Raw genomic sequence first — 57,671 nt, forward strand, 5'->3', positions numbered from 1 at the left:
GCCGCGACATGATCGCCAACATGATCGAGATTCATGCCAAGGCCACTCCATTCGACGCCGGCGTCTTTGTCGCCAGCTGCGATAAGGGTCTGCCTGCGAACCTCATGGCCATGGGCCGCATCAACATCCCCTCCATCGTCGTTACCGGCGGTGTCATGGATGCCGGTCCCGACCTGCTGACCCTGGAGCAGCTCGGCGCCATCTCGGCCCGCTATGAGCGCGGCGAGATTTCCCGCGAGGAGCTCGAGTTTGCCAAGCACAACGCATGCCCCAGCTGCGGCGCCTGCTCCTTTATGGGTACCGCCTCGACCATGCAGGTTACCGCCGAGGCCCTGGGCCTTATGCTCCCCGGCACGGCTCTGCTGCCCGCAACCAGCTCCGATCTGCGTGAGTTTGCGCGCGAGGCTGGCCGTCAGTCCGTGTGGCTCTCCGAGCACAACCTGTGCCCCCGCGACATCGTGACCAAGGAGTCCTTCGAGAATCTCATCATGGTCCACGGCGCCATCTCCGGTTCCACCAACTCGCTGCTGCACATTCCCGCGATCGCCCGCGAGTTTGGCATCGAGATGTCCGCCGACGACTTCGACCGTCTGCACCGTGGTGCTCACTACCTGCTCAACGTTCGTCCCGCAGGTGAGTGGCCGGCGCAGTTCTTCTACTATGCGGGTGGCGTGCCGCGCATCATGGAGGAGATCAAGTCGATGCTCCACCTCGACGTCATGACCGTCACCGGCAAGACTCTCGGCGAAAACCTCGAGGACCTTAAGAACAACGGCTACTACGAGAAGTGCGGCCGCTACTTGGAGAAATGGAACCTCAAGCGCGAGGACATCATTCGCCCGTTTGACCAGGCTTTTGGTACCGACGGCTCCATCGCCATCCTCCACAGCAACCTTGCCCCCGAGGGCGCCGTCGTCAAGCACACGGTTGTTCCGCGCGAGATGTTCCAGGCCACGCTTAAGGCCCGTCCGTTCGATTGCGAGGAGGACGCCATCCACGCCGTCCTGACGCACGAGGTCAAGCCCGGCGATGCCGTTATCATTCGCTATGAGGGTCCCAAGGGTTCCGGTATGCCCGAGATGTTCTACACCACCGAGGCTATCGCCAGCGATCCCGAGCTGGGTGCGAGCATTGCCCTTATCACCGATGGCCGCTTCTCCGGCGCCTCCAAGGGCCCGGCTATCGGTCACGTTTCGCCCGAGGCTGCCGTGGGCGGCCCGATTGCCCTGATCGAGGAGGGCGACCTTATCCAGATCAACATCCCCGAGCGCTCGCTGTCTATTGTGGGCATCGCCGGCAAGGAGATGGAGCCGGCCGAGATCGATGCCGTCCTGGCCGAGCGCCGAGCCGCTTGGAAGCCCAAGGCTAATCGCTATACCTCCGGCACGCTCAAGTTCTTTACCGAGCATGCAGTTTCCGCCATTCAGGGTGGCTACATGGAGTAGCGCACGTACGCATCGAATATCTCCTCTCATAGATGCGCGGCACAAAGAGCCCCGAGCCACGTCACCGGGGCGCGTTGTTCAGCGCCGCCGGGGCGCTCCACTCAAACGACAAGAGACGTCTTACGCAAGCGCCCGCGTCCGTGGATAAAACCACGGGCGTGGGCGCTTCACTTTATTCCCAGCCCTTCCACACGTCAGGCTCGTAGCCAACGGTTGCCTGGCGGCCGTTGCGAACGATGGGCTCACGAAGAATCTGCTGGTTATCGAGCACCTTTTCGAACTTCTGGTCGGCAGCAAGATACTGTACGAGCGCAACCGTGTCGGCATCTTTCGCCTTTGGATCGATCACAGCGTCGATCCCGCCGACGGCGCGCGCCACGCTTTCGAGCTCGCCTTTGCTCATCCCCTTTTCCTTCAAGTCGATGAACTGGAACTTCACACGACGTTCCTTGAAATAGCGCTGCGCCTTCTTAGTATCGAAGCTTTTCTTCGTGCCGAATATCTGGATGTTCATACGTACCGCCTTCGCTCAATTCTCGTCCGTCCATGATACGACAAGGGAGCCGAGCAAAAACAGAGCAGGCGGAGATGGAGGAGGACGGCGACCGACCGTCGGCAAGAGTCGGCCGGATCGGACTGGCGCCCAGCGCGCGCCGGCGACACGCTCGCAGCTGCACACATAGCCGATGTACAAGCTCGCCGCGGCGTTCCCTCGCCCCGCGGTGTGGCGATAGAGAAGCACGCCACCCGTCAACGATGGCGCCTCGGTGAAGAAAATCAACGTCTGGGTTACATCCCTTGAAAGGGGCGAAGACGGCTGCTAGAATACCTCCCCGCTATGAAGGATTTGACCAAAGCATACATCGCAATTCGGCGGCCCCTGGTATACGGGGCCTCTCCTGTTGTTCCCCAAGTGCGCTCTGAGCAGCCGCTTTCTTCCTGTCGTATCTGATGCACGCATAGCACGTGCATGTTATTTCGCCCGTGGGCCGGCGCGCCTTCGGCGAAGAATCGAATAGATACGAAGGAAGCTTATGTCTGATAATTGTACGGTCGCGCCCGCCAATGGGCGCATTACCGGTACCCAGATCCGCATCGTCGCGGTCGTCGTCCTGGGTGCCTTCTTGGCGCTACTGAACCAAACGGTGATGTCGCCTGCGCTGCCGGTCATCATGTCCGATTTCGCCATCGATGCCTCGACTGCCCAGTGGATCATGTCCATATACCCGCTGGTGAGCGGCATCATGGTCCCCGTTTCGGCGTTCCTTATCGACAAGTTCAGCACCCGCGCGCTATTCTTCGGGGCGACGCTGGTGTTCGCGCTGGGCACGCTGCTGTGCGCCGCAGCCCCTGATTTCCTGTTCCTCATCATCGGTCGCGTGTTGCAAGCGGCGGGCTCAGGCGTGCTCATGCCGCTTGTCTCGGTGGTTCCCATGCTGGTGTTCCCCGTCGAGAAACGAGGAACGGCTATGGGCATGGCGGGCATCGTCATGTCGGCGGGTCCCGCGGTCGGCCCCGTCGTAGGCGGTGCGGTGATCGACACGTACGGCTGGCGCACCATGATCGGCGCCATCGTCCCCCTCGCAATTCTCGTGCTGGTGCTGGGCGTGTTCATGCTGAAAAACGTGGGCGAGCTGAAGAACCCCAAGCTCGACCTGCCCTCGGTCGTCCTCTCCACCATCGCCTTCGGCGGACTTCTCTACGGGTTCTCGAGCGCCTCGTCGATGGGTTGGGGCAACCCCGTGGTGCTCGGCTCGATCGTCGCGGGTGTCGTGTGCTTGGTGCTGTTCGTCGTACGCCAGGGCAAAATCGAGGACCCGCTGCTTCAACTGGGCACGCTCAAGACGCGCGATTTCCGCGTGGCCGCCATCATCGTCACGCTCATCAACGCCGCATGCCTGGTCACCAACACGCTGTTGCCGTTGCTGCTGCAAACCTCGCTTGGCGCTTCGGCCTTCGAAACCGGCATGGCCATGCTTCCCGCCGCGGCGGTGGGCATCATCATCAGCCCTATCTCCGGCGTGGTGTTCGACAAGTTCGGTCCGCGTGCCATCTCGATCGTCGGCCTGGCCCTCATGACCGGCGCCCTGTTCCTGCTCTCGCTTTCGACGGTAAACACGCCCATCTTGGTGGTTGCGCTGTTCTGCATGCTGCAGTCCGCCGGCCAGTCGCTCGCGAACATGCCGGTGAACACATGGGGTGTCAATGCCTTGAAAAATGACATGATCGCCCACGGCAACGCCATCGCGAACACCGGCCGCCAGGTCGCCGGCGGTTTGTGCACGGCGCTCATCATCACGGTCATGACAAGCGTCACCGCGTCGGCCGGCGTCGATGCGAGCATCCAAGTAGCCACCGCCGTGGGCGCGGGCGTCGCTTACAAGGTGTGCGCGGCAATCGGCCTCGTTTCCCTTATCTGCGCCATATTCAGCGTGCGCACCAAGAAAACCGCACCGAAAACGAAGGAGGCATAAGCGATGTCCGAGATTCTGTCCGAGCGCATCCCGCTCGAGCTCGAGGGGACGCCCGTTTCGAGCATCATGATTGAAGAGCCGTTCACCTGCACGCAGGATTGCACGATTTCCGACGTGGTGCGCATGCTCGCCGAAAACGAGGTGAGCAGCATGCCCGTAATCGATGAGCGCAACCAGGTGGTCGGGTTCATCTCCGACGGCGATGTCATGGGAGCCATCGCGCAGCATCGCGCTCACACCATCTTCACGGGCGGCGACGCGTCCATGCTGTACTTCGACGATCAGAGCCTTGAGCAGCGCATCGAAGACCTGAAGGATCGCTGCGTCATGGATTTCGCGACGCGCCAGGTAGTGTGTGCCCGTCCCGAGCAGAGCATCGCCCGCGTCGCCGCGCTGCTGGCGAAGAAGAAGTTCAAGAAGCTTCCTGTGGTTGATGACGAGGGCAAACTCGTGGGGGTCATCCGCCGCTCCGCCATCACCAAATACATCTTCGGCATCCTTTTCCAATAGGGGCAGGTCGCACTTGAGGCGAACATCTCGAGGCATCGAGCCAGCAACTGGACCAGACAACCTTGACACGCACGCGCTTTCCCTCGATGCTTCGGTAAGGGGAGCTGCGAAAATCGCAGCACGGGTGATCGGCGCCGCGCCCCCGAAGGCAAAAGCGAACACGGGAGCGATACGATGGGAAAAGTCCTGGACGAAGATTTGGTTTATGAGATTCTCTCCGTCGTGGCAGAGATTCCGGCGGGATGCGTCGCCTCGTACGGTCAGATAGCGCGCCTCATCGGCAGGGAGAAAAACTCTCGCCTGGTCGGAGCGGTGCTGAGCGAGGCGGATCGCTACGGCGATTATCCCTGCCACCGCGTCGTCAACCACGCGGGACGCCTCGCGCCAAACTTCCCCGACCAGCGAGCACTACTGACGGAGGAAGGAGTCGCCTTCCGAGACAACGGCTGCGTCGACATGAAAAAGCACCAGTGGAACGAGTAGCCAGGCAGCGTAGCGTCGAAAGGAGCGACGCCACGGGGAACGACCTGCGCCCCGCCGCCGGACAACCTATGGCAAAGTGACACGTCCCACAAAGAGCGGCGCACCAGTACGAGACACGACCGCGACGTAAAAAGACCCTATGATACTCGTAAGCATCTATCTGATTGCCCGCCTCGAGGTACCCAAAGAACGAGAGATGCCGAAACCCCTAGACAAAGAAAAAGGTCGGGAGCTTTTATGCTTCCGACCTGAAGTTTCATGGTCGCGGGGGGCGGATTTGAACCACCGACCTTCGGGTTATGAGGTCGCTACGACGTTGTTTCATTCAGACATTTCGACCCAAATTGAAGTCAATATAACTCCAGGTCATTTGATGTTTTCATAGATTTACGAAAGAAAAGTACGCGGAATAATTCGACCCAAATTCGACCCACAACGAGCTTGAAAGCGGTCAGGCGGAGCATTACCCTTGGGGTGTGACCCCACGCAGGGCCCACCACCAAGGGTAATGCCCACTCGCCCCAGCCCTTTGCGCCATTCCGCGCAACCGAGCGCGATTCTCAGGCACTTCAGGCAAGGAACACGATGAACGACCGACCTCTCGTCATAGGCAAAGGAACGAAGCAACGCCGCGACAAATACACGTGGCGCTACCGTCACAGCCTCGGCAAGGATCCGGTCACGGGCAAATACCGCTATTCGCCGTGGCAGACCATACATACCACCAAAAGCCGAGAGGTCGACGCCGCACTCGAAGCCTACAAGGCAGAACTCAACAGCGGCACCTACGTCCAAAAATCGAGGGACACCGTCGGCTCGTACGCAAAAAAGTTCCACGACAACCGCGAAGGAACCATCACGCCGCTCGCCTACTCGACATCCTACTCAATTGAGAACGGACGCGCACATCACATGCGTGATGCTCATGCTCGACACCGACATGAGAAGGGCAGAAGCCCTCGGGATGACGTGGTCCGATGCCTCCGTCGAGAACAGAAGCATCCTCATTGAGCAGCAGTTCGCGGCCGATCGAAGCGTTCGCTCGCCCAAAAGCAAGAAAAGCGTGCGGAGGATCTCGATAAGCGAGACGCTGACGTCGTATCTCGAATTCTGGAAAAAGGAGCAGGCCCGCGAAATGGAAGCCTTCGGCCTGGAACAAGTCAAAGGCACTCCGCTCGTCCACTCATTCGAACGAACGAAAGACAGGCATCCCCAAGTCAACTTCATGGACCTGAATGGGTTTTCGCGCTGGTTCAGAAACTTCAGCGTCGAGAACGGGTTCGGCAAGTTCGAAGGCGTTCGAACATACCATTATGTGAAGGAAACTGTCGACGGGGAAACGATTTCGAAGCGTTATGAGCATAAAGAGTGGCTCGAATTGAGGGATTACCTCAGGAAGCATCCCAAGGTTCGCGAGGCGAGGCATATCAGCACATATGAGAGCGAGCACCTTCCTTACGGATATTCGGGCCTATCGAGCCACACCGCTACTGCCGCTACTGCCCGCTACTGCCCGCTACTGCCCGCCAGCTTCCGAACCAGCGGGCGGTAGCAGCACCCCGAACATCTCGCCGACAGCGCAGAGAGTCGTCGACCTGGCGGCCAAGGCCGACATCGAGGACGTGATGCTGTGCGACCTGCCCGGCGTCCTGTCCTTCCTAGGGCTGCCACCTGAGACGGAGATGCCGCCGGGCAACAAGGGGAAGACGAAGCTCAAGAAGCTCTACAGGAAGGTGGCGCCGAACAAGGCATACCACTCCGGCGAGCGCGCCAAGGATTTGATCTCGCACCTCGACATGGCAGAGATCAGGGCATCGGCGCCCGTCCCGCTCGGAGAGATAGACAGAGCGGTCGTAAGCGGCTGATGTAACTTCTGACACCCTAGAACTTACATCGAGCCCCGATTCGAGCTCGGGGCTCTTTTCGTCTAGATTGGGGACGCATGGCCGGACGAAAACAATTTGCGTCTGGTAATAAGCGTACGAAAGCGCAATTTACGTCTTAATTCCGTACGCAAATCAAGACGAAAATCGTTTACGTCTGCTTTAAATCCGTACGAAAACGGTTTTCGTCTTGCAGGGCAGTTACCGCTTCTACAGTTCAACTTCCAGTTCGGCTTTGTGTTCGTAGAGGTAATTGCGCATGTAGGGGATGGCAAATGAGACCTTGCCGTACGAGGGGGCCTCGATAATCGATTCTCTTAACAGGCGGCTGCGGACGGAGCTCACCTGTTGAGGCGTTTTGTTTAGGCCATCGGCAACCATGCTAGTCGAGCTCGTCTGCCCCAAAGACGCCATGCTCAGCAGATAAGCGATGCACGTGGGCGGAATGCGCCGCAGCGCGGGCTCAATCACCATGGCGCAGAAGCGTTCGCGTGCCGTTGCAATGCCACGCTCGGCTTCTTCTTCTCCAATAATCGCTGTATGTGCACGTCTTGCCAACTGCCATGCGTAGTATCCAACGAGTTGGATCATGAAAGGATAGCCTTGCGTTGCCTCGGCAAGTTGGCCGGCAATACCTGGCTGCAACTCCATGCCAGACGCTTCAATGGTTTCCTCGAGGGAGTACGACACTTCGGTTACTGCCACAGCCTTCAGATCAAAGGGGAGGGCACGGCGCAAAAACGTAAGTGTCTTTCCGTTGATGATGCTTTCAATCATCGAAGGCAGCCCAGCAAAAACAAAGGCGATATCAAGGTCTTCGCCGATAACCTGCTGAATCGCAATGGAGAGCGTTCGGACCTCATCGAGCTCTGCGTCTTGAACCTCGTCGAGAGTGATGAGCAGGCCATTTCCATTCTTGGATATTGTCTGTCTCATGGCGTCGCGTAGCGATGGGCCGATTCGCTCAATATCTATGCTGCCGATGGATATGCCAGCTACGGTGGGCTCAAATCTGGCGTGTTTGGCCTGGAATTTGGGCTGCAGCTGTTCGAGAATGCGCTGGCAAAGTCCCTCGGTTGCGACCTCTTTTATGACCGTCCAGCCACGGCTTTGCGCCAAACGTGAGCACTTGTCAAGGAGGACCGTCTTGCCCGTTCCACGGACGCCGGCTATGCGCATTAGGCGCCCAGGGGCACCAGGCCCGTTGGTGAGGCCTTCACTGAATTCTTCAAGTACATCTTCGCGGCCGATAATCGTGGGAGGTGTTTTACCTGCTGTGGGCTTAAAAGGGTTTGTTTGCATGTGAGCCACCTTTGCTCAAGATATAGCAAAGTATAGCAAAGTATAGCAAAGTATAGTGAGATATAGCAACGTATAGCGCTGTTCGCGGGTTCTTACGGTGGTGCTATTTCCCGAATGCCGCGCGCACAAAGCGCTGGGCGAACAGCTTGTTGGCGACGTTGATGACATGGCCCAGGAACAGTGCCGAGATGGCGGTCGTGACGCCAAAGCCGCCCAGGTTGTACATAAAGATCAGCGACAACGCGAGCGAGGCGGCGACATGTGAGCAGTCAAACACGACTTTTACGTCACCAAAGCGGCGTTTAAGCTTTTCGGCAATGACTTGCACCAAGCCGTCGGGCGCGTTGGGGACAACGCCCATGTTGACGACGAGACTTACGCCAAATGCGGTGACAGCGAGGGAGAGCAGCATGGTCGCAATCTGTGTGGGGAGTGCCGTGGGATGCAGTGGGTTGACCGCCATGAAGAGGTCGGTCAAGCCGCCAATCAGCGTTGAGAAGAACAACTCGAGCAGGATGCGCGGCTGGAACTCGCTTCGCAAGATGGCTAATTGCGCCACGATGTAGGCGACGTAGGTTGCGGTGATCCAAAAGCCGAGCGTCTTGCCAGTGAGCATGGATAGGGTTGTGGCAAAGCACGTGAGCGCGGCGACGCCCAGGCCGGATGCCGTCTGGAGACTCATACCGAGTGCCAGTACTGCAACGCCCACCAGATACATCAGCATTCTGATGACGGTATGGCACCAGTCGATGTTCTCGCCATGCATGATGATGAGCGGTCGCATGTTGCTACCCGTCCTTTCGGTTGTGTGAAAAAGCTGACCCGGGCCGGCAAAAGAGGGTTATCGGAGGCACTGCTGCAAAAGCAGAAAAGCCGGCCCCACGGTCAGTCGTCTAGGAAGTGTCTCGCTGTGCCGGAATGGGACTAAAGGTCCAACGAGACGGGAAGAAAGCAAATGGCATTGCGTGGGCGATAAGATGCCAAGATGGTAGGGTGCGTCTTAGCATCATATTGCCCACGCTCAACGAAATCGGTTTCGTTTGAGCCTAAGTATACGACGGGATTTTATTTGCGAAGAGAAAAACAATAAAAAGGTGAACGTTCACCTAATTGCAACAACTCGTTGGCTGTAGTTGCGGTGGAATAGTTCCTGTTTTTGCTGCTGAAGGCCTTGAGCAGGAACTATTCCACCGCAACTTATGGGGGGGCGGGGGATGCGATAGTATTGCATGGTGGTATTCGATTAACCGAGGCTTCATCCGAGGGCTTTATGGAACAGCAGCATTATCAGAGCCTGCAAGACCAGGCGTACAACGCATTGCGGTCCAAGATCATCTATGCCGAGCTCAAGCCCGGCACGCGCCTTTCGGCGATTGGTCTGGAAAAGGAGACGGGAATCGGACGCACGCCCATTCGCGAGTCCTTTGTGCGCCTGCGTGAGCAGGAGCTGGTGGAAACGCGTCCCAAAAGCGGCACCTATGTCTCAAAAATCAGCATGGAGCGCGCCGAGAACGCCTGTTTCTTGCGTGAGAAACTCGAGAGAAGCGTGCTCATTAAATGCTGCTCTGCCGCCACACCCGAGCAGAAGTGTCGGCTCGAGCAGATTCTTGCCGAGTCCGAGTCGCTCGACCATAGCGAAACGCGTCGCTTTTTCGATCTGGACAACCTGTTCCATGAGACATGTTTTGAGATTGCCGGCCGCCACATGTTGTGGGATTGGATGAAGAGCATCAACACGCATTTTGAGCGATACAACTGGTTGCGTATGGTGTCGCAGGATCTGGATTGGGAGCCGATTCGTCGGCAGCACCGCCGGATTCTCGAGGCCATTAAGAGGGGCGATACCGACGCGGCGAGCTATCTGGCAGAGACGCACCTGCACCTGATGCCCGAGGAGCAAGGTCCGGTTATCGCCTTGCATCCCGACTATTTTGAGCTGTCCAAAGACTCGGCCATCTAACTCGTCCCCTTCATTAGTTGCGGTGAAATAGGGATTGTTTTGCGGCTCTGATGGTGTAGGCAGTCCGTATTCCACCGCAAGTGACGGGGCACATCGGGGCACGAAAAAGCTGCGGCGCTGCTTGGAGGAAAAGACCGGAAGCAAGAGTCCATTCCTCCAGACGGCGCCGCAGCTGTTTTGGTGGCTCGGCTTTTGTCGAAGTGGCTCAGTTGAGCGCGGTTGCCAACCGAGTAGGCAAAGCGGCTCGGGGGCGTGTCGCTTCCGTCACGTTCTATCAGCATACAAGACGTTTTCGGTTCTTGTCCGTGACGGAAACGGCGCGCTTCCGAGCCGCTTTAAAAGAAAGGGGGCGAGGTCTAGGGCACGCCCCCTTTCACGATAGAGAGCTAAACCTAGCCGCGGACCTTCTTGACGACGTCCATGGCCTCGCGGGCGATCTGCTCGACCTTGGAGAAGTCGCCGTCGGCAAACAGGGCCGGCTTGACCATCCAGGTGCCACCGCAGGCGATGATGGCGGAGGAGCTCAGGTACTCCTCGACGTTGGCGGTGCTCACGCCGCCGGTAGGCATAAAGCGGTGACCGACAAACGGAGCGGCGAGGGCCTTGATGGTGTTCAGGCCGCCATACTGGGACGCGGGGAAGAACTTGGTGACCTTGAGGCCCAGGTTCTCGGCTGCGGTGACCTCGGAGGGGGTCACGGTGCCGGGAAGGACGGGCAGGTCGATGTCGATGCAGTGCTTCACGACGTCCTCGTTGTAACCCGGGGAGACGATGAACTTGGCACCGGCTGCGCGGGCCTGCTCAACCTGCTCGACGGTCAGGACAGTGCCGGCGCCAACGCACATCTCGGGCTCGGCCTCGGCCATAGCGGCGATGCACTCGGCGGCGCAGGCGGTGCGGAAGGTGACCTCGGCGGACTTCATGCCAGCTGCCATAAGGGCGTGGGCGAGCGGAGCGGCGTCCTCGACCTTGTCGAGCACAACGACCGGCACGATGCCCAGGGACTCAAGCGTGGTGTAGAACTGATCGAACATGATGTTCCTTTCGATGTGTGGCGCGCATGGGCGCGTGATTGCCAAATGTGCTGGTCAGGAGCCGATTTTGGATTGGTTATCGGAGGCACTGCTTGGGGTTCAAGCAATTCCAAAACCGGCTGCTCGACCAGTCATGTAGGAAATGCCAGGCAAAACCGGAATGGGACTGGTGGTTTTGCCCGGCCGGAGGAATCGGGGAGCGGGCCGCAGGGGTATGGGATTGGAAAGCTGCGGCCCGCGGAATGGAGACGGACTAGCGTGCGACGCGAGTGCCACCGTTGGCGGCTGATGCCACGGCTGCGATCTCGTCTGCGGTCACCAAGTTGGAATCGCCCTTGATGGTGAGCTTGAGGATCGAGGCCGCGATGGCGTAGTTGACGGCAGCCTGCGGGTCAAAGTCGTTGATGAGGGCATGGACGAGGCCGGCGTTGAAAGCGTCGCCAGCGGCAACGCCCTCGAGCACGTGTACATCGTGAGCAGGGGAGAACCAGTGCTCGCCGCTCTCGGCGTCAAAGAGCATGCCCATCCAGATGGAGCGCTCGACGCAGGAGATGTTGCGGACGACCGAGGCGACCTTCTTGCAGCCGTACTCGGCGCAGATCTGGCGGGCCATCTCGACGTAGGTGTCGCGCTCCTCGATGCCGTGGGAAAGGGAGCCAGAGACGCAGGTCATGCCAAGGCCGGCAGGCGCATCCTCGTCGTTGGCGATGCAGATGTCGACGAGCGGCAGGAGTTCCTTCATGGTGGCCTGCGACTTCTCGGGCGACCACATCTTGCCGCGATAGTTCACGTCACACACGGTGGTGATGCCCTTGGCGCGGCAGGCGGCGAGCGCATCCTTGCAGGCGGCGGCCATCTCATCGGAGACGGCGGGGGTCACGCCGGAGAAATAGAAGACATCGATGCCCTTGAGGATCTCGTCCCAGTCAAAGACGTCGCGCTTGGCCATGTTGATGGCAGAGTACTTGCGGTCGTAGACGCAACCGTTGCCGCGCTGCGAGGCACCGACCTCAAACACATAGGAGCCAAGGCGGTCGCCCCGACGCACGACGCGCGTGGTGTCGACGTCGTAGGCCTTCAGCGAACGCAGGGCGCACTCGCCCAGACGGTTGGCCGGGACAACGGAGACGTAAGCGGCCTTGTCGCCCTGGTAGGCCAGGGAAAGCGCGGTGTTGGCCTCGGCGCCGCCGTAGCGGACGTCAAACTCGGTTGCCTGCTCAATACGCAGGTGGTCTTTGGGCGAGAGTCTCATCATGATCTCGCCGAAGGTAAGAACCGTTTTACCCATGGTCGCGCAGCTCCTTTTACTCGTGCGTACACCTTTGATATGGCGTTGGCACGCAGGTGCCAAGACGGTAGGGTGCGTCTTTGCACCTGCGTGCCAACGCTTGCCGAAATCGGTTTACGAAATCGGTTTCGTTTCGAGTTGTAGTATACTCACCTACAGCGTTTTGCAACCGAGATTTTTAAAAAATGCCTAAAATGGCTCAGATCGCCGACAATTGGGAAACGGGGTGCGCTATGGCGCAGATGAGAATCAAGGACATTGCCGCCGAGGCGGGCGTGAGCCCGGCCACGGTCTCGCGCTATCTCAACAACCGCCCCGGGCAAATGACCGAGGAAACCCGCGCTCGCATCGCAGCGGTTATCGAACGCACCGGCTATCGCCCACGTGCCGCCGCGCGCAATCTGCGCAGCTCGCGTACGAACCTCATCGGTGTGATTCTGGCTGACATCGCCAACCCGTTCTCGAGCGCCATGCTCGAGGGCCTTTCCGCCAGCGCCGCGGCGCGCGGCTGCTCGCTCATGACGGCCATTAGCGGCAACGACCCCGCTAAGGAAGCGGAGTCGCTCACCAGACTTATCGATGCCGGCGTGGACGGCCTGGTCGTCAACACCTGCGGAGGCAATGACGAGGCGATCGTCGCGGCAGCGGGACGTCTGCCCGTTGTGCTGCTCGACCGCGATGTTGCCGACGGCGGTGTCGATCTGGTGACATCTAACAACCGTGAGCTCGTCGCCGGCTTGGTAGACGAGCTCGCCGCTGCGGGCAGCGAGCGTCTGTGCCTGCTCACCGAGGCAAGCGACGATAGCCCCGTGCGTCGAGAGCGCGCCGAGGCCTTTGCCGACGAGCTTTCGCGCCGCGGCCTTGCGGGCGAGGTCGTCACCCTGGCCGACGGTGGCGCCACGGGCGTCGGTCGCTTGGACGAGACCATCCGCGGCTATGCAGGCAAAAAGCTCGGCCTCATTGCCGTCAACGGCTTGGTTTTCCTGCGTCTGACCGAGGCGCTGGCGCAGCTTGGTCCCTCGCTGCCGGCGGGTCTCAAGATCGCAACGTTTGACGACTATCCCTGGAATCACGTGCTCTTTGGCGGCGTGACCACGGCAGCGCAAGACACCCTTACCATTGCCGAGCGCGTAGTCGAGCGCCTGTCCGAGCGCATCGATGTTGTTACCACCACCGTGGGCGAGGCCGCAAAGCTCGCCCCCAAGCGCATCGAGATCCCCGGCCACATCGAACATCGCGCATCGACCTCGCGCTAGTCTGTGTGATAATATATAGACAATGTCATACAGGAGGTATCCATGGCTGCGTCTGTGCTGAGTGTGCGAGTGGACTCGTCAATTAAAGACTCATTTGCCGAACTGTGCGAAGAGCTTGGCATGACTTCGTCTGTTGCGGTCAATATGTTTATGAGGCAGATGCTGCGCGAACGCTCTCTGCCGTTTGTTCCTTCACTCGGTAAAAGCTCTGCGAGCGAAAGCGCCGCGGCGGGCATTTTGGATACTGCCCAGATTGAGTCCGCCGTCCGCGAGGCGGCCAGCTCGATTCCCGCCATCAAAACCGTGATTCTTTTTGGTTCGTATGCCCGTGGCGAGGCGCATGCCGATAGTGATATTGACTTGCGCCTCGAAGTCGATCGCGAGCGGGGCTTTGGTCTTTTCGCGCTGTCGGCATTTGGTGAGGCGGTGCGCAAAGAAACCGGGAGGCAGGTTGATCTCGTCTCTAGTGATCATCTTGATGACGATCTTGCCGCGGTAATCGAGCGCGAAGGAGTGATCCTTTATGATCGCGCGTAAGTCAGACAGCCTTCGCGCCCAAGAGGTTTTGGATGCCATTTCTGAAACGAACGAGCGCATCAAGGTTTTTGATATCACCGAGGACCAGTTTCTGCATGCGAATGACGTGCGGACGAGGGCGTTGGCGGACTCCCTTTTGATGTGTGCGCTTAGGGTAACGGAAGAAGCGGGCAAATTGTCGGAACGCTCGCAGCGGCTTCATCCCGAAATCGAATGGCGTGGAATTATCGGCATGAGAAATTATCTTGCGCATGATTACGGCAATGTCGACCGCTCGGTTGTTTGGGATGCAGTGACGATGGAGTTCCCTACGCTGGAACGAGCCTGTAGACAAATTGTCTCCGAATCTGAACGCTAGCCGCTCGTTCGCAACCGCCTGCTCGCGCACGTTTTTTGAGCGCTTGATACGCTTTAACCCTGCGGAAACATTTTTCTGCGATAGTATCTGCGGTATAGACCAGTCGAAACCCGCCCGAAAGAAAGGGGAGCGACATGAACCAGCAGAACATCGATTACGTACTCCGCTCCGTAGAGCAGCGTGACATCCGCTTTGTGCGTCTGTGGTTTGTCGACATTCTCGGCCGCCTCAAAAACTTTGCCATTAGCCCCGAGGACCTCGAGGTCGCATTTGAGGAGGGCATTGGCTTTGACGGCTCCGCCATCGAGGGTTTTGCCACGCCCGAGGAAGCCGATATGCTGGCGTTTCCCGATGCTTCGACCTTCCAGATCCTGCCGTGGCGTCCGAGCCATAACGGCGTTGCCCGCGTGTTCTGCGATGTGTGCACCCCCGACCGCAAGCCCTTCGCCGGCGATCCGCGCGATGCGTTGCGTCGCATGTTCCGCAAGGCCGAGAAAGCCGGCTATCTGCTCAACGTGGGCGCCGAGCTGGAGTATTACTACTTCCCCGACGAGCACACGCCCGAGCCTCTCGACAACGTGGGCTACTTCGATCTTTCGGTGAGCGATGCCGCTCGCGATCTGCGCCGCAACACGGTCCTTACGCTCGAGAAGATGTCCGTGCCCGTGGAGTACACCTTCCATGCCGCCGGTCGCTCGCAGCACGGCATGAGCCTGCGCCACGCCGAGGCCCTGAGCATGTCCGACGCCATCACCACGGCCAAGCTCATCATTAAGCAGCAGGCCTACGAGAGCGGTTGCCATGCCTCCTTTATGCCCAAGCCGTTGGCGGGCGAGGACGGCAGCGCCATGTTTTTGCATCAGTCGCTGTTCGACCACGACGGCAACAACGTCTTTTGGGGCGAGGACGACGAGAAGTACCACCTCTCCGATATTGCCAAGCATTACATGGCCGGCATCCTGGCGCATGCCCGCGAGATTAGCGCCATCACCAACCCCACCGTCAACTCGTACAAGCGCATCACCACGAGCGGTGACTCCGTGCCGCAGTACGCCACGTGGGGCTTGCGCAACCGCGCAAGCATGGTTCGCATCCCGGTCTACAAGCCCGGCAAGCAGCTGTCCACGCGCATCGAGCTTCGTAGCCCCGATCCCATGGCCAACCCGTATCTGGTCAACGCCGTCACGCTGGCGGCTGGTCTCGACGGCATTGAGCGCAAGCTGGAGCTCCCGCCCGAGGCCACGGCCGAGACGCTTAAGCTCAACGACCGCCAGATGCTCGAGGCCGGTTACACGCCGCTGCCGCGCTCGCTTAAAGAGGCACTCGACGTCTTTGAGGACTCGCAGTTTATGAAGGATGCCCTCGGCGATCACATCCACGGCTTCTTCCTCAAAAAGAAGCGTGACGAGTGGCATAAGTTCGAATCCACGATCACCGAATGGGAGATCAAGCACTACCTGGCGAACTCCTAATCGCGCTGGCTTGTCCCAGTACGATTGAGCTCATTTCTTTGGAGGCCGATATGTCCGAAAAGAGTGCCCTGTTCATGGCGCGCACGACGCGCTTCCACGAGTTTGCCCGCAGCTTGACGACCACCCTGGGTGTCGAGGTGAGCCTGGCCACCCCCGATTCGCCGACTGCGGCGCACGACTTTGACCTGCTGATCCTCGATTCCGATGGCATCCGCAGCGACCGCATCGATCAGATTGCCAAGTGGCTTGACGATCGTGGCGGCGTCCCCATGCTGGTGATCGTCGACGACGAGGCGCTCGGCACCCTGCGCCTGCCCAATCACGCGCATGCCGACTTTGTATGCCCCACGGCGACGCCCAACGAGCTCAAGGCTCGCGCGCAGCGCCTGATGGGCGAGGAGGAGACCGTCACCGCCGACGATGTGCTCAACATCGATAACCTCGAGATCAACCTGGCTACCTACCAGGTGACGCTCGATAACGAGCCCATCGACCTGACGTTGATGGAGTACTCGCTGCTGAGCTTTTTGGCCACGCACCCCAACCGCGCCTACAGCCGCGAGGTGCTGCTGCACCGCGTGTGGGGCTTTGAGTACTGCGGCGGTACGCGTACCGTCGACGTGCATATCCGACGCATCCGCTCCAAGGTGGGCCCGCAGATCGCGGCGCACATCACCACCGTCCGCGGCGTGGGCTATCTGTTTAAGGACTAGATTTCCACCACAAAGGGGACAGGTGCCTTTGTGGTGGCTTTGCCACAGGTGGGGGTCCCTTTCGGGTCTGCAACAGAACTTAAGCCTTCCTAAAAGATTGCGTTCTCATACACGTTCGCCCGCATATTGGGGTACAACTCAACGTGAACAATGATGGCCCGCCACATGTTTGGCGGGCCTTTGGTTATTTGACGAAAGGATCGCAGCCATGAGCGAGAACGATTCCCAGCGTCCTCAGGATGCGGGCAATGCCGGCGAGACCCAGCAGCAGCCGCGCGTGCAGGTAGAGTCGACGCCTGCCGACAGCAACATTCCCTACGTGCAGGCCTACGACACGCAGACCGGCAAGCCGCTGGGCGGCCAGCAGGTTGTAAACAAGCACACGGTGGTCAAGACCAAGACCAAAAAGCTGCCGATCTTTATTACGGCGCTTGCCGGTTGTGCCTGCGGAGCCTTGCTGGTCATCGCACTCATTATGAGTGGCACGCTCGATATTGGTGGCGGTAAGAATGCCGTGACGGCGGGTGCTTCGGGTTCATCGACGCAAAAGATCACCATCGACTCCGAGGACACCACGCTGGCCGAGGCCGTCTCTGCTAAGGCCCTGCCCTCCGTCGTTTCCATCGCCGCCACTTCGAGCGGTAGCCAGAATGGCTCGCTTTCGCAGTCTGCCGACGAGTCGGATAGCTCGGGCAGCGTCGGTTCGGGCGTGGTGCTCGATACCGAGGGCCACATCCTCACCAACAACCACGTGGTCGATGGTTACGACCAGTACGTGGTGACCATGGACGACGGCACCACCTATGAGGCCGAGTTCGTGGGCAACGATGCCTCGAGCGACCTCGCCGTCATCAAGCTCAAGGATGCCGATGCCTCCAAGCTCACCCCGATCGAGATCGGCGACTCCTCCAAGCTCAACGTGGGCGAGTGGGTCATGGCGATCGGCTCGCCGTTCGGCAACGAGCAGTCTGTCTCCACGGGTATCGTCTCGGCGCTCTATCGCTCCACGGCCATGAGCTCTGCCAACGGTAACACCATCTATGCCAACATGATCCAGACCGATGCCGCCATCAACCCGGGCAACTCCGGCGGCGCGCTCGTTAACGATAACGGCGAGCTTGTGGGTATCAACTCGCTCATCGAGAGCTACTCGGGCTCCAGCTCGGGCGTGGGCTTTGCCATTCCGGTCAACTATGCCAAGAACATTGCCGACCAGATCATCGACGGCAAGACGCCGGTGCATCCGTACATGGGCGCTACGCTTTCGAGCGTCAACGCGCTCAACGCCCGCACCAACAAGCTGAGCACCGATAGCGGCGCGTATGTGGCGAGCGTCGTTGAGGATGGTCCTGCTGCCAAGGCCGGCATTCAGGAGGGCGATGTCATCACCAAGCTGGGCGACGATGAGATCACGAGCGCCGATGGCCTGATCATCGCACTGCGCAGCCACGAGGTGGGCGAGAAGGTCGAGATCACGCTCATGCGCGGCAAGGAAGAGAAGAAGGTCACGGTTGAACTGGGCTCCGACGAGGAACTGCAGAACCAGCAGCAGGACGACAGCGCGACCGACACCGGCAACGGCGGTATTACCGACGAACAGCTGCGCCAGTACCTGGAGGAGCTGCTAGGCCAGCAGGACCAGGGCCAGGGCTACGGTCAGGGTTACTAACGAGCCACTCCACACATATCGAAGCCAGAGGGGGGGGGCTGTCCCGCCAACGCGGGGCAGCCCCCCTCTTTTCGCGATGATCCCTTGGGGGCGGAGGAAAACGGATCACTTGTGGCTGGCAAGAGGCTTGGTTCGGAATGGCCTGGACAGTTAGTTCAGATACGTATAAATCTGGGGCAGCTTGGGATGCGTTTTGAGCAATTTTTGATTGGGATGGGGCTCGAATGGGTGTTTGGAAGGGAGAGCGGGACGTTTACATGGTCTCGAGGAGCCCAAATTAGTTGAAACAGGGGTGTTCGTGCCTGATTCAGCTCTAGGATTTATACGTATCTGAACTAACTGTCCACCCCGGTCTGGCGGCTGCCGATTCGGTGCGGTTCGAAAGGGCTATTCGACCCCATTGCGACCGGTGGTACTCTAGTATCCGTTTGAAATCGAGCGAAGGAGTGCTGCTATGGAGCAATCGAGCCTGTTTGGTGACGGTGTGGACATCGATACCGAAACGCCCGCGACCGCGGAAGCCACCGCACCGACCGATGCCCGTGCCCAGGCGGCAGCGCGCGCGGCCGAACTGCGCCACGAGCTCGACTACCACGCCTATCGCTACTACATGCTCGATGCGCCCGAGATCACGGACGCCGCCTTCGACAAAATGCTTGTTGAACTGCAGGAAATCGAGGCCACCTACCCCGACCTGGTGACGCCCGACAGCTATACCCAGCGCGTGGGCGGCTACGTGAGCGAGCAGTTTACGCCGGTCACGCATATGGCGCGCATGTATTCCATGGACGATGCCATGGACCTGGACGAACTCGACGCGTGGCTCCAGCGCACTGAGGATGCCCTCGGTGCCGGTAGCGTCACCTATACCTGCGAGCTTAAGATCGACGGTCTGGGCGTGGCCCTTACTTACCAAAACGGCACCTTCGTACGCGCAGCCACACGTGGCGATGGCACCACGGGCGAGGACGTGTCGCTCAACGTCCGTACTATCAAGGATGTGCCCATGCACCTGTCCGAGCCGGCGCTCGCCCACATGGGCGCCGACCGCGAGCGCACCATTGAGGTACGCGGCGAGGTCTATATGCCCAAGGGCAGCTTTGTGCGTCTGAATGAAGAGGCCGATGCCGAGGGCCGCGACCCCTTCGCCAACCCGCGCAACGCCGCCGCCGGCAGCCTGCGCCAAAAGGACCCCAAGGTCACGGCGCGCCGCGACCTGGCCACCTTTATCTATGCCATCGCCGATACCGACCCGTTGCACGTCCACAGCCAGCGTGAGTTTCTCGATTGGCTGCGTAGCGCCGGCTTTAGCGTCAACCCCAACGTGGCACGCTGCGCCACGCCGGCCGAGGTCCACGAGTTCTGCGCCCAGGCCCTCGAGCACCGCGGCGACTTGGACTACGATATCGACGGCGTGGTCGTAAAGGTCGACAGCTTCCAGCAGCAGCTCGACCTGGGCTTTACCGCCCGCGCGCCGCGCTGGGCCATTGCCTTTAAGTTTCCGCCCGAGGAAAAGCAGACCGTCCTGCGCGAAATTCGCATCCAGGTGGGCCGCACCGGTGTGCTCACACCGGTCGCCGAGTTCGACCCGGTGACGGTCGCCGGCTCCACCATCGCGCGCGCCACGCTGCACAACATCGACGAGATCCGCCGCAAAAACGTGCGCGAGGGCGACACTATCATCGTGCACAAGGCGGGCGACGTAATCCCCGAGGTTGTGGGCCCGGTGCTCGACAAGCGCCCGGTCGATTCGGTCGACTGGCACATGCCCGAGGTCTGCCCCGTGTGCGGCAGCCCCGTTGTCCACGAGGATGGCGAGGTCGCTTACCGTTGCGTCTCCATCGATTGCCCCGCACAGCTCAAGGAGCGCTTGCTCCACTGGGTGAGCCGCGGCTGCATGGACGTCGACGGCCTGGGCGACGAGATCGTCGACAAGATGATCGCCGCCGGCCTGATCCACGATGTCGCAGACTTCTACCAGCTCACGGTCGACGACATCGCAGGCCTGGACACGGGGCGCACCTATGCCAGCTCCAACAGCAAAAAGGGCGTCAAGAAGGGCGACCCCATTCCGGTGGGCCTCAAGACGGCCGAGAAAATCATCGCCGAGCTCAACAAGTCCAAGAGCCAGCCGCTCGGTCGCGTGCTGTTTGCCCTAGGTATCCGCCATGTGGGCAAGAGCGTGGGCGAGGTCATCGCCGAGCGATTCCTGTCGATTGACAAGCTTATCTTGGCGAGCGAAGAGGACATCGCCGAATGCGAGGGCATCGGTCCCAAGATTGCGGCGAGCGTTAAGCAGTTCCTGGCCGTGCCCGAGAACCTTGCCGTGCTGGAGCGCCTGCGCCAGGCGGGCCTGTCGCTCGAGGTCGATTTGGGCGCCGCGCACGCGCAAGCCGCAGCCGACGCTGGCGTGGCGGGCGAGCTCGCCGACGCACAGCCGCTTGCGGGTCTGACCTTCGTGCTCACCGGCACGCTCGTCAACCGCACGCGCGACGAGGCAGGCGCGGCGCTCAAGGTGCTTGGTGCCAAGGTCTCGGGCAGTGTTTCAAAGAAGACGAGCTATCTGGTCGCCGGCCCCAAAGCGGGCTCCAAGCTCACCAAGGCCGAGCAGCTGGGCGTGCCCGTGCTGGACGAGGACGCACTCGAGCAGATCCTGGCGACTGGTCAGGTGCCCCAGGCTTAGGACATCGATAATCAAATTAGAAAACCTCCCGGAAAGGTTGATACTTTCCGGGAGGTTTTTATTTGGGCGTGGTGGCGGGCAGCATGATCCGCGTCATGTAGGTTGCTGAGGGTGACCCTGCGGAGCGGTGTCGTTCCGGAGCGATAGAAGATTCATACAAAGCAAAGGGGCCCCGCAGTGAGGTCCCACAACAGGGCTGCCCCATCGTGATGAGTTTTATACACTTTAACATTAACATTAACGTGTATACTTAGCAGTAAAGATATATGTTGAGAGGAGCAGTTATGGTTACCGTCGCGTTTTCGGAACTGCGCCAAAACCTTACGCAGGTGGCCGAAAGGGTTGCCAATGATGGCGAGGAGGTTGTGGTCTTCAAGCGGAGCAAGCCGTTGTTCAAGATCGTGCCGCTCGACTATGAAAGCCCCGTTGCGGTGGAATATGACGCTGCTCAGGAGCGTGGGGGCGCAAAGCCGGCGTGCGGCACGGACAAGCCCAAGCGCGACGTGGGTACGATGTGGCATCCCAAGATCACCTGGAAGGAGATCCGTGAGATGCTCGCGGAGAATGAGGACTACCAGGAGTATCTCGATATCGTGGCTAACATGCCAAAGGGAACGCCGCTCGATACGATGACGGTTGAAGATGAAAAGCGCGTCGCGAGGGAGCGCTACCTATGAGGGCATTTCTTGATACCAACTTTCTGCTCGATTGCGTGCTTCCGGGCCGGCTGGAGCACGCAGCGGCGCAAACGATCAAGGGGCTCGTTGACGTGGGACTTATCGAGGGTGTTGTTTCGGCCTGCTCTCTCAAGGACGCGTACTACATTCTCACTAAACAGACAGACGAGGCGCGCGCCCGCGAGGTAGTGCGCGACTGTCTTAAGAGCTACTCGGTAGAGCCTCTCGACCAAGAAGCTTGTTTTACCTCCGCCTATTCCGATGAGCCGGACTTTGAGGACGGCTGTATCCGTGCGATGGCCGAGCGTGCCGGCGTGGACTTTATCATCACGCGTGACCGCGCCGCTTTTGTGCGCTCGACCATCAAGACCTTCTCGCCTGCAGAGTTCATCCGTGCGTTTCCGATTCCGGAGGAGTAAAACCGCCATATCGGGGATTGTCCCCGGCGTTTGGCGAGCTTGTTGGGAGGCTCCTGGTCCAGTGACTGTTACAAAAAACGGCTATAGCAAATTTGTTGTACTTCGATCTGAAGACTATGACTTCATGGTTCAGGAACAGGCTAAGGCTCGTCTGATGGCTCGTATAGCTGTGGCCGAGCGGGAGCGTACTGCTGGCATGGCGCGTGATGCCTTTGAGGCTCTCGATGACCTTGAGGCAAAATATGGCCTATAACGTCAAGATTCTGCTTTCAGCCGAACGTTTTCTGGGCAGTTCTTATTTGGACGGGGCAACCGGCACCGTGATCTGCGTCACGTAGGTTGTGGGATCGTCGCTGATGATGTCGTCGATCAGGGCAATCTCACGTTGCCCCGCTACGCTGCCAACTTGTCAAAAGCCCCGCGCCGGTTGAGCACGGTAAACGCGACAACACAGATGACCGCCGACAAAATCGATCCGCACGGCGAGGCGATGCCCATGGGAAACAGCGTGTCGGAATAGGCGTTCGACAGCAGCCACGCGCCCGGCACGCGAATGAGCGCCACGGCTAGTACGTTGTGCGCAAAGCCGATGTAGCTCTTGCCATACGCAGCGAAAAAGCCGCTAAAGCAAATGTGGATGCCGGCAAAAATCGCGTCGAAAATATAGCTGCGCATATAGCCGGTGCCGGCCGCGACTACCGCGGCGTCCTTGGCAAAAAAGCCGATAAACGCCGGCGCCACTAGCCACATCAGCACCGTGATCAGACAGCCGTACACCACCGAGATCGTCATGGCGTCTTTGAGCACCTGACGTGCACGGTCGCCCTTGCCCGCGCCGGCGTTTTGCGCCGTGAGTGCACTGACGGTAGCGCCCATGGAACTCGGCACAATGAACAAAAAGCTGATCATCTTTTCGACCAGGCCCACGGCGGCAGCGTCGACGAGCCCTCGGTGGTTGGCAATGACGGTGATGAACATAAACGCCACCTGGATGCAGCCGTCCTGCACGGCCACGGGCACGCCGATCTTAAGAATGCTGCCGAGCACCTCGGGCTGGGGGCGCAGGTCGCTACGCTTAACGTGGATGTTCGTGCGACGGCTCTTGAGCCACACGAGCGCGAGGGCAACGCTTGCCGTCTGGGCGGTTACCGTGCCGAGCGCCGCACCCACGGGGCCGAGTCCCATGTGGCCGATAAATAGAAAGTCGAGCGCGATGTTGATGATGCATGCCACGCCGATCACGTACATGGGCGAGCGCGAATCGCCCAGCCCGCGAAAGATGGCCGAGAGGATGTTGTATGCGGCGATAAACGGAATGCCGACAAAGCAGATGCGCAGGTAGGCGGCGGTTCCTTCGACCGCCTCGGCCGGCGTGCCAATGAGTGCCACAATCTGCGGACACAATGCAAGCAGGACAGCGGCCAGCACCACCGAGACGCCCATAAAGAGCGTGATGGTATTGCCGATGGCGGTCTCGGCGCGGTCGAAGCGGCGCGAGCCCACGGCGTGGCCGACGATCACCGTCGTTCCCATGGCCAGGCCCACGAGCGTCACGGTAATGATATAGAGCGTCTGCGCGCCATTGCCCACGGCGGTGATACCGGCGGCGCCGCTAAACTGCCCCATCATGTACAGGTCGGCCATGCCGTAGAGCATCTGCAAAAAGTACGAGAGCATATAGGGCAGGGCATAGACCGCGATGGTCTTAAGGACATTGCCGCGTGTGAGGTCGTGTTCCATGGGCGGGGCTTTCTGGCTGGGTTTGTTTACGTACCAGTGTAGTGAAAACCCTACAACGATTGTAGAGTCAAGGTTTGTGTTGACGCCGGAGCGAAAAAGTCTCGCGCACCATTATTCCGAGTGAATATGGACACACATCACGAGAACTCGCCGCCGGCGCTAACCTTGCAGAAAACGATTTCGGAATACTTGACACCATTATTCGGCGCGCAATAATACGTGCGTTTGCGAACAACGTTTGATGGGGGTTGAACCTGCGTGCGCAATCTCAAAATACTGTTTTCCTATCTAGGGGCATACCGTCGCGATGCCATCCTCGGCGTGTTCTTTGTGTCGGTCGAGACGGTGCTCGAGCTGTTTATCCCGGTCATCATGGCCAACATCATCGATGTGGGCGTGCCTGCGGGTGATATCAACTACATGCTGCTGCAGGGCGCGTACATGCTGGTGTGCGCTGCGCTTTCGCTGGTACTGGGCTTGGGTTATGCCTGCACGTCCGCCCGCGTTGCCTCGGGCCTAGGCGCTAACCTGCGCGAGGCCGAGTACAAAAAGATTCAGACGCTCGCTTTTGGTAACCTGGACAACTACGACGCCAGCTCGCTCGTCACCCGCATGACCACGGACATCACCGTTATCCAAAATGCTGTGGGCAACGGCTTTCGCCCTATGGTGCGCGGCCCGGTGACGCTTATCGTCGGCCTTATCTACGCGCTGATGCTGTCGCGCCCGCTCGCCACCGTCTTTGCGATCATCTTGCCCGTGCTGGCAATCGTACTGGGCGCCATCACCTATCGCGTCAGTCCGCTCTACCGCCAACTCCAGACCTCGATGGACCACCTCAACGGCGTGGTACAGGAAGACCTCACCGCCGTGCGTGCCGTCAAGGCGTATGTGCGTGCCGAGCACGAGGAGGCCAAGTTCGACACCGTCAATACCGAGCTCGCCGGCACTGCGACAAAGACCTTTGGCAGCGCGGTGCTCAACCTGCCGGTGTTTCAGCTGTCGATGTACGTGGCTGCGCTCTCTATCCTGTGGATTGGCGGCCGCATGATTCTCGCCGGCAAGCTGGGCGTGGGCTCGCTCACGGGCTTTATGAGCTACGTGCTGCTGATCATGAATTCGCTCATGATGATTTCCAACGTGTTTTTGCTGCTCACGCGCGCTCTTACGAGTGTGGGCCGTATCGCCGAGGTGCTCGATGAGGAACCCTTTATCGCCAACCCCGCGGGAGACCTCGCGATTGCGGCGCCAGCGGACGGCAGTATCGAGTTTCGCGACGTTTCCTTTAAATACCGCGCGGATGCAGCCGAGGATGTGCTCCAGCATATCGACCTTCGCATCGAGAGCGGCTCGACGGTGGGCATCCTCGGCGGCACGGGCTCGGGCAAGAGCTCGCTTGTGCAGCTGATTGCGCGCCTGTACGACGCCACCGAAGGCGCCGTGCTTGTGGGCGGACGCGACGTGCGCGACTACGACCTCGCCGCCTTGCGCGACGCTGTGGGCATTGTGCTGCAAAAGAATGTGCTGTTTACGGGTACCGTGCGCGAGAACCTGCAGTGGGGCAATCCGCAGGCGTCGGACGATGAGCTCCTCGCGGCTTGCCGCGCGGCGTGCGTGGACGAGTTCCTTGATCGCATCGGCGGGCTGGACGGCGAGTTGGGCCAAGGCGGCGCCGGTGTCTCGGGTGGCCAGAAGCAACGCCTGTGCATCGCGCGCACGCTGCTCAAGCATCCGCGCGTGCTCATTTTTGATGACTCCACCAGCGCGGTCGATATGGCGACCGACGCTAAGATTCGCGAGCACATCGCTCGGATTCCCGATGCGACCGTGCTCATCATCGCCCAGCGCATCGCGAGCGTCATGGATGCCGATCGCATTGTGGTGCTGGACGACGGTCGTGTCCACGGCGTGGGCACGCACGAGGAACTGCTGGCGGGCGACAACATATACCAGGAGATTTACGCCTCGCAGATGGAGTTTGCGAGGAACGCGGACGCCGGCGACGGCAGCGACGATGGTTGCGCGAATGATCCATTTTCCTCCGTCGCATGCGGATCGCCCTTGGAAGGGGGTGAGCGCCATGCCTAAGACCGCAGCCCAAGCACGCCCGGCCGACCTCAAGCGCACTGTGCGTCGCTTGCTCTCCTACATGGGGCATGCCAAGTTCTCGTTGCTCGCGGTGGGCGTGCTCGCCTCCGTTGCCGCCATCGCGAGCCTCGCCGGCACCTACATGGTGCGCCCCATCGTTAACGGTTTGGCCACGGGCGGGGAGGAACTGCTTGCCAAGCAGGTCATCCTGACGGCGATCATCTACGCTGCGGGCGTGCTCTCGGCCCTGGGCTACTCGCAGATTATGGTGCGCGCGGCCCAACACGTGGTGTCCGATATTCGCCGCGACCTGTTCGCGCACATCCAGACGCTGCCGCTCAGTTATTTTGACAGCACGCGCTCGGGCGACATCATGAGCTTTTTCACCAACGACGTCGACACCGTCTCCGAGGCGCTTAACAACAGCTTTGCCAACGTGATTCAGGCCGCCATTCAGGTTGTGGGCACCACGGCCATGCTCATCATCCTTAACTGGCAGCTCACGATTATCACACTCGTGTGCGATGCGGCCATTGTGCTGTATGCGCGCTACTCGGGCGCGCGCTCTAAGCGCTTCTTTGCCGCCCAGCAGGCATCGCTTGGCGACCTGGACGGATATATCGAAGAGATGGTCTCGGGCCAAAAGGTCATCAAGGTCTTTAACCGCGAGGCGGCGAATGTTGCCGGCTTCACCTGCCGCAACGACGAGCTTCGCCGCACCGGCACCGCCGCCGTGAGCTATGCCAACTCCATGGTGCCCATGACCGTCGTGATTGGCTACGTCAATTATGCCATCGTCGCCGTGGCGGGCGGCATGCTCTGCATCAAGGGACTCTCCGACGTGGGCGCGCTTGCAAGCTACCTGGTCTTTGTGCGCCAGGCCGCCATGCCCATCAACCAGTTTACGCAGCTCGGCAACTTCTTGCTCAACGCGTTGGCCGGTGCCGAGCGCCTGTTTGCGGCTATGGACCTTGAGCCCGAGGTGGACGAGGGCTGCGTGGAGCTGGTGCAGACGGGCGATGCCGCATGGGCGTGGAAAATTCCCGAGGGCCAGGGCGTGGGCGTCTACGGGCACCTGCATGACGTGGCAGCCGTTGATGAGTCGGGCCGCGCGGTGGCCGCCGACGGCACCGAGCTCACGTGCGGCTTGGTCCCGCTTGCCGGCGACGTGCGCTTCCATGCCGTGGACTTTTCCTACGTGCCGGGCGCCCGCGTGCTCACGGACCTCAACCTGTTTGCCAAGCCGGGGCAAAAGATTGCGTTTGTGGGCTCCACGGGCGCCGGCAAGACGACCATTACCAACCTCATCAACCGCTTCTACGAGGTCGATGACGGCGAGATCACGTACGACGGCATCGACGTCAAGCACATTGCCAAGGCCAGCCTGCGCGGGTCGCTCGGCATTGTGCTGCAGGACACGCACCTGTTTAGCGGCACCATTGCGCAGAACATCCGCTTTGGCAAGCTCGACGCGACCGACGAGGAAGTGCGCGCCGCTGCCGAGGCCGCCTGCGCCGACTCGTTTATCCGCCGCCTGCCTAGAGGGTACGACACACCGGTCACGGCCGATGGCGCCAACCTGTCGCAGGGCCAGCGTCAGCTGCTCGCCATCGCGCGCGTGGCCGTTGCCGATCCGCCGGTGCTCATCCTGGACGAGGCCACGAGCTCCATTGACACGCGTACCGAAAAGCTCATCGAGCGCGGTATGGACCGCATCATGCGCGGTCGCACCACGTTTATGATCGCGCACCGCCTGTCCACCGTCCGCGACGCCGACGCCATCATGGTCCTCGAACACGGCCGCATCATCGAGCGCGGCACGCACGAAGAGCTGCTCGCCCAGCACGGCGAGTACTGGCAGCTGGCGCATGGCTTAAAAGAGTTGGATTAACCCGTTCGAGCACGATGCTTTGACCCCTCCGTGCTCCTCACCTCGACTCAAACCATCACAACATTCGACACTTTTCGCCAAAAACGGGAAAAGCATCGAATGTTGTGATGGTTTTTCTGCCACTCGACCGGGTGGAATCGCTTTCTTGCGCACGAAGGTGTGCGGACCCGTGGGCCGGGGAATAAGGTTGGTTATCCGACTCCATTGGAGGGCTCATGGACCTGCCGATCGTCCTGTCCCATAAGACTGCCTGGCTGTACCACAACGTGGCGCGTCCGTCCGAGCCGCTCTCGCGAGCAAGCAGCCTATACGATGAGGACTCGCTTGCTAACGAGGCGGAGCCGACTGCGGGCCTGCCCAAATTGGGACTCGATGCCAAGGGTCTGAGGGCTTCAACGGCAGCTGGGATCGTTACCGACTATCTGGTTTCGCTTGGTATTCCACGAGAAGAGCTCGATCATATCGACACGCTCGTCAACTTCGATTTTGAGCGTTCGACGCCGGCTGGATTTAGGTGCCACGTGTTTGGGGCGCCGATACCTCCAGGCCATCTTATCGAGGTGGCAGAGGGCCTTCTAGTGGTTGATGAGGCCATGTGCTTTGTCCAAGCGGGTTCGTGGATGAGCGAGCCCGAGCAGCTGGAATATGGCTACGAAATCTGCGCCCGATACCATTTGAATCATCTGTCGACAGGCGATTATATCGAGATGGGGCAGAGGTATACCGTTGCCGACTTGATTGCTTATTGCAACGAGAACCGATCTCGTCAGGGGGCTATACGCGCGGCCGCCGTGCTCAAGCGCGTGCACGATGGCGCGCGGTCGCCCATGGAGACGGCCACCGCAATCATGGTCGTAGCAAAACGTTCCCAGGGAGGGCTGGGATACGCCAAGATCGAGCTCAACCATCGGGTCGATGTTCCCAACGAGTTCAAGTATCTCGCAAAGGCCGGGTATTTCGAGATTGACGTATATGCGCCTGCGAGCGGTACGGGGATTGAATACAACGGCTCGGACCATCTTGATAAACAGCGCAGCGCGTCGGACGCGGAGCGTATGACCGTGCTGAGCGCGCTGGGCTTTAGGATGATCGTCCTCACCGGGACTCAGTTTGCCCACCAGCTGCAATTGCACCGGGCGATGAACGCCATCGCGCTTGCCATGGGCCTCAAGTGCGACCGAAGCGAAGCGTTCCAGAAACGTCAGAACGACCTGCGAGAATTCGTGATTCGGCACTGGGACGGCGGTCTTTAGGGGCGTTTTGGTCCTTCTGCGGGGTGCTGCGGGCACGCAAACCATCACAACATTCGACGTTTATCGCCAAAAACGGGAAAAGCATCGAATGTTGTGATGGTTTGTATGCTGAGGATGGGCTTGGGAAGCCGGTCTTGCTCGAAGCGACCTGTCCTGTCGTACGGGTGTCGGCATGATTCTCTCGTGGGGTATTATGTTTTCCGAAGAATAAAACGCCGCGTGAGGGGAGGGTTGCGTGGACGGGCACGTGCAACATGACGGCTTTGGCCGCGATATCAACTACCTGCGCATTGCCGTTACCGACAAGTGCAATTTCCGCTGCATTTACTGCATGCCGGCCGATGGCGTGGCGCCCCGTGCACACGACGAGCTGCTCAGCGCCGAGGAAATCGCCCGCTTTGTGCGCTTGGTGGCGGGGGAGGGCATTCGCCGCGTGCGCCTGACGGGCGGCGAGCCGCTGGTCAGCCGCCGTATTATTCCGCTCATTCGTGACATCCGCGCGATTCCGCAGATCGAGGACATCTCGCTCACCACCAATGGCGCCCTGCTGCCCAAGCTGGCGCCGCAGCTCAAAGACGCCGGGCTTAACCGCGTCAACATCTCGCTCGACACGCTCGACCCTACGCTCTTTGGAAAGATCACGCGCCTGGGCCGACTCGAGCAGACCATGGCTGGCATCGACGCGGCGCTGGCTTGGGGCTTTGAGCCCGTTAAGGTCAACTGCGTTGTGGTGCGCCGGCTCAACCAGGATGTGGGAGCCCTTGCGCGGCTCACGCTCGACCGCCCCATCCATCTGCGCTTTATCGAATACATGCCCATCGGCGACGAGCGCACGAGCTCGCATTGCGCTGTGGATCCGCATGCGCCTGCGCTCAATCCCGAGCTGTGGGACGCGAGCGATACCGTGCCGAGCGACGAGCTGCGGGCGCGCATCAATGCCGGGGCCGCAGCGACGGGACTGGGCGAGCTCGAGCCGCTCGACATCAACGACGCTCCTGCCGGCGCGGGCCCTGCGCGCTACTGGCACTTTCCGGGTGCGGCGGGAACGGTTGGCTTTATTAGCGCCATGTCCAACCATTTTTGCGCGAATTGCAACCGTCTGCGCCTGACGGCCGATGGCAACGTGCGTCCGTGCCTGTTCAGCGATGCCGAGTATTCGGTGCGTGAGGCGCTGCGCCGTGGTGATGATATGCAGGTACTTTCGATTTGGCGCGATGCCGTGGCCCACAAACCGCAGGAACACGCGATAATTGAGGGCACGCAACGATTTATGTCCCAAATCGGAGGATGATCATATGGCCAAGAGCAGGTACGCCGATGCCACCAAGGCCGCTCGCAGGGCCGCGATGTCTGCCCACAAAGCCACGGCTGCGGCGAATGTTGGCAACGCCGACGCGTCCGCACAGCCGACTGCCAGCGCTGCCGCCGAGCCCGCCCGCGACGCCCGTCGCGACGAGCTGACGCACGTGGACGCCAAGGGCGAGGTACGCATGGTCGACGTGTCCGACAAGGCCGAGACCCATCGCATCGCCATCGCCGAGGGCACCATCCTCATGCACCCCGAGACGCAGGCCATGGTGCTGCAGGACCGCGCCAAAAAGGGCGACGTGCTTGCCTGCGCGCGCGTGGCGGGCATTATGGCCATCAAGCGCACGAGCGACATTATCCCTATGTGCCATCCGCTGCTCATTACCAAGAGCAAGTGCGATATTGCGCCCATCGCTGCGGCGGGGACGCCGGCCGAGGACGTGCCCGAGGGCTGGGCGCCGGCGCGCGCGGACGGGCAGGTTGGCTTTCACGTACTGGTCACGGCCGGCGTGACGGGCAAGACGGGTATCGAGATGGAGGCGTTGACCGGCGCGAGTGCCGCGTGCCTAACCATCTACGACATGTGCAAGGCCGTCGATCGCGGCATGGAGATCGTCGACGTGCGCCTGCTGCACAAGGAGGGTGGCCGCTCGGGCGTGTGGGATCGTGCCGAACGCCAGGCCGCTGCTGTTGAGGCCGTGGCCGCTGACGGTGCCGCGCCCGCAAGCGCACCCGTCGCCGTCGCGCCCGCAGCTCCGGCACCGGCCGTCCCCGCGATCGCGTTTATCGGCTACCAGAACTCGGGAAAGACCACGCTCGTCGAGAAGGTCATTGCCGAGCTCACCCGCCGCGGCCTGCGCGTGGGTTCGCTTAAGCATCATGGGCATCACGGCTTTGATATCGATGTGCCCGCTAAGGACACCTGGCGCCATCACCAAGCCGGATCCAAGCACGTGGGCCTCATCTGCGCCACGCGCTGGGCGGAGTACGCCGACACGCGCGAGGAGGACGAGATGCCCGCGCGCGAGCTGCTGTCGCGCTACAACGATGTCGACGTGGTGATCATCGAGGGCTACAAGACCGAGGGCTTTGACAATATCGTCGTCGCGCGCTCCGGTGTCGACCGTTTGCGCGGCAAGAGCTCGCTCGACCTGGTCGACGGTCGCACGCTGGCCCTTGCCTGCAACGAGGCCCTGGCACGCCAGGCATTCGACGCCGGCTTTGCGACCCGAGCCATCAACATCAACGACGCCCGAGCCATCTGCGATCTTATCCAAGATTACCTTTAAGGGCTGGCTCGCTGCGCTGCCATAACCTGCCAAATAGGGACAGGTTTGTTTTGGCAGGTTTTATCTGGGCAAACGTCACTTCCACCACAAAGGGGCCAGGCACCTTTGTGGTGGTTTTTGTTTAAGTAGATGTGTGGGACATGCCTTACAATCTACCAAGTAGTTCATGACGGGCGAAAAACGGAGAGAAGGGGCTCTTGATGCGTCCTTAATGTTTCATGCGGATAGATTGATTCGACAGACGGTGGCGAATGCCCGCCGTCCGCATTCGTATGAAACAAGGAGTCTCCATGCTCGTCTCTCTTTTCTCAAAGCCTCAGTCATCGCTGTCCGTGCAGGCCAAGCGCCTGGTGGCGATGCGCTTTCTCATCTACACCGGTTTTCAGACCAGCTACTTTATCGGCGTCATCGGAACGCTCACCTATGCAGACGATGCCTCGGTCGTGGCGACATCGCTGGCTGTCCTCTTTATGAACGTATTCGTGATCTTGGGATCCTTTGCGGGTGGCGCGGCGCTCGACGCCTGGGGTCCGCGCCGTCATTTCTTGCTGAGCATCGTGGGCACGCTGGCAACCGGCGCGGCAATCCTCGCCTTTGGTAGCGCGACCGGCGTCATCCTGCTCGGCGCGGTGTTCCTAGGCTTTACGATGGGATTCGCTCAGCCCATTGCCACGTCCTATCCGGCCTACCTCACCAACGACCCCGTCGAGCTCAAAGACATCAACTCCGCCATTGCCATGTTCTCAAACGTGAGTATCATCGTCGGCCCCACGCTGGGCGGCTTTGTCGCGGCTGCTGCGTCGTCGCGCGCGGTGTTCGTGCTCATGATGATTTTTACCGTACTGGCGTTTATTGCCGGCTGGGGCTTTAGACCGCAAGCAGTTCGCGTCGCCGCGCGTGAAAGTACTCCCGCGGACAGCAGTACAACGGCAATCACTGCCAGCCAAAGCCCCGACCCCAACACATCTTCCCGCGTCACCTTCGCGACCAGCATCAAGACAGTCTTTACCAACAGCGTCCTTGCCCTGCTGTTCTGCATTATTTTCCTTTCAAACTTTGGCTACGGTGCCTTCGACCCGCTGGAGTCGTTCTTCTACCGCGGTGTCCTGCACGTCGGTGTCGAATGGATGGGCTGGCTCTCGTCGGCCAGCGGTGTGGGCGCGGTGCTGGGCGCCGTGGCCGCGCTCCGCTTGCCGCCGCACCTGGTCAACCTTAAGACGCTGCTTGTGGCGCTTATGTTCGTAGGCCTGGGAAGTTTGCTCTATGTGGGGACACCGTACGTGGGCGTAGCCCTTGTCGGCCAGATTGCCCTGGGCGTTGCCTGGGGTGTCGTAAATCCGCTCCACAACACTATCGTGCAAACGACGGCTCCTCTCGAGCAGCTTGGTCGCGTGAACTCGGTCATGGGCTTTGGCAACATGTTCGCCGGCGTGGCGCCGCTGGCGATTGCCCCGTGTCTGGCGGCGACATTTGGCGTGCAGCAGACGCTCGTAGGGGCGGGCATGGTTGTGACGGCGGTTCCCGCGGCGTTGCTGCTGTTTGGACGCCGGCATTTTGATCGTGCCACAAGGCAGTAAAAACCATCACAACATTCAGCGAAAATCGCGATTTTGCCGAAAAACGTCGAATGTTGTGATGCTTTGCGTCTCGGGCCAGGCCACCCTTCGGGTTCGGCCACCACAAGGGGGCCAGGCACCTTTGTGGTGGTTTTGCGCCAAAGCGCCCCGTGTCCGCCTTGGTATACCATGTACGCCGTTCGCGAATACACCCCACACCGCCGCACAACCCAGAAAGGCCCCCATGGACACCACCTTCAGCCACATCAAAGCCGTGTTCTGCGATATCGACGGCACGCTGCTCACGAGCCGGCACACGGTGTCCCCGCGCACCGTGGCGGCGATCCGCGCCCTGCGCGAGCGCGGCGTGCTCTTTGGCCTGTGCACCGGGCGCGACGCCCACGCGACCGAGGCCATGTACGAGCTCTGGGGCATCGAAGGCCTGGTGGACGTGATGGTGGGCTGCGGTGGCGCCGAGGTCATCGACCGCGCGCACGACATCAACGAGCTGAGCTATCCGCTGCCGGGCGAGACCATCGCGCGCATCTGCAAGCACATGGCGGACCTTCCGGCAACACCCGTCTGTCCCCGAGACGGCGTGTTCTACGTGCCCGAGAGCAACGCGTGTGTCGAGCACCTGTCGCGCGTCGACGGTGTGCCCTACCAGGTGGTCGATTTTGCCGAGTTGTTGCGCGAGCCGCAGCCCAAGGTGATGTTTACCATGGCGCCCGAGGTGATGCCGCGGGTGATTGAGCGGGCGTCGACGTTTGCCGATGACACCGTTAAGGCGGCGGCTCTGCAAACCACGCAGCGGCTCTACGAGTTCATGGATCCGCGCGTGTCCAAGACGCGCGGCCTTGTGCGCGTGGCGGAGCTCAACGACATGGAGCTCCAGGACATCTGCGTGTTTGGCGATGCGGACAACGACACCTGCATGGTGGCTGACGCCGGCGTGGGCGTGGCCATGGCAAACGGCAGCGACGCCACCCGTGCCGCCGCCGACTTTGTAACCGCGAGCAACGACAAAGACGGCATCGCGATCTTTATCGAGGAGCATCTGCTGTAGCGCCGGGGGAGAACCACCGCAAAGGGGACGGGCTCCTTTGCGGTGGTCTCAGGCGATTTGGGCGAATTGATGCCTAAAATCTGCGCGAAAACCCAAATAACGTTGTCTGAACATTACGCTTCTAACCACCGATGAGTTAAAGATATTCCCATCAATTTGGCAGTCTATTCCTCCCGGTTAATGACCTACCGTTCACGGTCGATTTTCGACCGTTCACAGGATGTTTGCTCTTGAGCAAAATGTTGTGCAAATAAATAAAATGCTATTAAAAAACTGATAACTAACTTAATTACCAGTAGAAACAGATATTTCAGAGCGAATAAACGAAAGCAAATCTGAGTAAATGTCAAGAGAATTGAGAACTGGCTACAAAAATGTCGGTTTTGTTGCCCGGATGTTTAAACAATAGTTACAATAGTATTACTAAGCGAGCGCAATTACAGATTGCGCAGATACGTTTGATAGTGAAAGAGCAAGATCGCGGTCTCTTGGGGAGGAGACATCGATGAAAGCGAATTCAGAAAAAACTAAGCAGAGTAAAAAAGCGACGCGCCGTGTACTGGCAGGCGTTTTGTGCGGAGTCTCCGTGTTGAGCCTGGTACTGTCGCTCGTCATGCCTCCGATCTCGCAGGCCATTGCCAACGACACCCAGACAGTTTCTACCGAGGAAGCTGTAACGGGGAGTTCCTCAAGTGAGTCCGCTGCTGTAGATAACACCAGCGAGGATGCCGAAAACCAGAATAGCGCCGCCACCTCTGCGAACGCGGCTACTACTGTGAACAAGGGCATCTACAAGCCCACGTCTATCGGTATCGGTACGAATATCGATATCTCCACCCCCGATCCCGGCGTGGCCACCTACGTCGGCCGCGACATGTACATCGGTGGTAAGCCGAACAAAACTAGCACTCTTGATGCGAATAACGCCCCCACCGGCTCATATGCCGCTGAGGCGGAGGGCCTTACCGTGGTCCACGGCAAACTGGCCATGAATCCTATCAAGGAGAGTTGGGGCGGCCAGGGCTTCCGTTTCGGCACCGTTGGTTTTGGATCGCAGTTTCGTCCCAGGGAGGGAAGCACGGTGCTTGCGGTCGCCGGCATAAACAGCTTGATTGAGAACATGAATACCGGTCAGGGAACGACCTCAGATGCTGCGACGGTTGGTGCTTGGACCAAGGGTGCTTGGGTCGGCAAGGCGACAAAGACTGACTCCCACCCTGGCTATGACTATACCGCGCAGATCGCCGGTCCCATTACCTATTCCTATTGGGATTCGAATGCTAACAACGGGCGCCAGTCTGTCGTGAAAAAGCAAGGTAATTGGTTCGAGGGCTCGGATGCTCTGAAGAGCGACCTGTTCAATCAAAATGTTGATTTGACTAATGTTAACGGTAACGATTATTCGAGCTACAACGGTGCAGATGGATACCTCTCGAAGCTATCGAAACAGCTCGCCTCGTTTGCAAATACCGGCACAGTTACGGATGGTTCCGCAATTAGCGACAACAGCTACGCAATCAACAAGTACGATAACAAGGGAACAAGCTATACACTCACTTTCGATGGTAGTGAGAAGTCTGTTTCCGGTGCGCTTGATACCAGAATCCCGAACTATTAGATTTGCAACACCGAGCGACTTATCACCTTTACCGGCGATGGAACTTCTATGCAACAGGTCTTCACCATTGCCGGTTCCGAGCTCTCCAACTTGAAGGATGGCGTCTACTACCGCGGCGTCGACTTTAAGTTCACCAATGTCCCCGAAGGCGCATCCATTGTCGTGAACGTTACAGGTGCTGGTCCTGTCGAGTTCCACAATGGCTGGCGCTTCTGGTGGGGCGATACAGAAATATCTCGCGGTTATGAGAGTAACGCCGATAAAGACCTTCGCGCGAAATACTCGCTGGCCTCCCAGTCCATCATGTGGAATTTTGTCGATACCACGAGCCTCACCATCCGTGGTGGCATTGCGGGCGAGGGTAGAAGCGACTGGGGCAATGGCGGCGGGGACGGCAAGTGGACCGACGATGACCCCGCCGCTGCTATGCTCGGATCGATTCTCGTTCCCAACGGAAGCTTCGACGACCATGTGACCACCAACGGTCGTGTGTACGTGGGCGAAGATTTCATGATGAACAACCCTAAGATCGCGTACAACTTCACAAATCTCGAGGGTAACTCGGCTTCCGTCATCGATATGGATCAGGAGCGTCACAACTTCCCGTGGTCTGGGTCGTATACACCGGACGGCTCTGCCATTGCGTGGAGCAAGGTCGACGCTGCGGACGGCATGACGCCGCTTTCTGGTTCCTCGTGGACGATATACGGCACTGTCGATGATGCCAAGAATGAAACGTATCCCATCGTTACGGTAACGGATGGCGGTGCCAATGATTACTCTTCGGATGATGGCGAGCTTCAGTTCAACTATTTGAATCAGAAGGCCAAAATTGGCGATCCCAACGATAAAGACTACTTCACGTACTACATTCGCGAGGTCAAGGCGCCGGCTGGTTATCAGAAGTCGGACACCATCTACTACGCAACCATGAACAACACCGGCGAGCAGGTGAACTATGTTCAGGGTCATGTGGACACGGTGAACGGAAATAAGCTCGTTTCATTCGATGATTCCAACACCACGGGCGCCATCTCCAACACCAAGATCACCGGTACGGTGTCTTGGACCAAGGTTGAGGAGAGCGACACGGGACACACTCCTTTGGCTGGTTCCGAGTGGGCGCTTACCAAGGTAAAGGATGCCGATGGTGCCGAAATTCCGGACGCTGCATCCCTGACTGTGATTGATAACGATACGAATGCGGAAGCTGTCAGCAACAAGTGGGCAGATTCTGATCCCGCCGATGGCAAGTTCAAGCTCGAGGGTCTGCTGCCGGGCACGTACACGCTCACGGAGACCCAGGCGCCGTTTGGCTACGAGCTGAACCAGACAACCTACGAGTTCACGGTGTCCAAGGCGGACGGTTCCATTGCGTGGACCGAGGGAAAGAAACCGAGCATTGTTGAGGGCACTACGTACATCTCCGATTCTCTCACCACCACGTCCGTGGAAATCCCGGTGACTAAGTCCGTCCGTAATACGGACTGGCCGAAGGATTCCAGCGGGAAATACGTTGCGTTCGACTTCAACATCGAGGCTACGGGGGATTACGCAACCAACGTGCCCATTCCTAACCCGGCAGACCTCTCCATTGCACCCGCAGCAGGGGAGACCGACGCCGCCAAGCCCAACAACATCACGGCGACCTTTGGCGCCATGACGTTCAACAAGTCGCACCTGTCCGATACCCGCGGTACGGCGGGTGACTACGCCAGGACCTACACCTACACGGTGAAGGAGATCGCGCCTACCACCGGTGCCATCGATAAGCTCCGCTACTCCAAGGCCGAGTACCAGGTTGCCGTCACGGTGAAGGCCGTCATGAATGAGACCACTGGCAAGTACACCGGTCTTACCACCTCTACCACCGTTACGCAGATGAAGGATGACATGGGCAACACCCTTGGCGAGAACGGGCAGGGCGTCGCGGTTCAAACCTCCGCCGGTGCGGACCCAACCATCATTCCCGTCTCCACCTTCACCAACACCTACTCCACCTCTTTGCCCCTTTCTGGTATGTCGGGCGTCACTCTGACGTACCTTGCCGGCGCGGCGGTGCTTTGCGCTGCTGCGGCCTGGATGCACATTCGTCGCAAGGCGAATGCGAAGGGAGGTAAGCGTCGTGAATAAGAAAGTTTGCTCCTTCCCGATCTTGTTTGCGCTGCTTGCCCTCCTGATCGGCACCTGCGCGGTTGTGTTCCCCGCTTCCGCGCAGGCCGCGCCGACCTCGACCGGTTCCATCACGGTGAGCGGCACCGTGGCGCGCAGCTACGACGCCTACCAGATCTTTAGCGCCAACGTCGTCGACGGCGACAGCGACTCCAAGATCGCCACCGATCTCGCCTGGGCAAGCGACGCCGTGCGCGACGCCGCGCTGCCTGTGCTGCACAGCGCCGGCATGCCCAATTCCCAGACCACCGCGCAGGAAGCTGCCGAGTGGCTCAACACCGATTCCCACCTTACGAGCGCGCTGAGCGCACAGCTCGCTCGTTCCCTCCAGAGCTCTGGCGCCGTGTTTGTGGCCCTCAACGCGGGCACGGCGGCCGAGCTGCCCTGCGGCTACTGGCTCATCGTCGCCGACGACGACGCCATCGCCCAGGACGAGGCCGGCACCGCGCCGATCATGGCCCTGGTCGGCGGCAGCGCCGTCACCGTCAAGCCCAAGGCGGCGACGCCCAAGGTCGCCAAGCACGTGCTGGAGGACAGCACCGCCGCATGGCAGAAGGCCGCCGACGCCACGGTCGCCGACGACCTGTACTGGCGCCTCTCTGCCACGGTCCCGGCGGGTCTTACCGCCTACGACACCTATACGGTGCGGTTTGTCGACACCATGAGCGCGGGACTCGACCCCTCCAAGGTCGCCGCGAGCATGCGCGTGTACGTGGCGGCGGGCGCGGACGGCGGCTTCGACGCCGTCCAGACCGGCAAGGACGGCCGCGCCGGCACCGACCCTGCGAAGGGCTGGACCGACATCACGGCCCAGTGCGCCACCAAGGTAGCGGCGGACGGAACCTTCACCGTGCGCACCGGCGACCTGATCGCCGCGCTCGGCGGGGCCGACGCCTTCACCGCGGGCGCCCGCGTGGTCGCCGTGTACAACGCGCCGCTCAACAGCGCATGCAACCACGGCATCGCGAAGGGCAACCCCAACGAGGTCTACCTGCGCTACCCGCGCTCTCCCTTTACCGACCAGTCCGGCGACGCGGACTTCACCCGCACGCCGAGCGATGACGCGTGCGCCTACACCTGGGATCTCGCGCTCACCAAGCGCGGCAGCGACGGCGACAAGCCGCTTGCCGGGGCGGTCCTGAGCATCGCCGACGACCGCGGCCGCACGCTGGCGGCCGACGGCACGTGGGATGCTGAGGGCAAGGCCACCGTCACCACGGGCGAGGACGGCCGCGTGACCGTCTCGGGCGTGGACTCGGGCAAGCTGGAGGTCCGCGAACTCAAGGCGCCCAAGGGCTACACCGCCTTCGAGGGCGCGCGCTCCGTGACGGTCAAGGCCGAGGGCCTGGACGTCGACCAGGTGGCCGCTGCCAAGCCCAAGCTCACCATCACGGCCGAGTCGCCCCTGCGTGCCGACAGCGCGGACGGGTCGACGGGCAGCCTGGAGGCGTCGCTCATCAACACGCCCACCGGCACACCCCCTAGCATTACCACCGGAGGCTTTATGCCCTCGACTGGCGATATGGCAATGTACGCCGCGGCCGCCGCAGCGGTCGCCGGAGCCGCGCTCATTGTGGTCGCGCTCCTGGTCAAGCGGGGAGGTGGCAGCCATAAAGAGTAGCTGGCAGCCCCACAGAGAGCGGGGCGAGACGTAGCGAAGTAGATGCTAAGACACAGACAGATGATGACCGATCGAATGGGAACCAAACGGAAAACGGAGGAAAAGAAGATGAGCATGAGTAAGAACATCGCACGCCTGGCAGTAACCGCCGGCCTCACAGCAGCGCTGAGCTTCGGCGGCGTCATGGCCCCGGTCACGATGGCGTTTGCTGAGGGTGTGGCGAATGGCTCGGTGACCATTACGAACGCGAATGGGAACGAGACTAATTTCAAGGGCTATAAGATCTTCGATGCCAATGTGGTAAAGGACGAGAATGACCAGACGCTTGTGAGCAATATCACATGGGCGAACGACAAGGTTGAAACTGCTGTTACGGAAGAGATTAAAAAATAGATCCTAACGCCAGTATTACAACCGCTCAGGATGCTGCTGACTGGATTAAGACGTACGTGACGGACACTAATGAAACGACTAGCGTGGAGTCTGGCTCTGCTGCATATAAGATTGCAGCAGCTGTGGCCGCGGTGACTGGTCTGGAAGGTTCAAGTGGTTACGCAACTACTTCGAAGGGCGCTGCTAACAACCTTTCACACGGCTACTGGCTCTTTGTGACTGACGCTGCTACCGTCACAGGTGTTGAAGCCGGTACCGCTCCTATCTTCACTGTTGTTGGCGATGAAGCGATCAATATTACCGAGAAGACCAGCATTCCCACGGTCGATAAGGAGGTCTTCGAGGGCGGTAACTGGGGAAAGGTGAGTGACTCGTATATTGGCGAGAAGGTCGAATATAAACTGACTGGCTCTGTTGCTAGCAACATCGACACCTTTACCAAGTACGAATATACGTTCCAGGACCATCTTTCTGTTGGTTTGGAGGCTGACAAGAACTCCGTTAAGGTGACAATTAACGACACTGTTATCCAGCCTACAAAAGTAGACCTTGCGGAGACTGTGAACGCTTCTGGAGACCCTACTGGTGGTCATGACCTGTCGATTTCCTTCACTGACCTCAAGGCTGCTGCAAAAGATGCAGGTGTGACGCTTAAGGGTGACTCCAAGGTCGTTGTAACATACAAGGCAAAGCTGACCGAAAAGGCTGAATACACGGCCGCCGGCAACACCAATGATGTCAAGCTTGTCTATTCTAATAACCCCATGGTTGACGGTACTGGCACGTCCACGTCGAAGCGAGTTACCGACCATGTCTTCCGCCTGGATGTGACCAAGGTCGATAAGGATGATCAGAGCCATAAGCTCGAGGCTACCTTCCAAGTCAAGATGACCCATGAGGGAAATAAAAAGCTTACGCAGGAGAAATGGTTGACCCAAGAAGGCGGTCTTACCGAAGAAGTGGCAAACGCAGGAAAATTCAAGACCGACAAGGATGGTGGAAAGATTTATATCCCAGGCCTTGTTGCAGGAACGTATGAGATCACCGAGTGCGATACACCTGCCGGCTACAACACTCTTGCTCCGTTTACCATCACAGTGGATCCGGAGTACAACGATGACGGCACCCTGAAGAATCTCGACGTAACGTCCAGCAATACCGAAATGGTTGCTTCCAGTCCTACAAACGACGCGACCATTCCCGTCACCATTCAGAACAAGAAGGGCTCTGGCCTCCCGCTGACCGGTCTTAACGGTGTGACCTTCACCTGGATCGCTGGTGGCGCGGTGCTGTGCATTGGCGTGGCGCATCTCATCCGCAGCCGTAAGCAGGCTGAGGAGTCCGAGCAGGAGTAACGCCCGCTCACCCATCCCTTTGGCAGGTGGGATGTGATGGCCATGAGACTTGCGGACACTTTTCTCGTCCATCCACGTTCTTGCTTTGCCATTCTCTTTTCGGGGCAGACTCCGCACTGGAGTCTGTCCCGTTTTTTGGACAACACAGGCAGCCTCCACCGTCCGATGCGGACTCATCCGTCATCGCGTTTCTTGACTCGTATGAAGTTCGGTTTAAGGTCCGTAGGCGCACGCGCGGTGCGGACGGTAGAAGGCATTTGCGCCGCAACAAGCGCAAATAAGAATGCCCGGGGGTCGGATCCCGGGCATTTAACAAAAGCTGAAAACTAGGCCGCCCGCGCTCCCAAACATTTACGCGGGGTGCGTCGTTTTCTATTGATATTGTATCCCGAATCGCTCCGCCGATCCGGGATATTCTGAAAACGCAAATATGGACTTAGGCACGAAAGGAATCTCGTTAATTCCGAGAATTATGTATAATTCCAATATAAACTGGAATCAAACGAAAAAGATGGAAATGAACGAAGCGCTAATCTACTTACAAGAAGCACTAGGTCTCTCCGCCAAGACCAAAACTTGGCCTGGATTCGCACGCTTGCCGCTGCATCTGCGGGCGATTGAGGTCCGCGCTGTTGACGCAAACGGTTTTTCGTTTTTGCTTGCAAGTTTGCCTACTGGCGTCGGGCTTCCCGAGGCTAAGAGAGTCTATAGTCAGCTAGCCTTGCGCGCGGAGACTCCTGTTGTCGTTTCGTTTCCTGATGCCGATGCACGTCAGCGCAAAGCATTGGTCGCACAAGGGATTCCCTTTGTCTGTCCAGGTAGACAGGCTTTTCTTCCATTTATGGGCGCAGCTTGCACGGAGAGGGGCGGTGCTTGGTTTCACAATCACGCGATCAAGATGTCACCCAACGCGCAGGCTGCCGCAATCTGGGGAGCAGCCCAGGAGCCATATCGTCCCTATGACCTTTGTCGTGCGCTTGGAATCTCGGCAAGCCGCGCGAGTGAGGCCATAACCGAGCTTGTTGACAGGGGGCTCGCGAGGCGCGAGCGTTGCGAGCGACGTGTCGTCGTGCTCCCTGTTGCCGTTGATCTTCTGCTTAGCGAGCACATGGCAGAGCTCTCCTCGCCTGTCTCGAAGGTCTTTTTTGCAAGGAAGACGCCGCAGATCGACTATCTTGTTGACGCCGGGGAGACGGCGCTCGCTGCGCGTTCGATGCTCGCTGCGCCGGGCATGGAACAAAAGGCCGTCTTAAGAAGTGCATGGTGTCAACTGAGCGACCTCGAAGTCGCAGACGGGGAGTTGCCGGATAACGAAACGGCGATGATCCAAGTGTGGCGCTATGCGCCCGTGTTTGCCGACTCCTCCCGCGTCGATGACATTTCGCTTGCGCTATCTTTGGCGGCAATCGACGATGAGCGAATTCAGCTCGAAGTCGATCGCATGTTTGGAAAGGAATATCCATGGCAAGAAGCGCTGTAGAAGGTCTCCAAGAATTTCAGCAGCATATGCAAGAAGCTGCAGGATCGTATGCTCTTATCGGCGGCACGGCATGCGACATTTTGCTCTCGGAGGCGGGACTTCCGTTTAGGGCGACTCACGATTTTGATGTGGTAATTGTCGCCGATGACCGGTTGCCTCAGACGGCAGAAGCTATATGGACTTTGGTGCGTGATGGCGGCTACCGCTGCGGCTGGGGCGAAGGTAAAGACTCATGCTTTTATCGGTTTACAGAGCCAAAGAGGCCGGGTTACCCCCATATGATCGAACTCTTCGCGAAGTGCCCCGACTTTCTAAAGGGTCGTGAGGGGATTGATGTGGCGCCAATTCACGTTGATGAAAACATAAGCAGTCTGTCGGCAATTTTGTTGGACGATGCTTACTACAGCTTGTTCCTTCAGGGAATTCGGACCGTAGGCGGCGTTTCGGTCCTGGGTACGGAATACATTGTCCCGTTCAAAGCGAAGGCGTATCTCGACCTAAAAGCTAGAAGGGAAGCGGGGGAGAACGTTGATTCGAGGAAGGTAAAAAAGCATAAACGCGATGCGCTGAGACTTGCTCAGCTGCTCGGCGAGTCGGAAGGTGTCGACCTGGGCGGAGAACTGAAGGACGATATGCTTGCGTTTGTCAAAGATTGTGAGGTGGGCGACGTCAATCTGAAACAGATTGGGGTTGCGGGCGTAACGATGGCGCAGTTGCTCGAGACGATGAAAGCAACATATGGCTTGATTGGTTGAGTGGGGTTACGTGGCCCGGACGGTGCAGCCAAGCTGCGTTGTCCGGCGTATGAGCTCGCTAATCGGCTATTATTTGTTTAGACAACCTGAGTTGTAGAGGAGTGACCGGCGATGGTGCAGGGCGCCAAACATATGAAGAGCAATAACGCCGCGGCCAACGGTGGCTCAAGCCCTCAACCCAAACCTCAACCAAAGCCCAAGCGTCGTCGCAAGCGGCTGCCGCGTTGGGCCGACCGGCTCATCACCATCGTTATCATCCTTATTGGCGTGGGCCTTATGACCTGGCCGTGGATCTTGGACCGGCTCGAGGCCTCGGGCGTGTTCAACCAGATCAGCACCGTGTCTAGCACCGTGGATGCGCTCTCGGAGGAGGAGCGCGAGCGCATCTTGCTCCAGGCGCGCTCTTATAACGAGCAACTTGCCGGCGAGGCCACCGAGCTTCCCGCCGACCAGATTGAGCCCTACGCCCAGCAGCTCATCTTTGACCGCGACCCCATGATGAGCTGGGTCGAGATTCCCTCCATTGACGTGAGCATGCCTATCTACCACGGCACGAGCGAGGAGGTCCTTATGGCGGGCGTCGGCCACCTAGAGGGCACGAGCCTGCCGGTGGGCGGCACCTCAACGCATTGCGTGCTCACCGCGCACTCGGGCATGCGCAACCTGAGCATGTTCGACGACATCCACTCGCTGGAGCCCGGCGACCTGGTGCTGCTGCACACCATGAACAAGACGCTCGCCTATAAGATGGTGGACTCCGAGGTCGTGCTGCCCGAGGAGATGGAGTCGCTGACCATCGAGCCGGGCGCCGACAAGGTGACGCTCGTCACCTGCACACCCTACGGCGTGAACGACCATCGCCTGCTGGTGCATTGCGTGCGCACCAAGTACAACAAGAAGGACGTCGACAAGCAAAAGTCGCTGGCCGGCCGCCACTGGGGCAAGCGCGAGTTTGCCGTGCTCATTGTGGTCGTGGCCATTGTGCTGTTGCTGCTGGACATCGTGATTCACGCGGTCCGCAAGCGCCGCAAGGCCAAGGCCTCGGCATAAGACATTCTTCAGAACCACCACAATGGGGACAGGCACCTTTGTGGTGGTCGGGACTTCCAAACCATCACAACATTCGATGAAAATCGCGATTTTGACGAAAAACATCGAATGTTGTGATGCTTTTCGTTGTGGGCGAGACGGTTTTCGCTATGGACGGTGCGGTTTCGCTGCAGAACCGCCAGCCCGCCGCCTGCCAGTCCGCCGTCCTCGTTACGTTTTCGCTGCATTTGGGTAAAGCGCCTGCCCAAGCCGGCGTTGCCTTGTATACTAGAGCGGTTTAACTGTTATGCGGAAGGGAGCGCCTATGGCACTCAGCGAGAAAGACGTGCGCGGTATCGCCGAGTACGCAAAGATCGCACTGACCGATGACGAGCTCACCCAGATGACGTCCTACATGAACGACGCCGTCCAGATGCTCGAGCCCGTCTTGCAATATGACTTGCCCGACGTGGAGCCCACGTTCCATCCTATCGGAGGCCTGTCCAACGTGATGGGCGATGACCTGCGCGAGCCCGAGCGCGACCTGCCGCTCGACGTTGCGCTCGAAAACGCCGGCAGCGCGCGCGACCGCTACTTCCGCGTGCCGTCCATTTTGGGAGAGGGGGAGAGCGAGTAATGGCGCAGAGCTTCGATTCCCTTACCGCCGCTCAGATCGCCGCGGGCGTTGCCGCCGGCGACTTTACCGCCACTGAGGTGGCCCAGGCCTCCCTTGCCGCCATCGAGGCGCGCGAGGGCGGGGTCCAGGCATTCCTGCAGGTGTCGCCCGAGCTTGCGCTCGAGGCCGCCGCGCGCGTGGATGCCGACCGTGCCGCAGGCAAGCCGCTGCCCCCGCTCGCGGGCGTGCCGCTGGCCATCAAGGACAACATGAACCTCGTGGGCACGCGCACCACCTGCGCTTCCCGCATGCTCGAGAACTACCAGAGCGTCTACACCGCCACCTGCGTCCAGCGCATGCTCGACGCCGGCTGCCTGCCCATGGGTAAGGCCAACATGGACGAGTTTGCCTTTGGCAGCTCCACCGAGAGCTCGGCGTTCCACCGCACCAACAACCCCTGGGATACCGAGCGCGTGCCCGGCGGCTCTTCGGGCGGCTCCGCTGCAGCCGTCGCCGCGGGCGAGGTCGCGCTCTCGCTGGGCTCGGACACCGGTGGCTCCATTCGCCAGCCGGCGTCGCTGTGCGGCGTGGTGGGCTTTAAGCCCACGTATGGCGCAGTGAGCCGTTACGGCGTGGTTGCCTTTGGCTCGTCGCTCGACCAGGTGGGCCCCTTTGGCCGCACGGTCGAGGACGTCGCGCTGGCTATGAACGCGCTTACCGGCGCGGGCCACGATCCGTACGACTGCACCAGCCAGGATTGCGCCGTCGACTTTACCGAGCATCTCAACGACAGCATCGAGGGCAAACGCGTGGGCATCATTCCCGCGTTTATGGAGGCCGAGGGCCTGACGCCGGAGGTCAAGGCCGCTGTTGAGCGTGCCGCCCAGGAACTGCAGAACCAGGGTGCCGAGCTGGTCGAGGTCGACCTGCCGCACCTGGACGCCGCCATCGCCGCCTACTATGTCATCGGTCCGGCCGAGGCGTTTTCCAACCTGGCCCGTTTCGATGGCATTCGCTACGGCTATCAGGAGGAGGGCTGCGCCAACCTTTCCGACCAGAGCTCGCTCTCGCGCGCCCACGGCTTTGGCGCCGAGGCCAAGCGCCGTCAGATGCTCGGCGCCTACCTGCTGAGCTCGGGCGTGTACGACAAGTACTACTATGCCGCGCAAAAGGCCCGCACGCTCATCACGCAGGACTACGACGCCGCGTATGCCAAGGTGGACACCATCCTCATGCCCGCCTCGCCGCGTACGGCCTTTAAGTTTGGCGAGATCAGCGACCCCACGCAGATGTATCTCTCCGACCTGTACACCATTTCGCTCAACATTTGCGGCAACGGCGGTATCTCGGTGCCGCTGGGCTTGGGCGAGGACAGCAAGCTGCCCGTTTCAGCCCAGCTGGTTGGTCCGGCCTTTAAGGACCGTCAGCTGCTCACATTTGCCCGCGCCCTGGAGCGCGGCTTTGCCGATGCCGCCACGGGTGCGCCCGCGCTTTCCGTCGCGCCCGATTTTGCCGGGAAGGGAGGCGAGCTGTAATGAAGGAGCTTTCCGAGGTCCTGCAGGATTGGGAGGCCGTGATCGGCCTAGAGATCCATACCGAGCTCACCGCACTCGATACCAAGATGTTCTGCAACTGCAAACTCAGCCACGATGACGAGCCCAACGCCAATGTGTGCCCGGTGTGCCTGGGCCTGCCCGGCGCCCTGCCGGTGCCCAACAAGCGCGCCATCGAGAGCATCGTCAAGGCAGGTCTCGCCACCAACTGCGAGATCCAACGCCACTCGATGTTCTACCGTAAGCACTACTTCTATCCCGATATGGCCAAGAACTTCCAGACCACGCAGGGTCCGGTCGCCTTTGCCATGTACGGTCACCTGGATCTGGATGTGACCGGTCGCGGTGCCGCCGAGCGCCCCGACTGCGCGTTTGGCGAGGCCGAGGCCCAGAGTCTGGCGAGCGCCTCGGCCAACGCCGAGGGCCTGTCCACGTCCATGACGTCGACCATGCGCGAAGGCAATCAGCGCGCCGGCCATCTGGCCAGCTATGACGCGTCCAACCTGCAGATGCCCGAGCGTCGCGAGGACGGTTCCTACACGGTGCCCATCCGCATCCTGCGCATCCACATGGAGGAGGACGCCGCCAAGATGGTGCACGTGGGCGGTGCCGAGGGCCGCATTACCGCCGCGGCCGAGTCGCTCGTCGACTACAACCGCTGCGGCACGCCTTTGATTGAGCTCGTGACTGAGCCCGACTTGCGTACGCCCGAGGAGGCTCGCCTGTTTATGGAAAAGCTCCGTCGCATCTTTGTGACGCTGGGCATTTCGGACTGCTCCATGGAGAAGGGCTCCATGCGCTGCGACGGCAACGTGTCGCTGCGCCGCCGCGGCGAGACCAAGCTGGGCACCAAGACCGAGCTCAAGAACCTCAACTCGTTTAAGAGCCTACACGACGGCCTTGCCTACGAGATCTGCCGCCAGGCCGAGGTGCTCGAGGAGGGTGGCATCATCTATCAGGAGACCCGCCACTGGGAGCCTAGCCGTAAGCGTACCGTGGTCATGCGTGTGAAGGAGACGGCTGACGACTACCGTTTGTTCCCCGACCCCGATCTGGCGCCGTTCGATCTGGACGACGAGTTCATCGACCGCTGCCGTGGCGAGATTCCCGAGCTGCCCGATGCCAAGCGCGTTCGTTTTGAGGCCGACTTTGGCATTAAGACGGCCGACGCCGAGCAGATTGCTGGCGATCCGGAGTTTGCCGAGTTCTTTGAGGCCGCCGCTGCCGGTATGGCTGGCAAAGAGGCCCAGACGGTCGCAAACCTGCTGGTGAACGAGATGATCGCCTACCTTAAGGGCGCGGGCGTCTCGCTGGCCGAGTCCGGTATTGCACCGGCTCAGGTGGCGGCGCTGGCCAAGCTGCTGGCGACCGATGCCATCAGCTCCAACCAGGCGCACGAGGTCTTTGAGGCCATGGCCCAGACCGGCGACGATCCCAACAAGATCGTCGACGAGCGCGGTATGCGTCAGGTGAGCGATGCCGGCGCGCTGCAGCCGATTGTGGACGAGGTGCTGGCAAGCTGTGCCGATCAGGCGCAGCAGTATCGTGACGGCAATCAGAAGGTCATCGGCTTTTTGGTGGGCCAGTGCATGAAGGCGAGCCGCGGCAAGGGCAACCCGAAGCTCTTCAACGAGTTGCTGAGAACGTCGCTCTCGTAAGCGGGAACCCGGGAGCCCCGGCAGGGCGGGTGCTTCCTCAAAATTTCAAACAGTCCTGCGCAAGACGAAGGCCACATTAAGTGGCCTTCTTTGCGTGCGGAACTCATTTTGAGCAAGCGCCCCGCCGTTCCGGGGGTTTTCTCCGCCCTGACGACTCGGCCTTCCGGGTCAGGTGGGCTGAATGGAATTTGGTGAATGAGGGCGCCGGTGGCGCCCTCATTTTTTGTGGATGTTGAAAACGAAGGTGAATACTTTTCCGCGAAGTGAACGACCTATTTTGGACCCCTGAAACATCAATGCTTTTTTGGCTCGGTTTCCTGCGGTTTTGTCGAGTGTTTCCTGCGGTTTTGCTGCGAAAAAATGCGGATGCTTCGGGGGTCCAATTTTGCTCGTTCACTTCGCGGAAAACTATTCACCTTCAATTTGCTGGAGAGGATAGGGCCTCCTCTTTGGCGTAACGGATGTACATAGCGGCGGGCGGATCGCCAGAAGCTGGCTGGTCCGCACCATAAGATTTCCAAAAAGTTAACCTGTGTTGACCTCAATAGTTAGATAAACTAAACTATTTTCCAAAAGTGTGCTCGAGCAAACTTATTTACTCGAGTGCTGAGGCACCGTGCCGCGTCCGATGCGGCAAAAGGGAGAAGCAACATGAAGAAGTCGACGTTTAACACCCTGCTTGTCGGTGGCGGTTTTCTGCTTGGTACGGCTGGCATCAAGCTGCTCACCAGCGCTCCGGTAAAGAATGCCTGCGTGCAAGGTATCGCGTGCGGCATGCGCATCAAGAACGGCTACCAGGACATGGTCGAGCAGGCCAAGGCCGAGGTCGACGACATGGTTGCCGAGGCTGCCTACATCACCCAGAGCGAGGCCGCTGCTGACGAGGCAGCCGAGTAACGCTCCCAGGCACAAACTATGAGATTCTCGATTATTAGCGAGATCCCCGGCAGGACCCGTCTTCAATTGGCGGGTCCTGTGCCAGAGAGCGATCTCGATGCACTTCTTAAGCTTGGCGGCGAAATCGACGGCGTGCGCAAAGTGCGCGTGTATGGCCGCATTGGCCAGATGGCGCTGGAGTACGACGAGCAGTGTCGTGCGAGCGTGCTCGACGCCTTGGGCGCACTCGATGCTCAAGCCGTCGCCGATGCCAAGTCGGGCTACGTGATGCAACTCGAGCCGCGCAAGCACAAACTCGTTATGGACCTGGCGACACTCGTCGGTGCCCATTACGCACGTCGCTGGTTTTTGCCCACGCCCCTGCGTGCGGTGTTTGTCGTGGCCGGTTACATGGCATTTTTGCGCGCTGCCCTTCATGAGCTGGCGCAGCCGCGTCTGACCGTTCCTGTGCTCGACGCTTCGGCCATCGGCATTTCGTTCGTCAAACGCGACGTCGACACCGCGGGCCAGACAATGTTCCTGCTCAACGTGGGCGAGCTGCTCGAGGACTACACGCGCGCCATGAGCGAAAACGAGCTCATCAACTCGCTGCTCGACGTGCCCGATAAGGCACAAAAAGTGGTCGGTGACACCGAGGTAAGTGTTGCCGCGACCGAGCTTGAGCCCGGCGATCTGGTCGCCGTGCGTACTGGCATGTCCATCTGCATCGACGGTGTTGTCGAGCAGGGGAGCGCCATGGTCAACCAGGCGACCCTGACCGGCGAGCCGCTGGCCGTCGAGCGCAGCGTGGGCGACGACGTGTTCGCCGGCACCGTCGTGGAAGACGGCAGCATCTTGGTGCGTGTGCGCGCCAATACGGCGCAAACCAAACTGCGCTCAATCGTCTCGCTCGTGCAGACGGCCGACTCGCTCAAGTCCGAGGGCCAGTCGCACATGGAAGATCTCGCCAACAAGATCGTCCCGTGGAACTTCCTGCTCGCGGGCCTGGTTGCGCTTACCACCCGCAGCCTTATCAAGACCTCAGCGGCGTTGATGGTCGACTACTCGTGCGCACTCAAGCTCACGGGTTCCGTTGCCGTCATGACCGCTATGAGCGATGCTGCCAAGATGGGCGTCATGGTCAAGGGCGCAAAGTACTTTGAGTCGTTTGCCAAGGCCGACACCATTGTGTTTGATAAGACCGGCACGCTCACCGAGGCGCAGCCGCGTCTTGCCTGCGTACTCACCACCGATGGCTGGAGCGAGGACGAGATCCTGCGCCTTTCCGCTTGCTTGGAGGAGCATTTCCCGCATCCGGTGGCGCGTGCCGTGGTCAACGCTGCTCACGAGCGTGGGCTCGAGCACCGCGAGCGTCACGCTGCTGTCGAGTATATTGTGGCGCACGGTATCGCTTCGTCCATTGAAGGGCGTCGCGCCATCATCGGTTCCGCGCACTTTGTATTTGAGGACGAGAGCGCGCAGCTCGATTCCGACATTAAGGAGCGCATTGAGTCCCAGATGCAGGGCCTGTCGCCGCTGTATCTGGCGGTCGACGGCACCGTTGTGGGCGTGCTCGGTATCGAGGACCCGCTTAAGCCCGGGGTCCGCGAGGCTATCGCCGACTTGCACGCGTTGGGCGTTAAGCACGTGGTCATGCTCACGGGCGACTCGGAGCGCACGGCCGAGCGGATTGCGCGCGAGGCGGGTGTCGACGAGTTTAAGGCCGAGCTGCTGCCCGAGGACAAGTACGCCTATGTGGAGCGCATTAAGAGCGAGGGGCGCCATGTTGCCATGGTAGGCGACGGCGTCAACGATTCGCCGGCGCTCGGTTTGGCAGACGTGGGCTTGGCGATGGGCGGTGGAAGCGACATCGCCAAGGAGGTCGCCGATATCATTCTGACCGATACGGATCTGGCCGCGATCGTGCGCCTGCGCCGCATGAGTCAGGGGCTTATCGACCGTCTGACGAGTTCGTATTCCAAGGTGATGCTCACCAACTCGGCGCTGTTGGCATTGGGTATTACCGGCATGATCACTCCGCAGACGTCGTCGTTGCTGCACAACGGCTCGACGATTGCCTACAGTCTGAGCAACGCGAAGGCTTACCTGCGTTAGCAGACGTGTCCGCCCACGTTATCTGGCCTGCGCCCAGACGGCATCGGTGTCGTCCGGGCGCAGGCCTTTTGCATTTGACCATTTGCTAGCTTCTCTATAAAGTGGTGCTAGCATGGCTAGCAATTGAAGGGAGCGGGATCGACGTGGGTGCTGTTAGCGGCATGGCACAGGTGAATGTTCGCGTAGATCGCTCGGTTAAAGAGCGTGCCGAGGAGGCGCTGCGGCTTTCGGGCGGGTCGCTGCCCGAGCTCATCAAAAAGGTGGTGGCCAAGGTCGCGCAGGGTGGCGGGCAGTGCGAGGAAGTGCTTGCGGCCGTCGACGACCGGCAGCAGACCGTCGCGCCCGATACTCCGTTCGCCGCATCATGGGCAGCGGCAGACCGGCTTTATGCAGATATGGGCATCGCTGCGTCGCCTGTATCCGACGATCGCGGTTGGGACACAATCTATTCCGAAGCCATGGATGAGCATTATCGCCAAAAGGGGATGATCCAGTGAGTGGGGCGCCTCTCAAGATCATGGTGGACGCCAACGTATGGGTTGATTCGTTTTGCGTCGACCATGCCGAGTCGCTTGCCGCGCGTGCGTTTATTGGGCAGGCGGCGGAGACGGGGGCATTGCTGTTCTTCCCGGTGTATATCGCTAAGGACGTGCTGTACGTTGTCCAACATGAGCTGAAGCGTAGCGTTCTTGCCAGCGGGGGAGCGATCGACGAGGCATCTGCCCGTGCAATTGGCGATGCGGCGTTGGCGTTTGTTCGGAACATGACCGAAAACGCCATGGCCGTTGGTGCAGATGCGTCGGACCTTTGGCTGGCCGACAAATACTTAGCGCTCCATCGCGATTACGAGGACAACTTGGTGCTCGCCGCGTGCAAGCGCGCGCAGGTCGATTACTTGGTGACTAACGATCGAAAGCTGCTCGAACATGCCGATCTCGCAGCAAAGACCCCGCGCCAAATGATGCCGATTCTTGCTCTGGCCGAACGCGGCGGCGCGGCTATCGGTTGACGCGAACTGTTTGCGGGCCTCTTGGACGACGATGCGCCAAGGGGCCCGCGTCTGCTATTTACAAAAGCTCGGCCTTAATGGCGGGACTTTCTGCGAGCTGCTCGGCTGCCTTTTCTTCGGAGCTGTCGAGTGCTGCCAGACTGCGGTAGACCCACTCGTTGACCTGGGTGTTCTTGACGCCTGCGGTCTGCATAAGGGCGCCTACCTCGCGGATTGCTGCGAGCAGATCGGCTTTGGGACCCGCGAGCTCGACCTCGATGCCGTGGTAGGCGGTCACGCCGCGGTTCTCGCTCACGTGGTCGATAAAGCCCTCGACGGTCTCAAGCTGCTGGGCGAGAGCTGCATCATCGTCAGCGTCCAGCGCGACGAGTGCGTTCGAAACCGTGAGGGCGGGATGTCCGCAGGGGACAAAGCCTTCGATGACATCCATAGCTTCGGTAATGGTTGAGCCCAGGCCTGTGAGGGCATTGATGAGTTGCTGCTTGGTATCCATAACGGTCCTTTCGACGGGTCAGTTTTGCTTGGCGAAAATATACGTTACGCGATCGGTAGCAAAAGTGCGAAGTGCGGCGCACATTGGGGTCTTCACAGCTCGTGCATAGAACAGCTGTCTGCCTTTAGAACGTGGTAAGATAGCTATCCACGAGCGGGGTTCACCCCGCGTGTTCCTTGAAAAGTCGACGGGTGTTGGGCGCTCGTGCCCAGTGCCATCCAGACTTTCCCGACATTCGGGGGCGACTGGTTTCGACACGATAGCTCTGAGAGAGGAAGCAAGCCGAGGTCTCCTCGCCTCGTTAAACAGGGGTACCGTCAAATTGAATTGACAACAACTCTTCTTTTGAGCCTATGGCTCTCGCTGCTTAGTTTATAGCGGCGCGTCAACCCGGTGATTTCCCCGACACCGGCGCGACGTCATGTTAGGGGAATGCTCCTGCGCACGTAATCGGTATGGCGCAGGCTAAGACCGAACCGGTTAGGACGCCGCGAGCGTGTCGCTGCGCGCAAAGCGTCCGAGACTAAACCAGCGACTGAGCTTGGAGATGCCAATCAGGGGGCTTTCGTGGACCGGAGTTCGATTCTCCGCGCCTCCACCATAAGTAACAGGCAGGTAGATATTTATATCTACCTGCCTTTTTATTTCTAGTCCGTACCGCGGAGAATCGAACTCTATGCAGGGCGCGAGCGTTAAGCAAACGCGAAGCGTTTGTAGCGAGCGGGCGAGGACGCCGGTAGGCGGCCGAAGCCGGCGCGTATTTGCGAAGCAAATACGCGGATTCTCCGCGCAATGCTTCAGCCAGATATAGATGCGATGCCGATCGGGCGTCTTGCCCTGGCCTCAACCCATCAACGGATCCCCCAAACCGCGGAGAATCGAACTCTGTGCAGGGCGCGGGCGTAAAGAAAATGCCGCGTCAACGCAGGCCGGGACACGCTTTCCCAATGGCGGCCTAGGCGGAAAGTCCATCCCGGAATCCGCGCTCAGACTGGGACGTAGTTTCCGGATGGCGCCTCAAGCGGAAACTGCGACCCGGAATCCCGCCGTAGAGTGGGACATGCTTTCCCAATGGCAGCTCAAGCGGAAAGCGCATCCCGGAATCTAAGCTCGGAATGGGATTCATTTTCCAGATGGCGGGCTCAGCGGAAAATACGACCCGGAATTTGCTCTGAGAACGGGGCACGCTTTCCCGCCGACCGCTCCGCCCTCCTCAACTCCAAAACCTGCGCGCCCTCCATCCCAAAACTGGGTAGAAGAAAGCCAAAACGAAACAGCAGGAGGTCAACATGACTGCAGAAGATAAGGCAAAGAACGCCGGCAAGGTCGCGCTCGTCCTGGAGGGCGGTAGTTTTCGCGGGCAGTTTACCGCGGGCGTGCTCGACGTTCTCATGGAGGCCGGCGTCGAGATTCCGGCTGTCTACGGTGTATCGGCCGGCGCCCTCAACGGCGTGAACTATAAGTCGCACCAGATCGGCCGTGCCAACCGCATCAACCTGGCTTTCTGCAATGACAACCGCTTCATGGGCGCCGCATCGTTTGCATCCACGGGCTCTATCGTCGGCTACGACTTTATCTTCAACGATGTCCAGGACCGCCTGGATCCCTTTGACAACGAGACGTTCGACGCGAGCCCCATCGAGATGTACGCCGTCGCGACGGACATGCTCTTTGGAACCGCCACGTACCTGCCGGTCAAAAGCGCTGTGCTCGATCTCGACGCCGTGCGCGCCTCGACTTCGTTGCCGCTGGTGACGCCGCCGGTCGAGATAGACGGGCACAAATACGTCGACGGCGGCGTAGCCGATTCGGTCCCCATCGAGCATGTGCTCGAGGAGGCGGGCTTCGACCGTGCGGTCGTCATCGTCACGCAGGACCGCTCGTACGAGAAAAAGCCCTACGAGTTTTTGCCGGCCGCGCGCGCCCGCTATGCCGACTACCCCTATCTGCTCGAGGCTATCGAGACGCGCCACGACCGTTACAACATCCAGCGCATGCACCTGTGGAAGTATGAGCGCGAGGGTCGTGCGTTGGTCGTCGCTCCGCAAAAGCCGGTCGAGGTCGGCCATGTCGAGCACGATTCGGCAAAGCTTTTGGACTTGTATATCCAGGGACGTCAGGAGGCAAAGCGCCTGCTCGCGGAAATCCAAGAGTTCGTTGAGCGCTAGCGACGGCGAACCCTCAAAAAATGACAACAGCTAAAGAGCTGGAAAATCACGGCTCGTGGATGACATGTGCAGAAACTCTGGTCGGAGCCAAAATACCTGTTGACTCGTACGGCGAGCGGGGTAATATGGACGGGTTACTTGCAGAGCCCCGTGAATCTCTGTAACAACACGTACTGTACATGGAGGAGTCTAAGTGATTTCGAAATCGACTCACTACGCCAAGCAGGGCGAGGTCCAGCGCAACTGGGTTCTCGTCGACGCCGATGGTGCTGTCCTGGGCCGTCTTGCCACCCAGATCGCAATGATCCTGCGCGGTAAGAACAAGCCCCAGTTCACGCCCAACAGCGACTGCGGCGACTTCGTTGTCGTCATCAACGCCGATAAGGTCCAGCTTACCGGTAACAAGGCCGACACGAAGACCTATTATCGCCACAGCGGCTACAACGGCGGCCTCAAGGCTGAGAGCTTCCGCCAGGCTATGGAGAAGCACCCGGAGAAGGTCATCGAGCGCGCCGTTCGCGGTATGCTGCCCAAGACCACCCTCGGCCGTGCCCAGATGACCAAGCTTAAGGTCTACGCTGGTGCCGAGCATCCGCACGCTGCCCAGAACCCCACGAAGATTGAGCTGGAGGCTTAAAGATGGCTGAGAACACCGTTGTCTACCAGGGTACCGGCCGTCGTAAGAACGCCGTCGCCCGCGTCCGTCTCGTCCCCGGCACCGGCAAGGTGACCATCAACAAGCGTGACGCCGAGCAGTATTTCGGCCGTCATCAGCTCGTTGAGAACGCCCTTGCTCCCTTCAAGGTGACCGACACCGCCGGTCAGTTCGACGTTATCGCTCTGTGCGATGGCGGCGGCATCTCCGGTCAGTCCGGCGCTCTGCGCCTGGGCATCGCTCGCGCTCTTCTGAACGCTGGCGACTACCGTGCTGACCTCAAGAAGGCCGGTTTCCTTACGCGCGATGCTCGCGTGGTCGAGCGCAAGAAGTACGGCCTCAAGAAGGCCCGCCGCGCTCCCCAGTTCTCCAAGCGCTAAGGTTTTATCTCCTTTCGAGATACAATGTACAAGCGGGGCCTGCCGATTCCTCGGCGGGTCCCGCTTTTCTTTTTCGACTAGGGCGGGCGGTTGCATATCGCCTGCTAGGGAAGGAGCGATCCTATGCCCCAGAACATCTTCGGTACCGACGGCGTTCGTGGCGTCGCCAATGCCGGCCTCTCGTGCGACCTCGCGTTTCGCCTGGGCCGCGCGGCGACCAAGTTTCTTGGTCCGGATATCTGCATCGGCCGCGACACGCGTCTTTCGGGCACCATGCTCGAGAGCGCTCTGACCGCCGGCATTATGGCCGAGGGCGGCCGCCCGCATTGCTGCGGCGTCATCCCCACGCCGGCCGTGGCCCTGCTCACCGTTCAAAACGAGCTCGACGGCGGCATCGTCATCTCTGCTTCGCATAATCCGCCGGAGTTCAACGGCATCAAGTTCTTTAGCCGCAAGGGCATGAAGCTTCCCGATGCTGTCGAGGAAGAGATCAGCGCCTGGGTCATGTCCGAGGAAGCCATGGCTGCCGACACGCTGCCGACCGGTGCCGGCGTGGGCCACATCATCAAGATGAAGGATGCCCGCAAGGCATATGTCGATCATGCCATCGATACGCTCGATGGCCTGAGGCTCGACGGCCTGGTCGTTGCCGTCGACTGCGGCCACGGTGCTTCTTGCCAGACCACGCCCGCCGCGCTGCAGCGCCTGGGTGCTACGGTCCATGCCATCAACACCGATTATTGCGGCACCGACATTAACGTTGAGTGCGGTTCTACGCATCTCGAGCCCTTGCGCGAGCTCGTGCTGCGCACCCATGCTGACATCGGTCTGGCCCACGACGGCGACGCCGACCGCGTACTGTTCGTGGACAGCGAGGGCAATGAGATCGACGGTGACTACATCCTGGCTATCTGCGGTTCTGACCTTGCCGCTCGCGGCAAGCTCGCCAACTCCGAGATCGTCTCGACCGTCATGTGCAACCTGGGCTTCTCCATCGCTATGAAGGAGCAGGGCTTCGAGATGGTTCAGACCGCCGTGGGCGACCGCTACGTTCTGGAGCGCATGCTCGCGGACGGCGCCGTCATCGGCGGCGAACAGTCCGGCCACATCATCTTCCTGGAGCACAACACCACCGGTGACGGCCTGGTGACGGCTCTGCAGCTGCTGGCCGTGCTCAAGCGCACCGGTCGTACCCTCACCGATCTTGCCGGCATCATGAAGAAGTACCCGCAGGTACTCGTCAACGTGCATTCCGACAACAAGGCTGGTCTGGACGATTGCCAGCCCATCTGGGATGCCGTCGCTGCTGCCGAGAAGGAGCTTGATGGCCGCGGCCGCATTCTGGTGCGCCCGAGTGGTACCGAGCCGCTG

The 57,671-nt window shown here is 60.0% G+C and carries 50 protein-coding genes and 1 other RNA gene (2 of these 51 running past the window's edge); 44 read left to right on the forward strand and 7 right to left on the reverse strand.

What is annotated here, in order from left to right:
• On the forward strand, positions 1–1,445 hold the 3' portion of the coding sequence (ilvD, locus tag DW870_RS01780) for a dihydroxy-acid dehydratase (protein WP_199411412.1). Its footprint begins 334 nt before the window's first position; 1,445 of the gene's 1,779 nt are visible here — the last part of the coding sequence; its start codon lies beyond the left edge, outside the window; its stop codon occupies positions 1,443–1,445.
• Between the two features lie 172 nt (positions 1,446–1,617).
• On the opposite strand, the gene DW870_RS01785 is transcribed toward ilvD, so the two are convergent.
• A complete protein-coding gene (locus DW870_RS01785) occupies positions 1,618–1,959 on the reverse strand; it encodes an arsenate reductase family protein (RefSeq protein WP_006234747.1) in 342 nt (113 codons plus the stop codon).
• 520 nt (positions 1,960–2,479) lie between these two features.
• On the opposite strand from DW870_RS01785, the gene DW870_RS01790 reads away from it, so the two are divergent.
• From DW870_RS01790 to DW870_RS01810, 5 genes are all read left to right on the forward strand, one after another.
• Entirely contained in the window at positions 2,480–3,919 is a 1,440-nt protein-coding gene (locus DW870_RS01790; RefSeq protein WP_117770069.1) for an MDR family MFS transporter, read from the forward strand.
• Positions 3,920–3,922: 3 nt separating this feature from the next.
• Positions 3,923–4,429, forward strand: a complete 507-nt coding sequence (locus DW870_RS01795) for an HPP family protein (RefSeq protein ID WP_006234745.1) — start codon at positions 3,923–3,925, stop codon at positions 4,427–4,429.
• Between the two features lie 174 nt (positions 4,430–4,603).
• A complete protein-coding gene (locus tag DW870_RS01800; protein ID WP_006234744.1) occupies positions 4,604–4,912 on the forward strand; it encodes an MGMT family protein in 309 nt (102 codons plus the stop codon).
• Between the two features lie 925 nt (positions 4,913–5,837).
• Positions 5,838–6,464 carry a hypothetical protein gene (locus tag DW870_RS01805; RefSeq protein WP_158556912.1) on the forward strand — a complete coding sequence of 209 codons (627 nt, stop codon included), beginning with the start codon at positions 5,838–5,840 and terminating at the stop codon, positions 6,462–6,464.
• Positions 6,465–6,537: 73 nt separating this feature from the next.
• A complete protein-coding gene (locus DW870_RS01810; protein ID WP_052044012.1) occupies positions 6,538–6,777 on the forward strand; it encodes a hypothetical protein in 240 nt (79 codons plus the stop codon).
• Positions 6,778–7,005: 228 nt separating this feature from the next.
• Here the strand turns inward: DW870_RS01810 and DW870_RS01815 are convergent, their stop codons facing one another.
• Together DW870_RS01815 and DW870_RS01820 are read right to left on the reverse strand one after the other, a co-directional pair.
• Positions 7,006–8,097, reverse strand: coding sequence for an ATP-binding protein (locus DW870_RS01815; protein WP_117770067.1), 1,092 nt, complete (start codon positions 8,095–8,097; stop codon positions 7,006–7,008).
• A gap of 103 nt (positions 8,098–8,200) precedes the next feature.
• Positions 8,201–8,881: a YitT family protein gene (locus tag DW870_RS01820; RefSeq protein WP_117770066.1), complete on the reverse strand. Its 681-nt coding sequence runs from the start codon at positions 8,879–8,881 to the stop codon at positions 8,201–8,203.
• Between the two features lie 486 nt (positions 8,882–9,367).
• Here DW870_RS01820 and DW870_RS01825 point away from each other — a divergent pair, with 486 nt between their 5' ends.
• Positions 9,368–10,057: a GntR family transcriptional regulator gene (locus DW870_RS01825; RefSeq protein ID WP_117770065.1), complete on the forward strand. Its 690-nt coding sequence runs from the start codon at positions 9,368–9,370 to the stop codon at positions 10,055–10,057.
• A gap of 392 nt (positions 10,058–10,449) precedes the next feature.
• Here the strand turns inward: DW870_RS01825 and eda are convergent, their stop codons facing one another.
• Positions 10,450–11,091: a bifunctional 4-hydroxy-2-oxoglutarate aldolase/2-dehydro-3-deoxy-phosphogluconate aldolase gene (eda, locus tag DW870_RS01830; protein ID WP_055286010.1), complete on the reverse strand. Its 642-nt coding sequence runs from the start codon at positions 11,089–11,091 to the stop codon at positions 10,450–10,452.
• A gap of 253 nt (positions 11,092–11,344) precedes the next feature.
• A complete protein-coding gene (locus DW870_RS01835; RefSeq protein WP_117770064.1) occupies positions 11,345–12,379 on the reverse strand; it encodes a sugar kinase in 1,035 nt (344 codons plus the stop codon).
• 233 nt (positions 12,380–12,612) lie between these two features.
• Here DW870_RS01835 and DW870_RS01840 point away from each other — a divergent pair, with 233 nt between their 5' ends.
• The 10 genes from DW870_RS01840 (at position 12,613) to DW870_RS09545 (ending at position 22,416) form a co-directional block, all read left to right on the forward strand.
• A complete protein-coding gene (locus DW870_RS01840; RefSeq protein ID WP_158556911.1) occupies positions 12,613–13,635 on the forward strand; it encodes a LacI family DNA-binding transcriptional regulator in 1,023 nt (340 codons plus the stop codon).
• A gap of 42 nt (positions 13,636–13,677) precedes the next feature.
• Positions 13,678–14,172, forward strand: a complete 495-nt coding sequence (locus tag DW870_RS01845; protein WP_117770062.1) for a type II toxin-antitoxin system RelB/DinJ family antitoxin — start codon at positions 13,678–13,680, stop codon at positions 14,170–14,172.
• Positions 14,159–14,530 carry a DUF86 domain-containing protein gene (locus tag DW870_RS01850; protein ID WP_117770061.1) on the forward strand — a complete coding sequence of 124 codons (372 nt, stop codon included), beginning with the start codon at positions 14,159–14,161 and terminating at the stop codon, positions 14,528–14,530. Before DW870_RS01845 ends, DW870_RS01850 begins: the two co-directional genes overlap by 14 nt.
• 134 nt (positions 14,531–14,664) lie before the next feature.
• On the forward strand, positions 14,665–16,002 hold the full coding sequence (locus tag DW870_RS01855; protein WP_117734663.1) for a glutamine synthetase family protein: 1,338 nt from the start codon (positions 14,665–14,667) through the stop codon (positions 16,000–16,002).
• Between the two features lie 50 nt (positions 16,003–16,052).
• Positions 16,053–16,715: a response regulator transcription factor gene (locus DW870_RS01860; protein ID WP_006234733.1), complete on the forward strand. Its 663-nt coding sequence runs from the start codon at positions 16,053–16,055 to the stop codon at positions 16,713–16,715.
• 208 nt (positions 16,716–16,923) lie between these two features.
• Positions 16,924–18,384, forward strand: coding sequence for a S1C family serine protease (locus DW870_RS01865; protein ID WP_117876735.1), 1,461 nt, complete (start codon positions 16,924–16,926; stop codon positions 18,382–18,384).
• A 454-nt stretch (positions 18,385–18,838) separates the two neighbouring features.
• Positions 18,839–21,067 (forward strand): NAD-dependent DNA ligase LigA, encoded by a 2,229-nt coding sequence (ligA, locus tag DW870_RS01870; RefSeq protein ID WP_117770057.1) that lies wholly within the window; start codon positions 18,839–18,841, stop codon positions 21,065–21,067.
• A 284-nt stretch (positions 21,068–21,351) separates the two neighbouring features.
• Positions 21,352–21,744: a type II toxin-antitoxin system Phd/YefM family antitoxin gene (locus DW870_RS01875; protein ID WP_158556910.1), complete on the forward strand. Its 393-nt coding sequence runs from the start codon at positions 21,352–21,354 to the stop codon at positions 21,742–21,744.
• A complete protein-coding gene (locus tag DW870_RS01880; protein WP_117770055.1) occupies positions 21,741–22,163 on the forward strand; it encodes a PIN domain-containing protein in 423 nt (140 codons plus the stop codon). Before DW870_RS01875 ends, DW870_RS01880 begins: the two co-directional genes overlap by 4 nt.
• Positions 22,164–22,287: 124 nt before the next feature.
• Positions 22,288–22,416, forward strand: coding sequence for a hypothetical protein (locus tag DW870_RS09545; RefSeq protein WP_255413492.1), 129 nt, complete (start codon positions 22,288–22,290; stop codon positions 22,414–22,416).
• Positions 22,417–22,556: 140 nt separating this feature from the next.
• Here DW870_RS09545 and DW870_RS01890 read toward each other — a convergent pair whose 3' ends face one another.
• Positions 22,557–23,903, reverse strand: a complete 1,347-nt coding sequence (locus DW870_RS01890; RefSeq protein WP_117770054.1) for an MATE family efflux transporter — start codon at positions 23,901–23,903, stop codon at positions 22,557–22,559.
• A gap of 258 nt (positions 23,904–24,161) precedes the next feature.
• Here DW870_RS01890 and DW870_RS01895 point away from each other — a divergent pair, with 258 nt between their 5' ends.
• The 22 genes from DW870_RS01895 to DW870_RS02005 all read left to right on the forward strand — a co-directional run bounded on the left by DW870_RS01895 (position 24,162) and on the right by DW870_RS02005 (position 52,604).
• Positions 24,162–25,991: an ABC transporter ATP-binding protein gene (locus DW870_RS01895; protein WP_117770053.1), complete on the forward strand. Its 1,830-nt coding sequence runs from the start codon at positions 24,162–24,164 to the stop codon at positions 25,989–25,991.
• Complete coding sequence (locus tag DW870_RS01900; protein ID WP_117770052.1) at positions 25,984–27,882, forward strand: ABC transporter ATP-binding protein; 1,899 nt, start codon at positions 25,984–25,986, stop codon at positions 27,880–27,882. The genes DW870_RS01895 and DW870_RS01900 overlap by 8 nt, the downstream gene beginning before the upstream one ends.
• A 215-nt stretch (positions 27,883–28,097) precedes the next feature.
• On the forward strand, positions 28,098–29,135 hold the full coding sequence (locus DW870_RS01905) for a hypothetical protein (protein WP_117770051.1): 1,038 nt from the start codon (positions 28,098–28,100) through the stop codon (positions 29,133–29,135).
• A gap of 235 nt (positions 29,136–29,370) precedes the next feature.
• Positions 29,371–30,426 (forward strand): GTP 3',8-cyclase MoaA, encoded by a 1,056-nt coding sequence (gene moaA, locus DW870_RS01910; protein ID WP_233504624.1) that lies wholly within the window; start codon positions 29,371–29,373, stop codon positions 30,424–30,426.
• Between the two features lie 4 nt (positions 30,427–30,430).
• Positions 30,431–31,732: a molybdopterin-guanine dinucleotide biosynthesis protein B gene (mobB, locus tag DW870_RS09570; RefSeq protein WP_117770050.1), complete on the forward strand. Its 1,302-nt coding sequence runs from the start codon at positions 30,431–30,433 to the stop codon at positions 31,730–31,732.
• Between the two features lie 290 nt (positions 31,733–32,022).
• Positions 32,023–33,309 carry an MFS transporter gene (locus tag DW870_RS01920; RefSeq protein ID WP_158556909.1) on the forward strand — a complete coding sequence of 429 codons (1,287 nt, stop codon included), beginning with the start codon at positions 32,023–32,025 and terminating at the stop codon, positions 33,307–33,309.
• A 223-nt stretch (positions 33,310–33,532) separates the two neighbouring features.
• On the forward strand, positions 33,533–34,354 hold the full coding sequence (locus DW870_RS01925) for an HAD family hydrolase (RefSeq protein ID WP_117848118.1): 822 nt from the start codon (positions 33,533–33,535) through the stop codon (positions 34,352–34,354).
• 505 nt (positions 34,355–34,859) lie between these two features.
• The gene (locus DW870_RS01930; protein ID WP_117876737.1) at positions 34,860–35,972 is read left to right on the forward strand and encodes a hypothetical protein; all 1,113 of its coding nucleotides are present in this window, start codon (positions 34,860–34,862) and stop codon (positions 35,970–35,972) included.
• A gap of 21 nt (positions 35,973–35,993) precedes the next feature.
• Positions 35,994–38,105, forward strand: coding sequence for a SpaA isopeptide-forming pilin-related protein (locus DW870_RS01935; protein ID WP_255414988.1), 2,112 nt, complete (start codon positions 35,994–35,996; stop codon positions 38,103–38,105).
• Positions 38,098–39,765 (forward strand): SpaA isopeptide-forming pilin-related protein, encoded by a 1,668-nt coding sequence (locus DW870_RS01940; RefSeq protein WP_158556988.1) that lies wholly within the window; start codon positions 38,098–38,100, stop codon positions 39,763–39,765. The genes DW870_RS01935 and DW870_RS01940 overlap by 8 nt, the downstream gene beginning before the upstream one ends.
• A gap of 114 nt (positions 39,766–39,879) precedes the next feature.
• On the forward strand, positions 39,880–40,158 hold the full coding sequence (locus tag DW870_RS01945) for a hypothetical protein (protein WP_147349115.1): 279 nt from the start codon (positions 39,880–39,882) through the stop codon (positions 40,156–40,158).
• Between the two features lie 83 nt (positions 40,159–40,241).
• The gene (locus DW870_RS01950) at positions 40,242–41,513 is read left to right on the forward strand and encodes an isopeptide-forming domain-containing fimbrial protein (protein WP_158565177.1); all 1,272 of its coding nucleotides are present in this window, start codon (positions 40,242–40,244) and stop codon (positions 41,511–41,513) included.
• Positions 41,514–42,024: 511 nt separating this feature from the next.
• Positions 42,025–42,993: a MarR family transcriptional regulator gene (locus DW870_RS01960; protein ID WP_147332617.1), complete on the forward strand. Its 969-nt coding sequence runs from the start codon at positions 42,025–42,027 to the stop codon at positions 42,991–42,993.
• Positions 42,975–43,748 (forward strand): hypothetical protein, encoded by a 774-nt coding sequence (locus tag DW870_RS01965; protein ID WP_117770043.1) that lies wholly within the window; start codon positions 42,975–42,977, stop codon positions 43,746–43,748. Before DW870_RS01960 ends, DW870_RS01965 begins: the two co-directional genes overlap by 19 nt.
• A gap of 132 nt (positions 43,749–43,880) precedes the next feature.
• The gene (locus DW870_RS01970) at positions 43,881–44,798 is read left to right on the forward strand and encodes a class C sortase (RefSeq protein ID WP_158558616.1); all 918 of its coding nucleotides are present in this window, start codon (positions 43,881–43,883) and stop codon (positions 44,796–44,798) included.
• A gap of 304 nt (positions 44,799–45,102) precedes the next feature.
• On the forward strand, positions 45,103–45,414 hold the full coding sequence (gatC, locus tag DW870_RS01975; RefSeq protein WP_117821018.1) for an Asp-tRNA(Asn)/Glu-tRNA(Gln) amidotransferase subunit GatC: 312 nt from the start codon (positions 45,103–45,105) through the stop codon (positions 45,412–45,414).
• The gene (gene gatA, locus DW870_RS01980) at positions 45,414–46,928 is read left to right on the forward strand and encodes an Asp-tRNA(Asn)/Glu-tRNA(Gln) amidotransferase subunit GatA (protein ID WP_117821017.1); all 1,515 of its coding nucleotides are present in this window, start codon (positions 45,414–45,416) and stop codon (positions 46,926–46,928) included. Before gatC ends, gatA begins: the two co-directional genes overlap by 1 nt.
• Positions 46,928–48,604 (forward strand): Asp-tRNA(Asn)/Glu-tRNA(Gln) amidotransferase subunit GatB, encoded by a 1,677-nt coding sequence (gene gatB, locus DW870_RS01985; RefSeq protein ID WP_117821016.1) that lies wholly within the window; start codon positions 46,928–46,930, stop codon positions 48,602–48,604. Before gatA ends, gatB begins: the two co-directional genes overlap by 1 nt.
• Before the next feature lie 651 nt (positions 48,605–49,255).
• Positions 49,256–49,501, forward strand: a complete 246-nt coding sequence (locus tag DW870_RS01990) for a DUF6110 family protein (RefSeq protein ID WP_117876745.1) — start codon at positions 49,256–49,258, stop codon at positions 49,499–49,501.
• A gap of 78 nt (positions 49,502–49,579) precedes the next feature.
• Entirely contained in the window at positions 49,580–51,595 is a 2,016-nt protein-coding gene (locus DW870_RS01995; protein WP_233504623.1) for a heavy metal translocating P-type ATPase, read from the forward strand.
• A 143-nt stretch (positions 51,596–51,738) separates the two neighbouring features.
• Positions 51,739–52,092 (forward strand): hypothetical protein, encoded by a 354-nt coding sequence (locus tag DW870_RS02000; protein ID WP_117876747.1) that lies wholly within the window; start codon positions 51,739–51,741, stop codon positions 52,090–52,092.
• Entirely contained in the window at positions 52,089–52,604 is a 516-nt protein-coding gene (locus tag DW870_RS02005) for a PIN domain-containing protein (RefSeq protein ID WP_117876749.1), read from the forward strand. Before DW870_RS02000 ends, DW870_RS02005 begins: the two co-directional genes overlap by 4 nt.
• A 58-nt stretch (positions 52,605–52,662) precedes the next feature.
• Here DW870_RS02005 and DW870_RS02010 read toward each other — a convergent pair whose 3' ends face one another.
• The gene (locus tag DW870_RS02010; RefSeq protein ID WP_117770035.1) at positions 52,663–53,097 is read right to left on the reverse strand and encodes a hypothetical protein; all 435 of its coding nucleotides are present in this window, start codon (positions 53,095–53,097) and stop codon (positions 52,663–52,665) included.
• Positions 53,098–53,334: 237 nt separating this feature from the next.
• Between DW870_RS02010 and ssrA the strand changes: the two genes are divergently transcribed.
• From ssrA to glmM, 5 genes are all read left to right on the forward strand, one after another.
• Positions 53,335–53,698: a transfer-messenger RNA gene (ssrA, locus tag DW870_RS02015) on the forward strand.
• Between the two features lie 688 nt (positions 53,699–54,386).
• Positions 54,387–55,265 (forward strand): patatin family protein, encoded by an 879-nt coding sequence (locus DW870_RS02020; protein WP_117770034.1) that lies wholly within the window; start codon positions 54,387–54,389, stop codon positions 55,263–55,265.
• 193 nt (positions 55,266–55,458) lie between these two features.
• The gene (gene rplM, locus DW870_RS02025; protein WP_022094635.1) at positions 55,459–55,902 is read left to right on the forward strand and encodes a 50S ribosomal protein L13; all 444 of its coding nucleotides are present in this window, start codon (positions 55,459–55,461) and stop codon (positions 55,900–55,902) included.
• 2 nt (positions 55,903–55,904) lie between these two features.
• Positions 55,905–56,300 carry a 30S ribosomal protein S9 gene (rpsI, locus tag DW870_RS02030; protein ID WP_022094634.1) on the forward strand — a complete coding sequence of 132 codons (396 nt, stop codon included), beginning with the start codon at positions 55,905–55,907 and terminating at the stop codon, positions 56,298–56,300.
• Positions 56,301–56,423: 123 nt separating this feature from the next.
• Positions 56,424–57,671: the 5' portion of a phosphoglucosamine mutase gene (gene glmM, locus DW870_RS02035; protein WP_117770033.1), read on the forward strand. Its footprint extends 90 nt past the window's final position; the window shows 1,248 of its 1,338 coding nt (coding positions 1–1,248); its start codon is at positions 56,424–56,426; its stop codon lies beyond the right edge, outside the window.

This window comes from Collinsella sp. AM38-1BH, from assembly GCF_003467545.1.
Taxonomy (GTDB): domain Bacteria; phylum Actinomycetota; class Coriobacteriia; order Coriobacteriales; family Coriobacteriaceae; genus Collinsella.

Excerpts from the sequence above, each read along its gene's own strand:
- DW870_RS01960 (WP_147332617.1), top strand. The coding sequence starts at position 42,025 with ATGGAAATGAACGAAGCGCTAATCTACTTACAAGAAGCACTAGGTCTC.
- DW870_RS01990 (WP_117876745.1), top strand. The coding sequence starts at position 49,256 with ATGAAGAAGTCGACGTTTAACACCCTGCTTGTCGGTGGCGGTTTTCTG.
- DW870_RS02020 (WP_117770034.1), top strand. The coding sequence starts at position 54,387 with ATGACTGCAGAAGATAAGGCAAAGAACGCCGGCAAGGTCGCGCTCGTC.
- DW870_RS01880 (WP_117770055.1), top strand. The coding sequence starts at position 21,741 with ATGAGGGCATTTCTTGATACCAACTTTCTGCTCGATTGCGTGCTTCCG.
- DW870_RS01845 (WP_117770062.1), top strand. The coding sequence starts at position 13,678 with ATGGCTGCGTCTGTGCTGAGTGTGCGAGTGGACTCGTCAATTAAAGAC.
- DW870_RS01825 (WP_117770065.1), top strand. The coding sequence starts at position 9,368 with ATGGAACAGCAGCATTATCAGAGCCTGCAAGACCAGGCGTACAACGCA.
- DW870_RS01875 (WP_158556910.1), top strand. The coding sequence starts at position 21,352 with ATGGTTACCGTCGCGTTTTCGGAACTGCGCCAAAACCTTACGCAGGTG.
- DW870_RS01945 (WP_147349115.1), top strand. The coding sequence starts at position 39,880 with ATGAGTAAGAACATCGCACGCCTGGCAGTAACCGCCGGCCTCACAGCA.
- gatA (WP_117821017.1), top strand. The coding sequence starts at position 45,414 with ATGGCGCAGAGCTTCGATTCCCTTACCGCCGCTCAGATCGCCGCGGGC.
- DW870_RS01785 (WP_006234747.1), bottom strand. The coding sequence starts at position 1,959 with ATGAACATCCAGATATTCGGCACGAAGAAAAGCTTCGATACTAAGAAG.
- DW870_RS09545 (WP_255413492.1), top strand. The coding sequence starts at position 22,288 with ATGGTTCAGGAACAGGCTAAGGCTCGTCTGATGGCTCGTATAGCTGTG.
- gatB (WP_117821016.1), top strand. The coding sequence starts at position 46,928 with ATGAAGGAGCTTTCCGAGGTCCTGCAGGATTGGGAGGCCGTGATCGGC.
- DW870_RS01930 (WP_117876737.1), top strand. The coding sequence starts at position 34,860 with ATGAAAGCGAATTCAGAAAAAACTAAGCAGAGTAAAAAAGCGACGCGC.
- DW870_RS01820 (WP_117770066.1), bottom strand. The coding sequence starts at position 8,881 with ATGCGACCGCTCATCATCATGCATGGCGAGAACATCGACTGGTGCCAT.
- DW870_RS01920 (WP_158556909.1), top strand. The coding sequence starts at position 32,023 with ATGCTCGTCTCTCTTTTCTCAAAGCCTCAGTCATCGCTGTCCGTGCAG.
- ligA (WP_117770057.1), top strand. The coding sequence starts at position 18,839 with ATGGAGCAATCGAGCCTGTTTGGTGACGGTGTGGACATCGATACCGAA.
- DW870_RS01905 (WP_117770051.1), top strand. The coding sequence starts at position 28,098 with ATGGACCTGCCGATCGTCCTGTCCCATAAGACTGCCTGGCTGTACCAC.
- DW870_RS01840 (WP_158556911.1), top strand. The coding sequence starts at position 12,613 with ATGGCGCAGATGAGAATCAAGGACATTGCCGCCGAGGCGGGCGTGAGC.
- rpsI (WP_022094634.1), top strand. The coding sequence starts at position 55,905 with ATGGCTGAGAACACCGTTGTCTACCAGGGTACCGGCCGTCGTAAGAAC.
- DW870_RS01850 (WP_117770061.1), top strand. The coding sequence starts at position 14,159 with ATGATCGCGCGTAAGTCAGACAGCCTTCGCGCCCAAGAGGTTTTGGAT.
- DW870_RS02010 (WP_117770035.1), bottom strand. The coding sequence starts at position 53,097 with ATGGATACCAAGCAGCAACTCATCAATGCCCTCACAGGCCTGGGCTCA.
- DW870_RS01810 (WP_052044012.1), top strand. The coding sequence starts at position 6,538 with ATGCTGTGCGACCTGCCCGGCGTCCTGTCCTTCCTAGGGCTGCCACCT.
- DW870_RS01795 (WP_006234745.1), top strand. The coding sequence starts at position 3,923 with ATGTCCGAGATTCTGTCCGAGCGCATCCCGCTCGAGCTCGAGGGGACG.
- DW870_RS01925 (WP_117848118.1), top strand. The coding sequence starts at position 33,533 with ATGGACACCACCTTCAGCCACATCAAAGCCGTGTTCTGCGATATCGAC.
- DW870_RS01900 (WP_117770052.1), top strand. The coding sequence starts at position 25,984 with ATGCCTAAGACCGCAGCCCAAGCACGCCCGGCCGACCTCAAGCGCACT.
- gatC (WP_117821018.1), top strand. The coding sequence starts at position 45,103 with ATGGCACTCAGCGAGAAAGACGTGCGCGGTATCGCCGAGTACGCAAAG.
- DW870_RS01855 (WP_117734663.1), top strand. The coding sequence starts at position 14,665 with ATGAACCAGCAGAACATCGATTACGTACTCCGCTCCGTAGAGCAGCGT.
- mobB (WP_117770050.1), top strand. The coding sequence starts at position 30,431 with ATGGCCAAGAGCAGGTACGCCGATGCCACCAAGGCCGCTCGCAGGGCC.
- DW870_RS01965 (WP_117770043.1), top strand. The coding sequence starts at position 42,975 with ATGGCAAGAAGCGCTGTAGAAGGTCTCCAAGAATTTCAGCAGCATATG.
- DW870_RS01800 (WP_006234744.1), top strand. The coding sequence starts at position 4,604 with ATGGGAAAAGTCCTGGACGAAGATTTGGTTTATGAGATTCTCTCCGTC.
- DW870_RS01970 (WP_158558616.1), top strand. The coding sequence starts at position 43,881 with ATGAAGAGCAATAACGCCGCGGCCAACGGTGGCTCAAGCCCTCAACCC.
- DW870_RS01805 (WP_158556912.1), top strand. The coding sequence starts at position 5,838 with ATGCTCGACACCGACATGAGAAGGGCAGAAGCCCTCGGGATGACGTGG.
- DW870_RS01790 (WP_117770069.1), top strand. The coding sequence starts at position 2,480 with ATGTCTGATAATTGTACGGTCGCGCCCGCCAATGGGCGCATTACCGGT.
- eda (WP_055286010.1), bottom strand. The coding sequence starts at position 11,091 with ATGTTCGATCAGTTCTACACCACGCTTGAGTCCCTGGGCATCGTGCCG.
- DW870_RS01835 (WP_117770064.1), bottom strand. The coding sequence starts at position 12,379 with ATGGGTAAAACGGTTCTTACCTTCGGCGAGATCATGATGAGACTCTCG.
- DW870_RS01860 (WP_006234733.1), top strand. The coding sequence starts at position 16,053 with ATGTCCGAAAAGAGTGCCCTGTTCATGGCGCGCACGACGCGCTTCCAC.
- DW870_RS01865 (WP_117876735.1), top strand. The coding sequence starts at position 16,924 with ATGAGCGAGAACGATTCCCAGCGTCCTCAGGATGCGGGCAATGCCGGC.
- DW870_RS01890 (WP_117770054.1), bottom strand. The coding sequence starts at position 23,903 with ATGGAACACGACCTCACACGCGGCAATGTCCTTAAGACCATCGCGGTC.
- DW870_RS01815 (WP_117770067.1), bottom strand. The coding sequence starts at position 8,097 with ATGCAAACAAACCCTTTTAAGCCCACAGCAGGTAAAACACCTCCCACG.